The 57,671-nt window shown below is 65.3% G+C and carries 42 protein-coding genes (1 of these 42 running past the window's edge); 13 read left to right on the top strand and 29 right to left on the bottom strand.

The window, feature by feature from the left end; all coding sequences use genetic code 11:
- Nucleotides 1-460 carry the 5' portion of a response regulator transcription factor gene (locus tag WKW80_RS26530; protein ID WP_340366569.1) on the bottom strand. 185 nt of this gene lie to the left of the window's left edge, so only the first 460 of its 645 coding nucleotides appear in the window; it begins with the start codon at nt 458-460; its stop codon lies off the left edge, out of view.
- Nucleotides 461-744: 284 nt separating this feature from the next.
- On the opposite strand from WKW80_RS26530, the gene WKW80_RS26525 reads away from it, so the two are divergent.
- The gene (locus WKW80_RS26525; RefSeq protein WP_340366568.1) at nt 745-870 is read left to right on the top strand and encodes a hypothetical protein; all 126 of its coding nucleotides are present in this window, start codon (nt 745-747) and stop codon (nt 868-870) included.
- 54 nt (nt 871-924) lie between these two features.
- Here WKW80_RS26525 and WKW80_RS26520 read toward each other — a convergent pair whose 3' ends face one another.
- The 3 genes from WKW80_RS26520 to WKW80_RS26510 all read right to left on the bottom strand — a co-directional run bounded on the left by WKW80_RS26520 (nt 925) and on the right by WKW80_RS26510 (nt 3,358).
- On the bottom strand, nt 925-1,164 hold the full coding sequence (locus tag WKW80_RS26520; protein WP_340366567.1) for a hypothetical protein: 240 nt from the start codon (nt 1,162-1,164) through the stop codon (nt 925-927).
- A gap of 45 nt (nt 1,165-1,209) precedes the next feature.
- A complete protein-coding gene (locus WKW80_RS26515; protein ID WP_422822968.1) occupies nt 1,210-2,187 on the bottom strand; it encodes an HAD family hydrolase in 978 nt (325 codons plus the stop codon).
- 277 nt (nt 2,188-2,464) lie between these two features.
- Nucleotides 2,465-3,358: a DUF1254 domain-containing protein gene (locus WKW80_RS26510; protein WP_340366565.1), complete on the bottom strand. Its 894-nt coding sequence runs from the start codon at nt 3,356-3,358 to the stop codon at nt 2,465-2,467.
- A gap of 80 nt (nt 3,359-3,438) precedes the next feature.
- Here WKW80_RS26510 and WKW80_RS26505 point away from each other — a divergent pair, with 80 nt between their 5' ends.
- Nucleotides 3,439-6,264 (top strand): MGH1-like glycoside hydrolase domain-containing protein, encoded by a 2,826-nt coding sequence (locus WKW80_RS26505; RefSeq protein ID WP_340366564.1) that lies wholly within the window; start codon nt 3,439-3,441, stop codon nt 6,262-6,264.
- Nucleotides 6,265-6,394: 130 nt separating this feature from the next.
- Here WKW80_RS26505 and WKW80_RS26500 read toward each other — a convergent pair whose 3' ends face one another.
- Nucleotides 6,395-8,752: a fatty acid cis/trans isomerase gene (locus WKW80_RS26500; RefSeq protein WP_340366563.1), complete on the bottom strand. Its 2,358-nt coding sequence runs from the start codon at nt 8,750-8,752 to the stop codon at nt 6,395-6,397.
- A gap of 91 nt (nt 8,753-8,843) precedes the next feature.
- Between WKW80_RS26500 and WKW80_RS26495 the strand changes: the two genes are divergently transcribed.
- Nucleotides 8,844-10,199, top strand: coding sequence for an NUDIX domain-containing protein (locus WKW80_RS26495; RefSeq protein ID WP_340366562.1), 1,356 nt, complete (start codon nt 8,844-8,846; stop codon nt 10,197-10,199).
- Between the two features lie 46 nt (nt 10,200-10,245).
- On the opposite strand, the gene WKW80_RS26490 is transcribed toward WKW80_RS26495, so the two are convergent.
- From WKW80_RS26490 to WKW80_RS26470, 5 genes are read right to left on the bottom strand one after another with little or no spacing between them, the layout of a single operon-like run.
- Nucleotides 10,246-11,280: a Zn-dependent oxidoreductase gene (locus WKW80_RS26490; protein ID WP_340366561.1), complete on the bottom strand. Its 1,035-nt coding sequence runs from the start codon at nt 11,278-11,280 to the stop codon at nt 10,246-10,248.
- Nucleotides 11,281-11,324: 44 nt separating this feature from the next.
- Nucleotides 11,325-12,533 (bottom strand): D-mannonate dehydratase ManD, encoded by a 1,209-nt coding sequence (gene manD, locus WKW80_RS26485; RefSeq protein WP_340366560.1) that lies wholly within the window; start codon nt 12,531-12,533, stop codon nt 11,325-11,327.
- Nucleotides 12,534-12,564: 31 nt separating this feature from the next.
- Entirely contained in the window at nt 12,565-14,424 is a 1,860-nt protein-coding gene (locus tag WKW80_RS26480; protein WP_340366559.1) for a TRAP transporter large permease, read from the bottom strand.
- An 11-nt stretch (nt 14,425-14,435) separates the two neighbouring features.
- Nucleotides 14,436-15,452 carry a TRAP transporter substrate-binding protein gene (locus WKW80_RS26475; RefSeq protein ID WP_340366558.1) on the bottom strand — a complete coding sequence of 339 codons (1,017 nt, stop codon included), beginning with the start codon at nt 15,450-15,452 and terminating at the stop codon, nt 14,436-14,438.
- A gap of 54 nt (nt 15,453-15,506) precedes the next feature.
- Nucleotides 15,507-16,988, bottom strand: a complete 1,482-nt coding sequence (locus tag WKW80_RS26470) for a mannitol dehydrogenase family protein (RefSeq protein WP_340366557.1) — start codon at nt 16,986-16,988, stop codon at nt 15,507-15,509.
- 171 nt (nt 16,989-17,159) lie between these two features.
- Between WKW80_RS26470 and WKW80_RS26465 the strand changes: the two genes are divergently transcribed.
- Entirely contained in the window at nt 17,160-17,921 is a 762-nt protein-coding gene (locus tag WKW80_RS26465) for a GntR family transcriptional regulator (protein WP_340366556.1), read from the top strand.
- Here the strand turns inward: WKW80_RS26465 and WKW80_RS26460 are convergent.
- The gene (locus WKW80_RS26460; RefSeq protein WP_479694160.1) at nt 17,906-18,841 is read right to left on the bottom strand and encodes an AraC family transcriptional regulator; all 936 of its coding nucleotides are present in this window, start codon (nt 18,839-18,841) and stop codon (nt 17,906-17,908) included. The two genes, WKW80_RS26465 and WKW80_RS26460, sit on opposite strands and share 16 nt — an antisense overlap.
- A 313-nt stretch (nt 18,842-19,154) precedes the next feature.
- Here WKW80_RS26460 and WKW80_RS26455 point away from each other — a divergent pair, with 313 nt between their 5' ends.
- From WKW80_RS26455 to WKW80_RS26430, 6 genes are read left to right on the top strand one after another with little or no spacing between them, the layout of a single operon-like run.
- Nucleotides 19,155-20,339, top strand: a complete 1,185-nt coding sequence (locus WKW80_RS26455; RefSeq protein WP_340366554.1) for a lipid-transfer protein — start codon at nt 19,155-19,157, stop codon at nt 20,337-20,339.
- Nucleotides 20,340-20,352: 13 nt separating this feature from the next.
- A complete protein-coding gene (locus WKW80_RS26450) occupies nt 20,353-20,793 on the top strand; it encodes a MaoC family dehydratase N-terminal domain-containing protein (protein WP_340366553.1) in 441 nt (146 codons plus the stop codon).
- A gap of 14 nt (nt 20,794-20,807) precedes the next feature.
- Nucleotides 20,808-21,221: a MaoC family dehydratase gene (locus tag WKW80_RS26445; RefSeq protein ID WP_340366552.1), complete on the top strand. Its 414-nt coding sequence runs from the start codon at nt 20,808-20,810 to the stop codon at nt 21,219-21,221.
- A gap of 46 nt (nt 21,222-21,267) precedes the next feature.
- Nucleotides 21,268-22,098 carry an SDR family NAD(P)-dependent oxidoreductase gene (locus WKW80_RS26440; protein ID WP_340366551.1) on the top strand — a complete coding sequence of 277 codons (831 nt, stop codon included), beginning with the start codon at nt 21,268-21,270 and terminating at the stop codon, nt 22,096-22,098.
- A gap of 21 nt (nt 22,099-22,119) precedes the next feature.
- Nucleotides 22,120-23,265 (top strand): acyl-CoA dehydrogenase family protein, encoded by a 1,146-nt coding sequence (locus tag WKW80_RS26435; protein WP_340366550.1) that lies wholly within the window; start codon nt 22,120-22,122, stop codon nt 23,263-23,265.
- Nucleotides 23,262-24,320 (top strand): CaiB/BaiF CoA transferase family protein, encoded by a 1,059-nt coding sequence (locus WKW80_RS26430; RefSeq protein ID WP_340366549.1) that lies wholly within the window; start codon nt 23,262-23,264, stop codon nt 24,318-24,320. The genes WKW80_RS26435 and WKW80_RS26430 overlap by 4 nt, the downstream gene beginning before the upstream one ends.
- Before the next feature lie 140 nt (nt 24,321-24,460).
- On the opposite strand, the gene WKW80_RS26425 is transcribed toward WKW80_RS26430, so the two are convergent.
- Together WKW80_RS26425 and WKW80_RS26420 are read right to left on the bottom strand one after the other, a co-directional pair.
- A complete protein-coding gene (locus tag WKW80_RS26425) occupies nt 24,461-26,434 on the bottom strand; it encodes an alkyl/aryl-sulfatase (protein ID WP_340366548.1) in 1,974 nt (657 codons plus the stop codon).
- 57 nt (nt 26,435-26,491) lie between these two features.
- Nucleotides 26,492-28,105, bottom strand: coding sequence for a GMC family oxidoreductase (locus WKW80_RS26420; protein ID WP_340366547.1), 1,614 nt, complete (start codon nt 28,103-28,105; stop codon nt 26,492-26,494).
- A 181-nt stretch (nt 28,106-28,286) separates the two neighbouring features.
- Here WKW80_RS26420 and WKW80_RS26415 point away from each other — a divergent pair, with 181 nt between their 5' ends.
- On the top strand, nt 28,287-29,471 hold the full coding sequence (locus WKW80_RS26415) for an AraC family transcriptional regulator (protein WP_340366546.1): 1,185 nt from the start codon (nt 28,287-28,289) through the stop codon (nt 29,469-29,471).
- On the opposite strand, the gene WKW80_RS26410 is transcribed toward WKW80_RS26415, so the two are convergent.
- The 9 genes from WKW80_RS26410 to WKW80_RS26370 all read right to left on the bottom strand — a co-directional run bounded on the left by WKW80_RS26410 (nt 29,468) and on the right by WKW80_RS26370 (nt 40,888).
- Nucleotides 29,468-30,997: a wax ester/triacylglycerol synthase domain-containing protein gene (locus tag WKW80_RS26410; RefSeq protein ID WP_340366545.1), complete on the bottom strand. Its 1,530-nt coding sequence runs from the start codon at nt 30,995-30,997 to the stop codon at nt 29,468-29,470. The two genes, WKW80_RS26415 and WKW80_RS26410, sit on opposite strands and share 4 nt — an antisense overlap.
- A 55-nt stretch (nt 30,998-31,052) precedes the next feature.
- Nucleotides 31,053-32,189, bottom strand: coding sequence for an alpha/beta hydrolase (locus tag WKW80_RS26405; protein ID WP_340366544.1), 1,137 nt, complete (start codon nt 32,187-32,189; stop codon nt 31,053-31,055).
- The gene (phaZ, locus tag WKW80_RS26400) at nt 32,120-33,061 is read right to left on the bottom strand and encodes a poly(3-hydroxyalkanoate) depolymerase (protein WP_340366543.1); all 942 of its coding nucleotides are present in this window, start codon (nt 33,059-33,061) and stop codon (nt 32,120-32,122) included. Before phaZ ends, WKW80_RS26405 begins: the two co-directional genes overlap by 70 nt.
- Entirely contained in the window at nt 33,042-34,943 is a 1,902-nt protein-coding gene (locus WKW80_RS26395) for an alpha/beta fold hydrolase (RefSeq protein WP_340366542.1), read from the bottom strand. Before WKW80_RS26395 ends, phaZ begins: the two co-directional genes overlap by 20 nt.
- Nucleotides 34,944-35,056: 113 nt before the next feature.
- Nucleotides 35,057-36,658, bottom strand: a complete 1,602-nt coding sequence (locus tag WKW80_RS26390; protein WP_340366626.1) for a 3-(methylthio)propionyl-CoA ligase — start codon at nt 36,656-36,658, stop codon at nt 35,057-35,059.
- 101 nt (nt 36,659-36,759) lie between these two features.
- Nucleotides 36,760-37,866 (bottom strand): NAD(P)H-dependent flavin oxidoreductase, encoded by a 1,107-nt coding sequence (locus WKW80_RS26385; protein WP_340366541.1) that lies wholly within the window; start codon nt 37,864-37,866, stop codon nt 36,760-36,762.
- Nucleotides 37,863-38,843, bottom strand: a complete 981-nt coding sequence (locus WKW80_RS26380) for a Bug family tripartite tricarboxylate transporter substrate binding protein (protein WP_340366540.1) — start codon at nt 38,841-38,843, stop codon at nt 37,863-37,865. The genes WKW80_RS26385 and WKW80_RS26380 overlap by 4 nt, the downstream gene beginning before the upstream one ends.
- Before the next feature lie 46 nt (nt 38,844-38,889).
- Nucleotides 38,890-40,050, bottom strand: a complete 1,161-nt coding sequence (locus tag WKW80_RS26375) for an acyl-CoA dehydrogenase family protein (RefSeq protein ID WP_340366539.1) — start codon at nt 40,048-40,050, stop codon at nt 38,890-38,892.
- 28 nt (nt 40,051-40,078) lie between these two features.
- Nucleotides 40,079-40,888, bottom strand: coding sequence for an IclR family transcriptional regulator (locus WKW80_RS26370; RefSeq protein WP_340366625.1), 810 nt, complete (start codon nt 40,886-40,888; stop codon nt 40,079-40,081).
- Between the two features lie 221 nt (nt 40,889-41,109).
- Here WKW80_RS26370 and WKW80_RS26365 point away from each other — a divergent pair, with 221 nt between their 5' ends.
- On the top strand, nt 41,110-42,267 hold the full coding sequence (locus WKW80_RS26365; protein WP_422822967.1) for a CaiB/BaiF CoA transferase family protein: 1,158 nt from the start codon (nt 41,110-41,112) through the stop codon (nt 42,265-42,267).
- 320 nt (nt 42,268-42,587) lie between these two features.
- On the opposite strand, the gene WKW80_RS26360 is transcribed toward WKW80_RS26365, so the two are convergent.
- From WKW80_RS26360 to WKW80_RS26345, 4 genes are all read right to left on the bottom strand, one after another.
- Nucleotides 42,588-43,826 (bottom strand): acyl-CoA dehydrogenase family protein, encoded by a 1,239-nt coding sequence (locus WKW80_RS26360; protein ID WP_340366537.1) that lies wholly within the window; start codon nt 43,824-43,826, stop codon nt 42,588-42,590.
- A 785-nt stretch (nt 43,827-44,611) separates the two neighbouring features.
- Complete coding sequence (locus WKW80_RS26355) at nt 44,612-48,313, bottom strand: ATP-binding protein (RefSeq protein ID WP_340366536.1); 3,702 nt, start codon at nt 48,311-48,313, stop codon at nt 44,612-44,614.
- Between the two features lie 8 nt (nt 48,314-48,321).
- Nucleotides 48,322-49,035, bottom strand: coding sequence for a response regulator (locus tag WKW80_RS26350; RefSeq protein ID WP_340366535.1), 714 nt, complete (start codon nt 49,033-49,035; stop codon nt 48,322-48,324).
- A 343-nt stretch (nt 49,036-49,378) separates the two neighbouring features.
- Nucleotides 49,379-50,890, bottom strand: a complete 1,512-nt coding sequence (locus tag WKW80_RS26345) for an arylsulfatase (protein ID WP_340366534.1) — start codon at nt 50,888-50,890, stop codon at nt 49,379-49,381.
- 472 nt (nt 50,891-51,362) lie between these two features.
- Here WKW80_RS26345 and WKW80_RS26340 point away from each other — a divergent pair, with 472 nt between their 5' ends.
- Nucleotides 51,363-52,337, top strand: coding sequence for an AraC family transcriptional regulator (locus WKW80_RS26340; protein WP_340366533.1), 975 nt, complete (start codon nt 51,363-51,365; stop codon nt 52,335-52,337).
- Between the two features lie 84 nt (nt 52,338-52,421).
- Here the strand turns inward: WKW80_RS26340 and WKW80_RS26335 are convergent, their stop codons facing one another.
- From WKW80_RS26335 to WKW80_RS26325, 3 genes are all read right to left on the bottom strand, one after another.
- Complete coding sequence (locus WKW80_RS26335; protein ID WP_340366532.1) at nt 52,422-54,398, bottom strand: alkyl/aryl-sulfatase; 1,977 nt, start codon at nt 54,396-54,398, stop codon at nt 52,422-52,424.
- 193 nt (nt 54,399-54,591) lie between these two features.
- Nucleotides 54,592-55,572 (bottom strand): helix-turn-helix transcriptional regulator, encoded by a 981-nt coding sequence (locus WKW80_RS26330; RefSeq protein ID WP_340366531.1) that lies wholly within the window; start codon nt 55,570-55,572, stop codon nt 54,592-54,594.
- Between the two features lie 97 nt (nt 55,573-55,669).
- Entirely contained in the window at nt 55,670-57,271 is a 1,602-nt protein-coding gene (locus WKW80_RS26325; protein ID WP_340366624.1) for a GMC family oxidoreductase, read from the bottom strand.
- Nucleotides 57,272-57,671 lie beyond the last annotated feature (400 nt).

Below are 57,671 nucleotides of genomic sequence, written 5' to 3'. Positions count from 1 at the left end.
GACTTAGCCGCGAATAGCGCGCCTGCAACGCGTTCTGCCGCAGCCGCGCACGGCGGCGCAACGCATCGTCCTCGATGGCCTTGGCCACGACCCGCAATAGCGCGGCACTGTCGACCGGCTTGAAGAAGAAGTCCGCCGCGCCGGCCTTCATGGCGCGCAGGGTTTCGTGGACCGTGGCTTGCGCCGTCACGAAGATCACGGGCAACGGCTCCGGTTGCGTGGCGATCATCTCCTGCAGGTCGAGGCCGCTGGGGCCGGGCATGTGGATGTCCATCACGAGGCAGCCGGGCGCGCTCCCGAAGCCGTCCAGCAGCATCTCGCCGACGGAACCGTATTCGGCCACCCTGTAGCCTGCGGCGCAAAGAACACGGTGCAAGGCACGCCGGAATGTCGCGTCATCGTCGACGAGGCGAACGCACGGCGAATCTTCCCGATCTTCCAACGAGTCACATTCAATCATCTCGACCCTCTGCGCCCGATGCGCATCGATGGCTTTTCGGCTCCCTGAATGGCTGTTATGCGTATAGGCCGGCTATTGAAGCCGAAGGGGCCGCGCGCGGCAACTTGGCTTTTGGTTTAGTTCCTGTCGCTCGGGAGGTGCAAGTGCTCGATCCGGCCGCGAAGTCCGGGGAAAACATTGCCCGCAAAAAGCGCCGCGGATAGCAGCACATCTGCCGTTGCACCCGCAAGGCTGTTCACAAACACTTTCAAATTGCCACCGTCGTTCGGTGCCTCGGCCACGACATGTTGATTCCCGGCGTCGAATTGCTGCCGTTGATGTGCGTGGTGATGCTGCCGGCGTGGCTGGTGCTGGCGGGGCGCCCGTTGCTGTTGATCGAGGAACCGGCGACGCCATCCAGGGAAGCCTGAGGCACGGCATGCCCACGCTCGGCATGCAGCCACGGCAACCCGCGACATTGCCGGTCAGTCGCAGCGGTAGGTCACCTCGGTGTCGGGACCCGGCTTCAATTTCGGATCGAGGTAACGCATCGGTGCGCCGAAATTGCGGCAGTAGGCTTCCGCCTCCCGCGGCGAGGGCGACTGGAAGACACCATTGCCCAGCCGGGTGACGCGCGGCGCAGGGTGCGATGCACAGCCGGCGACGACCACAAGCAGGCCGAGGACGAGGGAGCGCGTGGCGAATCGCGGCATCGGAAGGCGCATGGCTGCGACAAGAGATTGAAGAGGTCGCGACTTTAGCCGCTCGCCCTACTTCGCCGGCAGAAACACCTGGCTCCAGTCGCGCTTCATGTCGACCACGCTCCAGTTCCTTGCATTGGCTTCGTCAAGCGCCTTGTCGAGCTTGCCTATCGACGATGCGCGGTCGTAGGCGTATTCGCGTTCGGCATCGGTGTGGTGCACGATTCCCATGAAGCGCCGGCCCGGTCCTGCTGCCGTCCATTCGAGCATCTGCTTGTCGCCATCGGAGTTGCCGAAAGCGAAGATGGGACGGCGGCCGATGAAGCGCTGGATGCCAACGGGCTTGCCCGCGTGGTCATCGACCAGGTTGATCTTGGCGAGACGCATCAGCACCGGCTTGCCATCCGGCCCGTCGCGCAGTTGCAACTCTCCGGTCGAGCCGATGACCTGTTCCGGCGGAATGCCATAGACCCGCTCGGCGAAGACGCGCATGAACTCATTGCCGCCGCCCGAGACGATGAACGTCTTGAAACCGTTTGCCCTCAGGTAGTCGAGCAGTTCGAGCATCGGCTGGTAGACAAGCTGATCGTAGGGGCGCTTGAACTTCGGGTGCTTCGCGGTGGCGAGCCACTGCGCCACGGTCCTCGAGAACTCGTCGGTGGTCATGCCCGCATGCGTGGCGGCAAGGATCTGCATCAGCCCCTTTTCGCCCGTGGCCGCGACACCCTTGATGTCGCCCTTGAGGACGGCACTGAACGGAGGCGTGGTTTTCCATTCCGGATGCTTCGGCGCAAGCGCCTTGACGCGGTCGAGGGCAAAGACCAACTGCACGTAGACGGGCTGCTCGCTCCACAAGGTGCCGTCGTTGTCGAACACGGCGATGCGCTCGGCCGGTGGCACGAACGTCGGCGAGCCGGCGGTGGTGACGTCGGCCACGAACTTGAGGATCTCCAGCTTGGCCGGGCTGTCGTTCCACGAGGTGAGCGACTGGGCATGCGCCGCGGCGGCGGCCAGCAGCAGCGTCGTGGCCAGCAAGAAGCGGCGCATTGCGCGCGCGGCGACAAGGGTCTGCATCGTCGTTCCCTTCGAAAATCCGGTCGGGTCGTTCTTCACCTGGCGGCGGCCTCCGCGGAAACCACCAACGCCATGAAATCCTACTTCGCCACCACCACCCAATGAACGGTTCATGCCCATCGACAGCGCGGGGCGCAGCACTGCAACTTGCCCGCGATCCAAGATGAAGAGGTTCATCGAATTTCAATTCGGGAGTCGTGACGCACGCCCATGTCCATCCCCCGGCGGGCTGCCAGCTGAAGATGCGCTGTCACTGGCCGCTGTTGTCCAGCATTCTGCCGACCGCCTGCCGGTGCCAATTCATGCGCCGCACCGCGCCCCCCACCACGGCAGCCTCCGCGAGCAAGGCCTTCATCGATTCGTCCGGCAGGAAGCGCTCCCCGAAGCGCATGCCGATCTGCGAGAGATGGAAGCGCTCGAGCGGCGTGACCGCTTCAGCGAGCTCCTGCTCGACCAGCTGGCCGAGCTGCTCGAAGTAGCGGTAGTCCGCAGGCGCGCTCGTGTCGATCGGGCCGTCCGACCGGTTGAGGAACTGCACCGCAGGCGCGACCGCTGCTTGCGACAACGCAAAGATGCGCAGCCGCGCGAAGCGCTGCACGGCTCGAAGCGGCTCGGGGTCGACCGGCTTCAGCAGCATCCAGACGCCATAGGTCGGCGAGCGCAGGACGAAGTAGCCCGGCCAGTCGTGGCCGTGTTCCTCACCTGGCGGCAAGACCAGATACTTTCCTCCTTTGCCCCCGTCGGGCCCCGCGCGCCCCACATCGCCGACCGGGCGCTGCCACATGTCGTCGAACATGCCCACGACGCCGGGCGGAACGTCGACCACGACCGGCCCGTTCTTCAGGTCCAGGAAGTTGCACACGTAGACGTTCTCGGAGGTTGCCGTCACCGTCTTCCAGATCACCACCTGGCAGGTCTGGCGTATGCCGCAATTCGCCAGCCCCTGCCGGAATCGGAACATCGCCACCGCCGCGGCGTTGTGCTGGTAGATCTCGACCGCCCGGCTGAAGGTGAGCATCTGCGCGAGATGCTCGACCGATTCGGGCGTCGGCTGGCCGTTGTCGAAGGTCAGGGCGCCGAAGCGCGTGTCGATGGTGCCGCTGTCGATGCACCGATTGGCAGGGCGCTCGCTTCGAATCATCATGGTGGCGTAGTTCTACCGCTCGCCCGCGCGAATATCCACTCGTCTCGTGGTGACGCCGCACCTGCACCTTGGTGCAAGGCATGGCGGAACTGCGACGTCTGCGCGACACTCGGCTTCTCCCCCAGCGTCCCCGGAGGTGTGCGTTGAACGACGATGCAGAACAGGCCAGGCTCGACGAGGCCCGTGCGAAGACCGCCGACTGGAAAAAATGGGGGCCCTACCTCAGCGAGCGACAGTGGGGCACCGTGCGCGAGGACTACAGCGACAGCGGCGACGCCTGGAACTACTTCACCCACGACCATGCCCGCTCGCGCGCCTACCGCTGGGGCGAGGACGGCCTTGGCGGCATCAGCGACGACCACCAGGTGCTGTGCTTCGCGTTCGCATTCTGGAACGGCCAGGACCCGATCCTCAAGGAGCGCGCCTTCGGCCTCGCGAACGAGGAAGGCAACCACGGCGAGGACGTGAAGGAGTGCTACTTCTACATCGACTCGACGCCGACGCACTCGTACATGAAATACCTGTACAAGTACCCGCAGGCGGCCTATCCGTACAACGACCTGATCCAGACGAACCGCCAGCGCGGCCGGCTGCAGCCCGAATACGAGTTGCTCGACACCGGCGTGTTCGACCAGAACCGCTACTTCGACGTCTTCGTCGAATATGCCAAGGCCGCGCCCGAGGACGTGCTGGTGCGCGTCACCGTGTGCAACCGCGGGCCCGACGCCGCGCCGTTGCACGTGCTGCCGACGCTCTGGTACCGCAACACATGGGTCGCTCCAGGCGGCGGCACCAAGCCCGTGCTGCAGAAGGTCGACCTGCCCGGCCGCGCCGCGCTCCACGCGCACCACACCGATCCGCTGTTCCAGGAACTGCTCGCCGACTATTACCTGTCCTGCGACACCGACACGCCCCTGCTGTTCACCGAGAACGAGACCAACAACGCGCGCCTGTTCGGCACGCAAAACGCCTCGCCCTACGTGAAGGACGCTTTCCACAACTTCGTCGTCCACCGCGAGGCACAGGCCGTGAATCCGGCGCAACAGGGCACCAAGGCGGCAGTGCACCACGCATTGACGCTGGCGGCTGGCGAGACCCGCGTCATCCGCCTGCGCCTGGGCACGCGCGCACCCGACGCTTCGACGTTTGCCGACTTCGACACCGTGTTCGCCACACGCCTGGCGCAAGCCGATGCGTTCTACGAGTCGATCACACCCCCGGCAGTCGCCGCCGACCCGGACCGCGCGAGCGTCATGCGCCAAGCCCTCGCCGGCATGCTGTGGTCCAAGCAGTACTTCTACTACGACGTCGGCCTGTGGCTCGACGAGCACGGCGCCGGCGCCGAACTGCCGCAGGCGCGGCGGCGCATGGGCGTGCGCAACATCGACTGGGGCCACATGTTCAACGACGACATCATCTCGATGCCGGACAAGTGGGAGTACCCGTGGTACGCGGCCTGGGACCTGGCCTTCCACATGATCCCGCTCGGCATGGTCGACGCCGACTTCGCCAAGCAGCAGCTCGGCCTGATGCTGCGCAACGACTACTTGCATCCCAACGGCCAGTTGCCTGCCTACGAATGGAACTTCGGCGACGTGAATCCGCCCGTGCATGCCTGGGCCACGATGCAGCTCTACCTCGTCGACAAGGAGCGCCGCGACGACGACGGCGACATCGAGTTCCTGAAATACGCCTTCTCGAAGCTGCTGGTCAACTTCACCTGGTGGGTGAACCGAAAGGACCGCACCGGCGCCAACGTGTTCGAAGGTGGCTTTCTCGGGCTCGACAACATCGGCGTATTCGACCGCTCCAAGCCCTTGCCCACCGGCGGCTACCTCGACCAGGCCGACGGCACCGCATGGATGGTGTTCTTCAGCCAGCAGATGCTGCGCATCGCCGGGGAGTTGGCGATGCATGAACCGCTGTACGAGGAGTTCGTCGAGAAGTTCTTTCACCACACGATGGCGATTGCCGGCGCGATGGACCGCTTGGGCGAGTGCAACGACGAGATGTGGGACGAGGAGGACGGCTTTTTCTACGACGTGCTGCGAATGCCCGACGGCAGCGCCCATCGGCTGAAGGTGCGCTCGATCGTCGGCCTGCTGCCGATGGCGGCGGTGGCGGTTTTCGAGGAAAACACGCTCGAGCGCCTGCCTGATTTCCGCAAGCGCGCTGCCCAGTTCCTGATGCGCCATCCTGAACTGGCGGCCAACATGCACCTGCCCGACCAGCCCGGCGCGGGCGGACGCCGCATGCTGGCCATCGTCGACGATAAGAAGTTGCGGCGCCTGCTGGCGCGCATGCTCGACGAAGGCGAGTTCTTCAGCCCGCACGGCATTCGCGGGCTGTCGCGCCATCACCTGGAGCATCCGTACGTATTCGACCATGCGGGCGTGCAATACAGCGTGGGCTACGTGCCGGGCGACTCCGACTCGGGCATGTTCGGCGGCAACTCCAACTGGCGCGGCCCGGTATGGATGCCGATCAACTTCCTGCTCCTCTCCGCCCTGCTGCGCCTCTACGCCTATTTCGGCGACGACTTCACCGTGGAGTGCCCGACCGGCTCAGGCCGGATGATGACGCTGATGGAAGTGGCGCGCGAACTCGGCGAGCGCATCACGCGGCTCTTCCTGCGCGACGCTTCCGGCGCCCGGCCGGCCAACGGCAGCGCGCACAAGTTCAGGGACGATCCGCACTGGCGCGACCTGGTGCTGTTCCACGAGTACTTCCATGGCGATACCGGCGCGGGCGTGGGCGCCAGTCACCAGACCGGCTGGACCGGCTGCGTGGCACGCATCATCCAGACGACTGCCGTGCTGACGAAGGACATGCTGACGTCGGTGGGCGCCGAGGCTGCGGTGATGGATGCCCTGCAAACGGGGCGCAAGCGGCCGCGGCGGCCGTAGGTCGAAACCTCGCCTTTCGACTCGATTCGGTGTGCACGGGGTGCGGGATTCATCTCGCACCACGCTACCGCGCGCCCCGCACACCAGCACCCCGCGACACATCGCGCACTGGAGCAACCGAGGTGAATGCTCAGCGGTTCTCCAGCCGGTTGTAGTCGAGCACGCCGGCTTCCAGCGACTGCGTCCTGCGGTAGCGCGCGAGCACGTCGTCGCTGACGGCCCAGAACTTGGGGTTGGTGCGGCGCACGGCCCAGCGTTGCGCGAAGGCTTCGTAGTCCTTCTCCGAGCGCAGCCGCCGTATCGCCTCGGTCAACGCGGGAAGCTGCGAAGCATCGAGCCGGTAGAACGCGTTCGGATAGCTGCCGACCACGCCGGGCACGACGGTCAGCGTGTCTTCCTCGGGCCGAAGTTCGCGCCTTTCGCCGAGCAGGTGAGAGACGCTGGCATGCGCGGTGTTGCGCAGCAGGGTGAAAGTGTTCGTCGCGCCATCGGGTGTGTCGATCAGGAGAAGCGCCACTTCGGGCAGCCACTGCAGCGACGTGCCGTTGATCGCGGCGAGATCGCCCAGCGGCGCACGCAAGGCCGGCGGCGCCTGCAGCGCAATGTCGAGATGCCTGTCGAGTACGGGCGCGAGGCGGGTCTTCAATTGATCCATCAGCTCGCGCCTCGCATCCGTGGTCTGGTAGCGCACCTCGCTCTCGGCGGACACCGTGGTCCCTGCGCCGCCATAGACCTGTTCGCGCGTGCTCACGCTGTCGCCGCGGTACCAGGCGTCGCGGGTGGCTTCGCGCTGCGCGCGCGGCAGCAGCGTGATGAAGTTGAACTCGCCCTCCATGCGCAGGAAGTCCATGTACATCCGCGAATTGAGCTGGTGCCCGATGTTGCCGTACACGTCGTAGTCGGCCACCAGCAAGTAGTGGATGCGCTCCAGCAGCGGATAGCCGATGACCCATGCGGTACGCGGCGTGTCGCCCACCATGCCCTTGACGACGCTGGCGCTGTCGTAGTGGCGGAAGATCGTCAGCGCCGCGTTGTCGTTGCGGCCGTCGCCGTCCCAGATCAGGTTCAGGTCGAGCTTCACCCGCTTGCCGAACACGCCGGCCAGCACCTGCGCCCGCGACTTCAGGTATTCGTTTTCCAGGTGCGCGTACTCCAGCCACGGCACGACCATGTCGGTGTTGCTGCTGCCCGTGGGAAGGCGCAGCAGATTGGCATCGCGCGCCAGCACCGCGGAGAGCGGCTCGTCGAAGCGCTTCTCCGGTGCGAGGAAAACCACCCAGAAACGGTCGTGAATCACGTCGAGCGCCATCTGGCCGCGGCACACCGGGCCCTTGATGAAGCCCATGATGGTGAACTCCGCCTCCTCGAGCATGAAGCGATAACGCGCGCTCACGGGCAAGGCTGCGAAGGTCGAAAACGGGTTCGCCGCATCCTGCGCGCTGTAGCCCGGCAGCCGGGTAACGCTGTAAGGCGCATCGAGGAACAAGTCGCGCCAATGGGCCATGCGATTTGCCGACAACACATAGGGCATGTGCGTCTTGGCAACGATGGTCTCTCGCTCGGGCACGATGCGGTAGTAGACGCGGTCCACGCCGGGGCTGTCGACCGGGCGCCGGCTGGCGATGATGCGCACCGGCTGCCCCGGCGGCGTGGCCGAGCGAACGAGCTTGAAATACTGGCGCTGCGGGTCGTCGTCGAAGTAGATGTGCGCAAGGAACAGGTGCTCATAGGCATAGCGGCTGAACAGTTGGGCCTTGAGCGAATCGCCATTGAAGAACAGCTCCCACTGCGCGACACGCTGCATGGCCGGCGCGCTCGGCGCCGGCGGCAGGACGGCCGGCGCGCCCTGCTCCAGCCATCGCGCCAGCGTGTCGTGCTCGGCGGCGCTCAGCCCGGGCAGGCCGAAGGGCATCCCGGCCATCGGGGTGTTGCGTTCGTAGGTGTCGATTTCCGCGCCGGCCGGACACGAAGCGGTGCGTTCGAGCGAGAAGTCGAGCCCGCCGCCGACGACCCCTTCCGTCGGCATCGGGTGAGCCTGCTTCAGCGCCAGCAAGCGGTGCATGAGGCCGGCTGTCCTGTTGGCTTCGGGCGTCTGAACCTGATGCTCGTTCAGCACGGCGAAGAAATCGAGTGCGCGCCACTCCGATGCCTTGTCGGCGTCGACGTACAGGCGCGAAGGCGGGGCGGCAAGCAGTCGCGTCGCGTCATAGACCGGCGTCTTGCTGGCGCCGCGCGCAAGCCCTTCCCAGCTCGTGGCCTTGAACTGGCAAGGCGCGTCGTTGCAGGCATGGCACACGACGCAGCGCCGGTCGAGGATGGGCTGGATGACCTGAGCAAACGAGGAAGCCGATTCCGGCCCGGCAACAGGTGCGTCGAACCGCTTCGGATCGGACGGACCGAACAACTTGTCGAAGTTGGCACCCGCCAGCGTCGCGCAGGCGGCGAGCAGCAGGATGACGATCAGCCACAGGGTCCGTTTGATCAGCACAGCGTGGGCTCCCGATATTTGCCTTCGGCCATTCTCGCCCAGCAATCCGAGGCTTTGACGTGGCGTGGAGGGCATCGACAATCGCATCTCAATGCAAGTCAATACCTCCGCCACCTCGCCGGCCTCGCAGCCCTCGCCCACACCCCGCCCGATCCGCGCCGCCTCCACGCTGCTTGTCTTGCGCGACGCCAATGACGGCCTCGAAGTGCTGCTCCTGCGCCGCGCCGAAAAGGCCAACGACCAGAACAGCGGCGCCAGCGTGTTTCCAGGCGGGATGCTCGATGCGCACGACCGCAGCCTGCACGGGCTGTGTGCGGGGCTGGACGACGCGGCGGCCAGCGCACGTCTCTCGGTCGCCGCCGCCGGACTCGACTACTACGCGGCGGCGGTTCGCGAATGCTTCGAGGAAGCAGGCATCCTTTTTGCAAGCGACGCCGACGGCCGCCTGGTCGAACTCGGCGGGCTGCCACCGGAAGAACTCGCCGCGATGCGCAACGCCGCGGCGCAGGGCACGGATGCACTGATCGCGATGTGCGAGGGAAAGCGCTGGCGCCTGGCCGCCGACCGATTGGCCTACTTCAGCCACTGGCTCACGCCGCCCGGCATGCCGCGCCGCTTCGACACCCGCTTCTTCGTGGCGTTGATGCCGCACGCGCAGGTCGCCAGCGAGGACGGAAGCGAAACGGTCGAGCACATGTGGCTCAGGCCCGCCGATGCCCTGGCCCCGGAACGCGGCCTCAAGCTGATGAACGTGACCCGTCGAATCCTCCAGCAACTGAGTGGGTTCGAGCGAGCCAGCGACTGTCTTGCCTATGCACGGGCGCTGCGAGAGATCCCCCTGAACATGCCGCGGCTGGCGCAAGGCCCGCAAGGGCAGCGCGCGGTGAACAACGAGGAGCCTGCGTACGAGGAGCTGGGTCACGTGGATCCGGACGGCAAGTGCACGGGGTACTACGCGCTGGAGGCGGGCCTGGTGATGCAGCTCTCCCCCAGGGTCTGGCGTGTGACGGACAGTCTGGATGGCTGGACGAAGGCGCCGGGCTCGAACAGCTACTTTGTCGGCGAGGCCGGCGGTGACTGCGCGCTCATCGACCCGATGCCTGCCGGCTCGCCGCACTTCGGCGCGCTTCGCGATGCGGCGCCCGGGCCGGTTCGCCGGATTCTGTCGACGCGCCAGGGGGTCAGCGCGGCGGCCCTGGATGCCTTGCGCGCGTCCTGGCCCGATGCCGCCGCCGTTGCGCAGCCGGCCGCCGGGGATGTACTGCACGTGGGTGGCGCAACGATTCAGGCGACGAACGCTGCAGACGGATCGAACGCGCTTAATTTCCTGCTGGTCGAGGAGCGCCTGCTTTTCACGGGGGCTGGCTCCATCGCAGGTTCCGACGCGCGCGAATCGGTCGACTGGCTCGCCCCCGGCCAAGGCTTCATGCGCAGGAGCGCTCGCTGAATTCCACGCATTCCCGCCGCGCCGACTTGCGCCGGATCGTGCCGGATCACTCGCCTTCGCCGAAGTCCAGCAATACCTTGCAGCTGTAGCGCGGATTCTTCTCCGCGATATCGAACGCACCCGCCACATCGCGGAAGTCCACCTTGTGGCTGATGATGCGGCCCGGGTCCACCAGCCCGCGCTCGATCCAGTCGATCACGGTCGGGAACATCGCGCAGTTCAGGCGCGAGGCATACAGCGTGAGTTCCTTCTTGGTCAGTTCCTGCTGCGGAATGGCCGATGGCGTCGCGGAAAAGCCGAGGATGCCGATGCGGCCCGCCGGCGCCGAGATGCGCACCGCTTCCTCGAGGATCGACGGGTGGCACACGGCGTCGTAGATCAGGGTCGGCCCGCCTTCGACGCCGCGCTTCGCCAGCGCTTCCTGCAGCGGTTCACGCGAGGTGTTGATGATCTCGTCCTCGGCCGCGCCGCATTGCAGCGCCAGCGCCAGGCGCTCGTCGAAGTGGTCCGTGATGAACGCGCGAATGCCGTAGACACGCTTGAGCACCTGCATCAGGTTCAGCCCCACCGGCCCCGCGCCATAGATCAACGCAACATCGCTGGGGAAGACGCCGGTGCGGCTCGTCACGTTGGCCGCCACGGCAAAGGGTTCGATCACTGAAGCACTCGCGTGTGCCAGTCCCTTCGGCACCACGTACGCGTTCTCCTCCGGCGCGCACGCGTATTCGCTGAAGCCGCCGTCGCGATGCACGCCGATCACCTGCAGCCGGCTGCACACGTTGCGCCGCCCGATCAGGCAGGCGTGGCATTTGCCGCAACTGATGACGGGGTCGACGACCACCGTCTCGCCGATGCGCGAAGCACTGACGCCCTCGCCCACCGACTCGATGCGGCCGACGAACTCGTGGCCGATCACGCGCGGATACGACACGAACGGGTTGTGTCCATGAAAGATGTGCAGGTCGGAGCCGCAGATGCCGGCAAAGCGCACGCGCACGCGCACTTCTCCAGGCTGCGGCACGGGCATCGGCCGCTCTTGCACGGCCATGCTGTTGGGTTGATCGACAACGACGCTCAACATGATGAAAGATTCCTTTTGTCTGGAGATGGGGTGCAGCGGATGCGTCACCAGTTCCACATCGCGCCGTCGGCGAGTCGCGCCACCGGCAGGTACGCACGCTCGTACGGATACTTCGCGGCCAGTTCCTCGTTGATGTCGACGCCCAGGCCGGGCACGTCGTCCATCACCAGGTAGCCGTCTTCGTAGCGGTAGTTGTGCGGGAAGACTTCGTCGGTCAGCGGCGAATGCGGCATCAACTCCTGGATGCCGAAGTTGGGCACCCACATTCCGAAGTTCACCGCCGCGGCCATGCACACCGGCGACAGATCCGTCGCGCCGTGAAAGCCGGTGCGCACCTGGTACATCGCCGCGAAGTCCGCGATTCGCCGAACGTGCGTGATGCCGCCGGCATGCACGATGGTCGAGCGGATGTAGTCGACCAGCTGTTCGCTGATCAGGTCCTTGCAGTCCCAGATCGAGTTGAACACCTCGCCGATCGCCAGCGGCGTGGTCGTGTGCTGGCGGATCAGGCGAAAGGCTTCCTGGTTTTCCGCAGGTGTCGCGTCCTCGATCCAGAACAGGCTGTACGGCTCCAGTTCCTTGCCGAGCCGGCCGGCTTCGATCGGCGTGAGACGGTGGTGCGCATCGTGCAAGAGATGCGGCTCGAAGCCGACCGCCTCGCGCACCTTGCGAAACAGCTCCGGCGTGTGGCGCAGGTAGAGCGAGGTATCCCACGGCTCCTCCGGCGGCAAGCCCTTTTCAGCCGGTTCGTAGTGGCCCTTGGTCTTGCCGACGCCATAGGTCTTGGCCAGCCCCGGCACGCCTGACTGCACGCGAATCGCCTTGTAGCCCTCCTCGATGTGCTTCTGCACGGCTTCGACCGCCTCGGCATGGTCACGGCCGTTGGCATGGCCGTACACCATCAGGCCGTTGCGGCTCTTGCCGCCGAGCAGTTGATAGACCGGCATGCCGGCGAGCTTGCCCTTGATGTCCCACAGCGCCATGTCGATGGCGGCGATGGCGGTCATCGTCACCGGGCCGCGCCGCCAATAGGCGCCGCGGTACAGGTACTGCCAGATGTCCTCGATGTTGCGCGGATCGCGGCCGATGAGGCACGGGAACAGGTGGTCCTCGAGGTACGACTTGACGGACAGCTCGCGGCCGTTGAGGGTGGCATCGCCGAGCCCGACCACGCCTTCGTCGGTGGTGATCTTCACCGTCACGAAGTTGCGGCCCGGGCAGGTCACGATGGTCTGGATGCGTTCGATTTTCAATGGAGGCTCCAACAAGTAAGGACGTGGCGTGTCACAGGAATCCGACCGAGAACCACGGCACGAAGACCAGCAGCAACAGCGCGATGAACAGCGCCGCCATGTGCGGCCAGACGCGTGGCATCGCCACGTCCGGCGACACGCGGCCGATGGCACATGCGGCATAGAAGCCAACCCCGAACGGCGGCGCGAACAACCCGAGGCCCATCGCGAAGATCACGACCATCGCGTAGTGCACTTCGTTCACGCCGACCAGCTTCGCGATCGGGAACAGCAGCGGCCCGAACAGCACGATCGCCGGAATGCCTTCGAGCAGGCTCCCCAGAACGACGAAGGCCAACGCCGACACCAGCAGGAAACCCATCTTGCCGCCCGGCACGGCGGTCATGATCTTGACCAGGTCCTGCGCAAAGCCCGATTGCGTGAGTGCCCATGCCATCGACGTGGCGCAGCCGACGATCAGCAGGATCGCACCCGACAGCGACGCGGTGTCGAGCAGCATCGGATAGAGCCGCTTCCAGTCGAACTGCCGGTAGATGAAAAGACCCGCCAGCACGGTATAGAAGATGCCGATGGTCGACACCTCGGTCGCCGTGGCCACGCCCTCCACCACCGCCGTGCGGATGATCACCGGCAGCAACAGCGCTGGCAGCGACACCATCAGCAGCTTGCCGATCTCCTTGCGCGAGGCCTTGACGACGCCGGTCATGTCTTCGCGGCGCGTCTGCCACCACACCACCAGTGCCATCAACACCAGCCCGACCACCGCCGGCATCAGGCCTCCGACGAACAGCGAGGTGATCGACACACCGGTCACCGAACCCACCGTGATCAGCACGATGCTCGGCGGTATCGTCTCCGACATCGCACCCGATGCCGACAGCAATCCGATCAGGTCGCCGTCCTTGCTGCCGCGCTTCTTCATCTCCGGAAACAGCGCCGGTGCCACCGCCGCCATGTCCGCCGCCTTGGCGCCCGAAATCCCCGAGACGATGTACATGGCACCCAGCAGCACGTACTGCAGACCGCCGCGCACGTGGCCGATCAGGCTCACGAGGAAGTTGATCATTGCGCGCGCCAGTCCGGTCATCTCGATCAGCGATCCGAGGAAGACGAACAGCGGCACCGCCAACAGGATCAGGTGCGACATGCCCTCCTGCATGCGGTTCGGCATGATCGACATGGGCGTGGTGGTCGAGAACGCGAGGTACGACATCGTCGCCAGGCCGAAGGCGAACGCGATCGGCACGCCGATCACGATGCAGCCCACCAGCATCACCAGAAAGAAGATCACGAGGTTGAGATTGCCCAGGTTCGACAGCGCAGGCGACAGCAGCCACAGCGCACCGCCACCCAAGGCCACTGCCGCGCCGCACACCGCAACCTGCTTCCAGGTCGACTGTTCGACGAGGCGCGTCACCGCCGTCACCATCATCAGCACGGCGCCCGCGAGCACCGCACCTGCGCGCCAGCCTTCGCTGATGCCGAGCACCGGCGTCGACACCTCCACTTCCTCGTGCCAATGCTCCCAGGCCGGCCCGCTCAACATGACGAGGAACGCGACCACGAGGCACATGCCCAGCGCATCGAGCCACGCGCGCCTGGCCGGCGGCAAGTCCTTGACGAAGGTGGTCAGGTGCATGTGCGCCGTGCGCCGCAACGCGATGCACGATCCGAGCATTGCCAGCCAGAGGAACAGGATGCTGGCGAGCTCGTCGGTCCAGGTCAGCGGTTCATGCAGCGCGTAGCGTGCAAAGGCGCCGCCGCCGAGGATGAGGATCTCCGCCACGACGATGGCGGCCGCCGGAATTTCGGTGATCCAGGCCAGCAGCCGGTCGAACCAGCGTGCATTGGCTTCCGGGGCGATGTCGAGAGGGTCGACGGTGGACTGCATGGCGCAGGCCCTCAAGCCAGCTTGCCGGAGTACTTCTCCAGCTTGGCCCACACCTCGTCGCCGTACTTGCCCTTCCACTCGGTGTAGAAGCCCGCGCTCTTGAGCATCTCGCGGAACGGCGCCGCGTCGGGCTTGTTGAAGGTGACGCCCAGCTTCGTCAACTGCGCCTGCGCATCGGCATTGAGCTTGGCAATGTCCTCGCGTTGCTTGAGCGCGGCGGCGTTGAGGTTCTTCGCCAACGATTCCTGCACTTCCTTCGGCAGGGCCTGCAGCTTCTTGGCGTTGCCGAAGATGAAATGGCCGTCCCACGTATGCGCGGTCAGCGAGCAGTACTTCTGCACTTCATAGAGCTTGGCGCTCTGGATCAGCGCGAGCGGGTTTTCCTGGCCGTCGACCACCTTGGTCTGCAGCGACGAATACAACTCGCCGAACGGAATTGCGGTCGGCGACGCGCCGAGCGCCTTGAACATCGAGATCCAGAGCGGAATGCCCGGCACCCGGATCTTGAAGCCCTTCAGGTCGGCCGGCGTCACGATGGCCTTGCTGGCCGACGTGATGTTGCGATAGCCGTTGTCGAGGCACTTGTCGTACGCGAACAAGTTGACCTTGGCCAGCGCGCCGCGCACATGGGCGCCCAGGTCGCCATCCATGGCGGCCCACACCGCGTCATAGTCCTTGAACGCAAAGGCCACGCCGTTGATCCCTGCGGTCGGCACGAGGGTCTGCAGGTTGGTGCCGGCAGTCGACATGATGTCGATGGCGCCGGCGCGCGTCTGCGAAATCATGTCGGGCTCACTGCCGAGCTGGCTGGTCGGATAGACCTGCAGGTCGACCTTGCCGCCCGTGTCCTTGCGGATGGCCTCGGCCGCCTCCTTGATGCGCAACGTGCCCGGATGGTCGGCCGGGAAGGCAGTGCCGTACTTGAGCTTGATCTCGCCCTCGGCAAGGGCGAAGCGGGGCAGCGTGGCTGCCACGCCGGCAGCGGCGAGCGTGGTGGCGAACTGGCGGCGAGTGGGCGCAAAAGTCATGTCGATGTCTCCGGTGGGTTTTGATCGGGCGAAGTGGTGTTGGGAATGGCGGACTCAGGTGGCGAGCAGCGCTGTCATGCCACCCTGGCGCAGCGCGCACAGGTGACGGGCCAGCCGGTCGGCAAAGGCGGACGGCCAGGGCTGCGTGCCGAACACCGGCCTGTGAGCGAGCGCGGCTTTCGCGGCGTCGGTGTCGTTGCCGGTTTCGCGCATGCAAGCGGCAAGCGCCGCGGCACCCGGGTCGCTGATGACCAGTGGGGCGCCGCTGTCGCCGCGGCCGGCGGCCAGGTAGTGCAGCCAGCCTGCGAGCGCACGCTCGAGTTGAGGGCGCTCGATGCCGGCGGCCAGGCTCTCCCGCAAGGCGGGCAGCCAGCGCACCGGAACCTTTTGTGTGCCGTCCATCGCGATCTGTTGCGTGCGGTGCTGCAGCGTCGGGTTTTCAAAGCGCTTGAGCAGGTCATGGCAATAGGCCCGCACGTCGTAGCCGGCGGGCGCCGCAACGGTGGCGCACAGGTCCTCGAGCATCAGGCGACGCGCGAACCCGCCGACCAGCGGATGCGCCATCGCGTCGGCCACGGTTTCCAGCCCGCACAACTGGCCCGCGTAGGCGATGGCAGAGTGCGTGCCGTTGAGCAGCCGAAGCTTCATCGCCTGATAGGGCCGCACGTCGCTGGTCAGCAGCGCGCCCGCGTCTTCCCAGGCGGGCCGGGGGCCCGCAAAGCGGTCTTCGATCACCCATTGCGTGAACGGCTCGCAGACGATGGCCGCCTCGTCCCGCAGGACGAGTCGTGCTTCGGCCCAGGCAAGAGAGGCCTGCGTCGCGGCTGGCACGATGCGATCGACCATGCTGTTGGGGCAGCCGATCTCCGTCTCGATGCGGCGCGCGAGGCGAGTGTCGAACTGGTCCGCGTACTGCACCAGCAACTTGCGCAAGGTGTCGCCGTTTCCGGCCATGTTGTCGCAGCACACCAGCGTCAGGGGAGCGCCGGCCGGGCGGCGGCGAATGCCCGCTGCGAGCACGCCGAGGGTGGTGCGGGGGGAATCCGGATGCGCGATGTCATGGCGCACGTCGGCGTCGTCGAGATCGAGGTCGGCCGTGGCCGGACTCTGGCTGTAGCCCTTCTCAGTGACGGTGCTGGTGACGATGGCAACGGCCGGGTCGGCGATGGCGGCGATGACCTGGCCGAGTTCCTTGCGCGCAAACAGCGCGCCCTTCAGCGCACCGACAACCCGTGTACGGGCCTCGTCGCCGTGACGCTCGGTCACTGAATAGAGGTTGTCCTGCGCCGAGAGCAGTTCGGAGACCCGTGCATCCCGCAGGCTCACGCCGAGGATGCCCCAGCGCAGGTCGCCCTGCGCGATCACCGCCTCCGTGTAGCACGCCTGGTGGGCGCGGTGGAACGCACCAAGGCCCAGGTGGACGATGCCGTTGCGCAGGCGGGCACGGTCGTATGCGGGGCGCACCACCGATGCAGGCGCGCCATGCAGGCTGCGCGCTGAAAGCGGCGCGACTTCTTGAACTGTGCTGGATGGCATTCACTGTCTCCGTATTCACCACAGTACCATGGCAGTATGGTACGTTGAGCGAAGTCTAGCGATATGAATGGGGACGATTCAGCGGGTAAACCCGAGGTTTCTGGATTCATCTTGGTGTACTACCATGGTGCAACTGCCGACACCGGTGGACTCCAAAGAATCGATACACCCATGGCCACTCCTGCCCCGGCCCGCACCCCAAGCAAGAGCGAGCCCCCGCCCCCCGACGGTCCGCTGGTCGCCGCCCTCGGCGGCTTCCGGCTCGATCCCAAGCGCTCCTACACCGCCCAGGTGCATGACTTGCTGCTGCAAGCCATCGTGCGCGGCACGCTGCCGCCTCGCACCGCGCTGTCGGAAGCCACGATTTCCAAGCTCATCGACGTCAGCCGCACGCCGGTGCGCGAGGCGCTCGCGCTGCTGGCCGACGAACAGATGGTGTTGATCTATCGGCAGGTCGGCACGATCGTCGCGCCGGTCCGCATGCAACTGCTGGAGGAAGGCCGCTTCGTGCGTAGCACGCTGGAATGCGCCAGCCACGTGCAACTGGTGCAGACCATCACGCCGGAGCAGCTTGCGGAATTCGGCCAGATCGTCAGGCGCCAGCGCGATGCGGTCGACAGCGGCCAGGTCGACCAGTTCTCCGAGCTGGACGAGCTGATGCACCGGCGCCTCTTCGAATTCGCGGGACGGGGCCACGTCTGGGAGATGCTCGAACCCATCAAGCGCCAGTTCGATCGCGTGCGCTGGCTGCTGCTCGGCCACGTGGCCGGCCATGCCGAGCGCGCATTGGGGGAGCACGAGCAGATGCTGGCGCAAATGGCGTCACGCGATGTGGCAGGCCTTGGCGCGAGCGTGTTGTCGCACATCAATCACATCACCGGGCACCTGTCTGCCTTGCGCGAGCAGGCGCCCGAGAGCTACTTCTCCGATTGACCTGACTGCGCGAATCGGTACGTTCCGGGCGTGCTCCCGGTCCAGGCCTTGAAGGCTCTCTGAAAGGCCGTGCTGTCGGTGAAGCCGAGTTCGGCCGCCAGGTCCGCGAGCGGCGCCTGGCCGGTGGTCAGCCGCACGACCGCCATGTCGCGGCGCAGTTGATCCTTGAGCGCCTGGAAGGAGGTTCCTTCCGCGGCCAGGTGGCGCTGCAGCGCACTCACGGACATGTGCAATCGTTCGGCCGCGCTTTCGAGGCGCGGCCATTCCGGGCTACTGCGCTGCAGCAGCGAGCGCACGCGCGCCGTGGCGGACTGCCCTGCCAGATGGGGACCGACGAGGTTGCCCGGCGTCGCACGCAGGAAACTCTGCAGCGCATGCACGTCGCGGCGCACCGGACCGGCCAGCGCGGCCGCATCGAACCAGACGGCCGAGCGCGGCCGCCCGAAAGACATCGGCGCCGGAAAGATCTCGGCATAGTCGGCAGCGTAAGGAGGCCGCTCGAAGCCGAAGTCGAACCGGCGCGGTGCCAGCTTGCCCCCATGCAGCCAGGCCACGAGCCGCCAGAAAACCCGCAGCAGCATCTCGTGGCAAAAGTCGTCGTGCGCCACATCGGTGTCTCGGAAGACGAGCGCAAAGCCCCCGAGGGATCCTTCGGACACGCAGGCAAGGGTCACGTCGTCCTGAAGCAGGCCGAATGCTTCCGCGATGCGGCGCAGCGCCACTTTGACCGACGATGCGCCGAGCGTCGAACGGGCCATCAGCACGAAGCTGCCCCGGCGCAAGGGACGCGACAGGTGGCCAAGGCATTCGTCCTGCAGGCTGCGCTTCACCGCACTGAACAGGACCACGTACTGCTCGGCCGTCACGCGCGCCGCGCCCTGTTCGAGAAGCGCCGGATCGATGCCTGCCTGTCCCAGCATCTCGTGGGTCCACGCCGTCGTCGCGACACCGCGCCTTCGGGCGCCGCTCAGCAAGCCGTGGACAGCGGAAATCGGGACTGTGAAGACGGGCCGCATCATCGAAGCGCGAACGGATGGAGACGTGGCGACAGCCGCGCTGTCGAAAGAGGTCGTTTGTCAGTGGATCGAGGCGAAGCGTCATCGCCTCCTGGGGCCCCGATTATTACGATTCTCTGGCCATGGACATCAACCGATGCCCGCAGCGGCGGACGACGGGCATCTCGTGCCCACATGCCGCCTCGCGCCGGGCATCAACGCACGAGGAAACACTGCGATGAGTCGAGACGTTTTTGTTACCGGGGTCGGCATGATCCCCTTCGCCAAACCCGGCGCCCACGAGCCGTATCCGCAGATGGCCGCCAAGGCCACCGCGATCGCGCTGGCGGACGCCGGCATCGGCTACGACCAGATCCAGCAGGCCTATGTCGGCTACGTGTACGGCGACTCGACAGCGGGCCAGCGCTCGCTCTATGAAGTGGGCCTGACGGGCATCCCTATCGTCAACGTCAACAACAACTGCTCGACCGGTTCCACGGCGCTGTTCCTGGCGCGCCAGGCGGTGGCCAGTGGCGCCGTGGACTGCGTGCTCGCGCTCGGCTTCGAGCACATGAACCCGGGCGCACTAGGCGCACAGTTCCCCGACCGGCCCTCTCCTTTCGATCGCTTCGACCAGGCGACCGAGGAACTCGTCGGCCACGGCGAGATTCCCCTCGCGCTGCGCTACTTCGGCGGCGCCGGTCTTGCGCACATGAACCAGTACGGCACGCAGTTGTCGACCTTCGCCAAGATCCGCGCCAAGGCCAGCCGCCATGCCGCGAACAACCCCGTCGCCCTGTTCCGCACGCCGGTCACCGAAGAACAAGTGCTGGCCGCGCCCGTGATGTGGCCCGGCGTGATGACGCGCCTCATGGCCTGCCCGCCCACCTGCGGCGCGGCTGCCGCCATCGTGTGCTCCGAGGCGTTCGCGGCACGCCATGGCCTCGACCGAAGCGTGCGCATCAAGGCACAGGCCATGACCACCGACAGCCCCGCCACCTTCGAGGGCCGGGACATGCGCGAGATCGTTGGCTTCAGCATGGCGCGCGCCGCGGCGCAGCAGGTCTACGCAGAGGCCGGCGTCGGCCCTGAGGACATCGATGTGGTCGAACTGCATGACTGCTTCGCGCACAACGAATTGCTCAGCTACGAGGCGCTGGGCCTCTGCCCCGTGGGCGGCGCCGAGAAGTTCGTATGCGACGGCGACAACACCTACGGCGGAAAGGTCGTGACCAACCCTTCGGGCGGCCTGCTCTCCAAGGGCCATCCGCTGGGCGCGACCGGCCTTGCCCAGTGCACCGAACTGGTCCAGCAACTGCGCGGCACAGCGGACAAGCGCCAGGTCAAGGACGCGCGCCTGGCACTGCAACACAACCTGGGCCTCGGTGGGGCCTGCGTCGTCACGCTCTACGAGCGCGTTTAAAGGAACACCTCCCATGATCGACAAGAAATGGATTAATCACGAGCTGCCTCCCTCGGTGCTGCCGCTGGAGCGCACGCGCCTGCAATTCTTCGCCAAGGCCATCGGCGAGACCGACCCGGTCTACACCGACGTCGCGGCGGCCCAGGCGGCCGGCTACGCAGACCTGCCGGCCCCCCCCACCTTCCTGTTCGCGGCAGAGCTCGACTCGGGCGCCGTCGACCGCATGCTGCAAGACCTGGGCGTGCCCGTCGCCAAACTGCTGCATGGCGAACAGGGCTTCACCTATCACCTGCCGGCCTGCGCGGGCGACACCATCACCGTGCGCACCCGGATCGAAGACATCTACGACAAGAAGAACGGCGCGCTTGAATTCGTCGTCAAGACCTCGAAGGCATTCAACCAGCGCGCCGAGCTGGTGGCCGAATTGCGCGCGGTCGTCGTGTGCCGCCACTGAAAGGACCATCGACCATGAACAAACTCACCTTCGACGGCGTGAAGGTTGGCGACACGCTGCCGCCGCTGCAATTGCCGCCGGTCGACCGCACCACGCTGGCGCTCTTCGCCGGCGCCTCGGGCGACCACAACCCCATCCATATCGACATCGACTTCGCGCGCCGCGCCGGCATGCCCGACGTCTTCGCGCACGGCATGCTGGGCATGGCCTGGCTCGGGCGGCTGATCACGCAGTGGGCGCCGCAGTCGCAACTGCGCCGCTTCGACGTGCGCTTCCAGGGCATCACGCACCTGGGCAATGCCATCCGCTGCACGGGTGTCGTGGCGGAGAAGCTCGAGGACACGCGCTGCGTGCGCATCGAGTTGCAAACCACCAACCAATACGGGCAGACCAAGATTGCCGGCGAAGCGCTGCTTGCGCTGCCGTGAGTCTTGACTTGAACAACCCCAGCAACATCCTCGGAAGAACCTGAACATGACATCGAAACTGGAGGGCAAGGTCGCCCTCGTCACCGGATCGGGCCGCGGCATCGGCCGCTCCATCGCCATGAAGCTGGCATCCGAAGGCGCACGCGTCGTCATCAACGACCTCGACGCCGCGCCCGCCGAAGAAACCGTGCAGGCCATCCGCGCCGCCGGAGGCCAGGCGACCGCATGCGTCGGAAGCGTGACCGCACCAGACTTTGCCGAGCGCTTCGTCGGCACGGCGGTGAGCGAATACAAGGGCCTGGACATCATCGTCAACAACGCCGGCTACACCTGGGACAACGTGATCCAGAAGACGAATGACGAGCAGTGGTACGCCATGATCGATGTGCACCTCACGGCGCCGTTCCGCATCCTGCGCGCTGCACAACCCGTGATCCGCGCCCTCTCGAAGGCGGACACGGAGGCGGGCCGCCGCAATGTGCGCAAGGTCGTGAACATCTCGTCCGTGGCCGGCCTCTTCGGCAACCCCGGACAGACCAATTACGCCGCAGCCAAGGCTGGCATCGTCGGCATGACGCAGACGCTCGCCAAGGAATGGGGTCGCATGAACGTCGCAGTGAACTGCGTGGCCTTCGGTCTCATCAAGACGCGCCTGACCGGCAGTGCGGCAAACGACACGACGGCCCAGATCGACGGCCGCGACATCAAGGTCGGCATCAACCCCGGCCTGCTGTCCGCCATGGAACAGACCATCCCGCTCGGACACGGCGGCACCCCCGAGGAGGCCGCGGGCGCGGTCTACCTGTTCTGCATTCCCGAATCCGACTACGTCAGCGGCCAGACGCTGATGTGCTCGGGCGGCCTGACCGGCATCTAAGAATCCGAGGAGACACAAACCATGCTGCCCCAACTCCACCGCCATCCCTGGATGGACGAAACCATCGAAGCTTTCCGCGACCAATTGCGTCGCTACATCGCCGCAGAGTTCACGCCGCACCTCGAAGAGTGGCGCCGCCAGGGCTACATTCCGCGCGAAGTCTGGCAGCCGTTCGGCGAGATGGGCTTCCTGCTGCCCGAACTCGACGAAGCCTACGGCGGCTCCGGCGCCACCGTGGCCTACCAGATGGTGGTGCAGGACGAACTGGCCAAGGCTGAAATGCCGCCGACCACTGCCGTGCACTCCATCGCCGCGCACTACATCGCCGCCTACGGCACCGAAGCACAGAAGCAGCGCTGGCTGCCCAAGCTGGCGAGCGGCGAAATGCTCGGCGCCATCGCGATGACCGAGCCCGGATGCGGTTCCGACCTGAAGGCGATCCGCACCAAGGCCGTTCGCGACGGCGACCACTACGTCATCGACGGAGCGAAGACCTTCATCACCAACGGCTCGACCGGCAACCTGATCGTGGTGGTCGCGCGCACGAGCGATGCGGGCAGCCGTGGCCTGTCGTTGATCGTGGTCGAGACCGAGAACCTGCCCGGCTATCGCATCGGGCGGCTGCTCGAGAAGATCGGCCTGCAAGCGTCCGACACCTCCGAGCTCTTCTTCGACGGCGTTCGCGTGCCGGTCGAGAACGTGATCGGCGAAAAGGAAGGCGAAGGCTTCAAGCAGCTCATGGGCCAGCTTCCCTACGAACGCGTGCTGATCGCGGTGCCCGCCGCGGCCGTGATCGACCAGGCCCTTGCGCTCACCGTCGAGTACACGCGCGAGCGCAAGGCCTTCGGGCAGACGCTGCTGGACTTCCAGAACACCCGGTTCAAGCTCGCCGAGGTCGCGACGACGGCACACATCGTGCGTACCTTCGTCAACGACTGCATCCAGCGCCTGATCGACGGCACGCTCGACGACCAGGCAGCCTACATGGCCAAGTGGTGGTGCACTGAGCAACAATGCCGCGTGACTGACGAATGCCTGCAACTTTTCGGCGGCTATGGCTTCATGGCCGAATACCCGATCGCGCGCATGTACGCGGCATCGCGCGTGCAGAAGATCTATGGCGGTTCGAACGAGGTCATGAAGGACCTCATCTCGAGGTCGCTGTGACAGAGGCGCAAGCGACCGGTGCACCCCTGCGCGGGGTGCGGATCGTCGAGTTCGAGGGCATCGGCCCCGGCCCTCTGGCGGCCCGCATGCTGGCCGACATGGGCGCCGAGGTGACGGCGATCGTGCGGCCCAGCGGTTCGGCGGTCGCCGAGCGCCTGGGCGGTGCAGGCGACAACCCCTTGAGGCGCGGCAAGCGCATCGAGGCCATCGACCTGAAGTCGCCGGCTGGCCTCGCGCAGGCGATGGACCTCATCGCCACGGCCGATGCGTTGATCGAAGGCAACCGGCCCGGCGTGATGGAACGCCTGGGGCTGGGGCCGGAACAGTGCGCGGCGCGCAATCCGCGCCTGGTTTATGGCCGCATGACCGGCTGGGGCCAGCAAGGGCCATTGGCGCAGGCTGCGGGCCATGACTTGAACTACGTCGCGTTGACCGGACTGCTGTCGCTGGCCGCTCGCCCGGGTGAGGCGCCGATCGTGCCGCCCACCGTCGTCGGCGACGCCGGCGGTGCGCTGGGCCTGGCCTTCGGCATCGCCTGTGCGCTGCTCGATGCGCGCTCCAGCGGCCGTGGACGCGTGGTCGATGCGGCCATCGTCGACATCGTCGCCATGCTCGGCACGCTGGTGCAATGGATTCGCGCCAGCGGACAGATCGACGGCAAGGCGCCGAGCCCGTTCCATGACTCACCCTTCTACGACACCTATGCCTGCGAGGACGGTGGCTTCATCACCATCGGCGCGCTCGAGCCGCAGTTCTACGCGCTGCTTCTGGCAAAGCTGGGGCTTTCCGACGTGGATCCGGCCGCACAGTACGACAAGGCTGCATGGCCGGACCTGAAGGCGCGTCTTGCCGCACTGTTCCGCAGTCGCCCGCGCTCGCACTGGTGCACGCTGCTCGAAGGCACCGATGTCTGCTTCGCTCCCGTGCTGAGTCTTGCCGAAGCTGTTTCGCATCCGCACATCGTGGCCCGAGGCATCTACGCGCACAACGGCGGCAAGGCAATCGACGTCGCCGCGGCGCCCCGCTTCTCGCCGCTCGATCCGGCGATCGGCTGAGTTTCAGCAAACTCCAAAGCAAAAAAACGCCGGCGGTAGCTTCAGCTACCGCCGGCGTTCTTACTTGGCGCCAACGTCCTGCTTGTTGCCCGGCGTCGGCGCGGTTCCACCCGGGTCTGTCACGACCCGGGGAGGCATCCTCAGGGCGTGACCGGCGTAACCAGATTGAACTGCGGATTCGGCGTTTCCAGGTTGGCGAACACGGCGCCCAGCGCCTTCGAATCCCCTTCGAGCTTGGCTTCGCCCGCTTGAATCAGCTCAGGCAAGGGCACCTTGCCGATGGTCATCTTCATCAGCGCCGGGGTGGACAGCGCCAGGCTAGCCTGCGCATTCTTGAGCACGCGGCCGCGCGTGTTGTTGAGCACCGAATTGCTCAGCTCCAGCGCATAGTTGTCGCCGCTGTCGGTGAGCTTGACGTTGATGCCGACGTTCAGTCCGTCCGCCTTCTCGTGGTTCAGGCGCACGGCCAACAGGTCGAAGACCGACGTCGGCGACATGGCGCGCAACAGGTCCGGGCCCTGGGTCGAAATCCGCACGTTCTGGATGCCCTTGCGCAGTTCCAGGGCGGCCGACAGGTAATTGTTGCGCCAGATGCCGTTTTCCACCTGGTAACCGAGCTGCTCCAGCGCATCGGCCTGTAGGGCGCGCGCATCGGCGTTCTCGGGGGCGGCCATGACTGCATGGTTCACCATCTCCGCCGTCCAGCGATAGTCGCCCGCGGCAAAGGCCTTGCGGCCCTTGGCCAGCACGGCCTCGACACCGCCGAATTCAGCCACGTAGCGGCGCGAGGTCTCGGCCGGCGCATAGCGGTTCAGGTTGGCAGGGTTGCCGTCGTAGTAGCCCAGGTAGAAGCTGTACACGCCGCGCAGGTTGTGGCTCAGCGAGCCGTAGTAGCCGCGCGTCGAGAGGTCATCCTGCAAGCCCTTCGGATAGAAGGTGGCGTTGGCCAGGTCGTCCATCTTCTTGCCCTGGTTGGCCAGGAACATGGCCTGATCGTGGATGAAGCGGTACATGTCACGCTGGTTGACGATCGTCTTGCGGATGTTCTCCTTGCCCCAGGTCGGCCAGGTGTGCGGACCGAAGGCCAGTTCGGCGTCCGGGAAGAGATCGATCAGCTCGTTGTTGTACTTGCTCCAGCTGAGCGCGTCGCGAACCTTGGCGCCGCGCGGCGTATAGACGTTGTGCATGGTCTTGTTCACATCCTCCGACCAGCACAGAACCTTGAGGTCGGGGAAGTAGAACATCATCTCGGAGGGCGCCTCGGACCCTTGCGCCATCTGGAACACGGTACGCACGCCGTCCACTGTCATTTCCTGACCGGTCTTGGTGACCAGGTCGGTCGGAGCGATCAGGCCGATCGTGCCGGTCGACATCCTGGTAGCGACGCCCGTGCCCACCAACCCCTGCGGCCCGGTGGGCAGCGCAACGCCGAACTGGTAGGACACACGCCGGTTCATCACGTTGCCGGCCAGCACGTTCTCGGCGACGGAGTTTTCCATGAAGCCTTCCGGCGCAATCACCTTCACCTTGCCAGCCTTGACGTCGGCTTCGTCCACGATGCCGCGCACGCCGCCGAAGTGGTCGGCATGGGAGTGCGTGTAGATGATGGCGCTGACCGGCTTGCGGCCCACGTGCTTGTTGACCAGGTCCATGGCCGCCTTCGCATTTTCCGCCGAGAAGATCGGGTCGATGACGATCCAGCCGGTCTTGCCGGCCACCAGCGTCACGTTCGCGAGGTCGTAGTTGCGGACCTGGTAGATGCCCTCGGCGATCTTGAACAGGCCGTGCTTGGCGGTGAGCTTCGCCGATTCCCACAGGCTGGGGTTGACCGTGTCGGGCGCCGGCCCCTTGATGGCGTCGAAGGGCGTGATGTCCCAAACGGAATTGCCCTTGGCATCGGAGATCTGCGGCATGTCCAGCGCGGCGATGAAGCCGCGATTGGCGTCTTCGGTTTCCTGCGCGCTCGCAAGCGTGCGGCCGGCAGCGAAGGCCTTGTTGGCGGCGAGGGTCGCAGCGCTGGCCGGCTTGATGTTCATGTCAGCGGCGTGGGCGCTGACGCTCGCCACGAAGAGCGCGCTCAGCGCGAAGGGAATGAAACGATTGTGTGAACGCATGTTGTCTCTATGAATCTCGAAGTTTGTGGTGGAGGATGAAAACTCTTGCCGGCGTGCTCAGTGGCCGCCGTTGCCGCGCCGGATCAGGTCGGCGCATTTCTCGCCGATCATGATCGTGGGTGCGTTGGTGTTGCCGCCGATCAGCGTGGGCATGACCGATGCGTCGGCTACGCGCAGCCCGTCGACGCCGCGCACGCGCAGTTGGTTGTCGACAACGGCCATCGGGTCGTCGGCCAGGCCCATCTTGCAGGTGCCGACCGGGTGGTACTGGGTATCGGCGCGGTTGCGGATGTCGCGTTCGACGTCCTTGCGATTGGACTGGTCCAGCGCATGCAGCGCCTTGCCGCGCACGTCGTCGAAGGCCGGCGCGTCGAGGATGGCGCGCTGCAGGTCGGCCCCGCGCGCGATCAGTTCCATGTCGCGCGGATCTTCCAGGAAGCGCGGGTCGATTCGTGGCGCGTCGAAGGGACTGGTGCTCGCCAGGCTCACTTCGCCAGTACCGTGCGGCCGCAGTACGGTGACGTGGCAGCTGAAGCCATGGCCCAGATGCGCCTTGCGCGCGTGGTCGTCCACGATGGCCTGCACGAATACGAGCTGGAGGTCCGGCACCTCCACGTCGGGCCGGCTGCGCAGGAAGGCGCCCGATTCGGCAAAGGGCGTGGTCAACGGACCGGTGCGATGGTTCTTCCACTCGCTGATGCCCTTGAGTACCTTCATGCCGCCAGCCACCGAAACACCGAAGGTCTCGGTGTTGCTGCGCGTGCGGTAGGTGAACACGTAGTCGATGTGGTCCTGCAGATTGGCGCCCACGCCGGGCAGATCGACCTGGGTGGCAACGCCCTTGGCTTGCAATTGCGCGCCCGGCCCGATGCCCGACAGGAGCAGGATCTGCGGCGAACCGAAGGCGCCCGCGCTGACGATGACCTCGCGCCGGGCGCCGAAGGTCTGCGAACGTCCGTCCACGTGCGCCTGCACGCCAACGGCGCGTCCGCCTTCGATCAGCACACGCTCGGTGGTGGCGCGGGTGATGACCTTCAGATTGCTGCGGCTCAGGTTCGGCGTGAGAAAGGCCTTCGCTGCGCTGCACCGCTCGCCGTTGCGCTGCGTCACCTGGTACATGAAGGCGCCTTCCTGCTCGGCACCGTTGTAGTCATGGTTGACGCGCAAGCCGCGCTGCTGGGCGGCGAGCAGGAACTTCTGGTTGAAGTCGCTCGGCTGCTGGACTTCCGCAACGTTCAGCGGGCCGCCTTCGCCATGGAACGGATTGGCGCGATAGGTCTCGTTGTTTTCCGACCGCTTGAAATAGGGCAGCACCTCGTCGTAGCTCCAGCCGGCATTGCCCAGCTTTGCCCAATGGTCGTAGTCCCAGCGATGGCCGCGCACATAGAGCATGGCGTTGATGGAACTGGAGCCGCCGAGGGTGCGTCCGCGCGGCTGGTAGCCCTTGCGCCCGTTCAGACCCGGCTGGGGCACGGTCTTGTACGCCCAGTTGTTGATCTTGGTCGGCATCATCGCCACGACGCCGGCCGGCGCGTGAATGAGCACGCTGTTGTCGGGGCCGCCGGCTTCCAGCAGCAGCACGCGCACGTTCGGGTCTTCGCTCAGTCGGCCCGCGAGCACGCAGCCGGCGGAGCCGGCGCCCGCGATGATGTAGTCGTAAGTCTCTGTCATTGGCTCGCCTCGGTCTGTTGCGGATGGCTCCAGGCGCGCGAGCCCAGGCCGGTGATCAGGCCCAGCGGGAGGGCCTGGCGGTGGGCAGTGTTCAATCTGTTCTCCTTGGTCATGCGGAACCTGATCGAGTCGTTTCACAGCCAAATGCTGGTGCTCGTCAGGGTGGGTGGCGTATTGCCGCATGACGGGCGCTATCCGCCTATCCAGATTCCGTCAATCGCAAAGTCTCATCGTTGGGACTCGGGTAATCCCTAGGCGGCCGTCCGCCGACGTGCACGAAGCCCGGCCGGATAATCGCGACTGGGCGGCCCTTTGCCCTACTTCACGAATCATGTCCGTCGCAACAGCCTCCATGCCTTCGTCCGAGGTCGCGCTGCGTAGGTTCACGCGGATGTTGAGCTTCAATCCCAGCGCCATGCGCATGACGCTGCAGGACGGTTCGTTCGAGCACGTCCAATTGGGCAGTGGCGTGTTCGCCGGCGCCGTGGCGCATGCCTCCACGCCCGGGCTGCGCACGGACTGGGGCAGCTACAACATTCCGGTGCAAGCGCGCGGGGATCTGTGCCGCGACATGTTCACCCTGGGCATTTTGGTTGCCGGCGATGACTCATGGCGCGTGTTCGGCTCGCCGGCCCGCACCGGCGACATGCTGCTGATGCGCGAGGGCGGCGAACTCCTGATCAACCTGCCCCCGCATTCGCAGTGGCTTGCCTTGCAAGTCCCGCGGGCCCGCCTGGAGGCCGCGGGCGTGTCGCTGGATGGCTTGCGTGGCGCCTCGGTATGGCGCATGGCCAAGACGGACGACAACGGCGTCCATCGGCAATTGATGGATCTGGGCCCGATGTTGGCGCCCGCCGAGATGGATCCGGGCCTGATGCCGGCGCCCGCCGATCCAGCGCGGGCGGATGCCGGGTTCGAGCTTGGCCAGGCCCACGAACAACTGCTGACGCTGCTGCTGGGCGAATGGGAACGGCGGCGAGTCGCTCTGGCGGGCAAATTCAGCGACCGCCTGCCACCGGATGAACGCTGGCGCGTCGTGCAGCGTGCCGAGGGCTATCTCCGGGCCAATCCCGATCCCATGGTGCGCATCGATGACTTGTGCCTGGCTGCCTGCACCAGCCTTTCGACGCTGGAGCGGGTTTTTCGCGACGTGTTCGGCGTGACGCCCCGGCGCTATCTCGCGTTGCGGCGCCTCGCCGGCGTGCGCAATGACCTGCTGAACGGCGACCCAGGCATATCGATCACCGCCGTGGCTGCGCACTGGGGCTTCTTCCATCTCGGGCGCTTTGCGCAGGAATACGGGCAGCTCTATCACGAGCGGCCCTCGCAGACGCTGCGCCGGGCCGGCGCGGCGGGCAAACGCTAGCCTGCGGCAGCCCGGCGGGCGGCAGCGCCGGCGCCGGTCGCACGCTTGCGCGGTGCTTTCGGCTTGGGTGCTACCGGCTTGGCCACGATGGCGGTGCTCGCCGGCTTGGGGGCCGCCCGGCGCGTTGACTTGCGCACCGGTGCCACCGGCGTCGCGGGCTCAGCGTCCGGCGTGGCAAGCGCCGCCTGCAACTGCGCGAATGCTTCGACGGTGTATGCCGCCAGCTTCTCCACTTCCGGCACCGCCTCGGGGACGGCCAGGAATCCGATCTGGAACTTCTCGGCCAGCGTGACCGCGGTGACGTTGAGAGTCTGGCCCGGTGCCACCAGCGAGATCGGCAGCACCAGTTCAACCTCGGCTCCCATCAGGTAGCAGCGCTGCGGCATCCCGAACGGATTCGACACCACCATGTTGGCGAGTTTCACCGGACGTCCCAGGCCGACTCGCTCGATCAGGGAGGGATAGGCATGTGCCAGCGCGGTGTAGAGCATCACGACATCCGGCGACTGCCGCGCGGTTTCCTTCTTGAGCTTCGCCGTGCTCTCGCACACCGCCTCTAGCCGCTGCGCAGGCGTGGTGCCGGGCCGCCCCAGGGGAAACTGCATCACTGCAATCTGGTTGCCGCCGTCGGCCGCGGGCAGTGCCACCGGCATGTCCACCACCAGAGGCCGCCCCGGCGCAGTGCCGCGCTCGCGAAGGTAGCGCTCCAGCGCGATGTCCAGCGTGGCCAGGAACACGTCGTTGATCGTGGCGCCATGCGCCTTGCCGAAAGCCTTCAGTTCCTTCAGCGGAAGAACGCAGTACGAGAACGACCGGCGATCGCTCAGTTGGCCATCGAGCACGTTGGGCACTCCGATGAAGGGAAAGGGCAAACCCCGGGCAAGACGGAGCGAAGCGACGCCGCGACCGGCGAGCAGCCTTGTCAGGCCCCGCGCGCTGTCCACGAAATTGCCGGCGCTCTCCCAGATGCCGAGCAGTCGCTCGGCCATGGTGGCGCGCTCCGGGGCGGCCGCGGACCGGGGAAGGCCATCCCACATGGCGCGTACCGCCGTGTCGGACGGGTCGGTGGAAAGCCAGTGATTCAGCATGCGGATGAGGCCACGGCCGTCGATGATGCCGTGGTGAACCTTGCCGTACAGCGCAACGCGACCGTCTTCCAGCCCGTCGATCACGTGCAGTTCCCAAAGTGGCCGCGACCGGTCCAGCAGCTTCACCTGAAGCTCGCCCACCAGCGCGAAAAGTTCCTCCATGGTCGCCTTCCCGTGCATCGTGATGCGATGCACGTGCGCCGACGGATCGACCCCCTCCACGGATTCGACCGCTGGAAGCTTGCTCAAGCCGAGCTCCAGCTTGTAGTCGAACGGCGCCTTCACGGGGCGGCTGAGCATCCGTTCAACCAGCCGGTCGGCGAAGCCCCGGCTGTCCTTGCCCTCGGGCTTCAGGACGATCAGGGGTCCGACGGCAAAAGGGCGTTGCTTGTTCTCGAAGGCGAACATCGCCAGGTCGAGTGCTGAAAGTTTGGGCATATGTCTCCTCGGGGTCGTGCGCCGTTGACGGCTGTAAATGTATGAATGCGGTATCTCAGATGCGGGGCGTGGATGTCGCGGCATCCAGCGAAACGTCGACGAAGCGGGCGATGTGTTCCAGGGCCTTCCGGCTTTCCTTGAGCGCGGAGAGCAGCGGGAACACGTGCGGCATGTCCTCCCACACCTCGCAGGCGATGCTTCCACCGTCCTCGCGAACCCGTTGCGCATAGCAGCAGGCATCGTCGAGCAGCACTTCGCGCGTGCCGCACATCACGAGCGTCGGCGCGGTCTGCGCGAAGCTGCCGCGCAGAGGCGACGCCACCGGAGAGCCCTGATGCTCGGGCGAGAAGGCCATGTCGCGAAGGACGGGAAGCGACGCGGCCGACAACATGGGGTCGACATTGGCCAGCGTGTGCGCAGACTCTCCGCCGAGCGCGAGGTCGGTCGCCGGCGACAAGGCCACAGCACAGCCCGGCTGTGGCAGCCCCTCCCCCGCCAGCCGCTGCAACAGGCTGAGCGTGAGATTGCCGCCAGCGGAGTCGCCAGCCACGATGATCCGGCTGGCAGGCACGCCGAGCGCGAGGATGCCTCGGTAGGCATTCAGGCAGTCGTCCTGCTGCGCGGGGAAGCGGTGCTCCGGCGCAAGCCGGTAGTCGGGCAGCAGTACGCGTGCGCGCAATGCCAGGCTCAGGTGCGCGGCGAAGGCGCGGTAGCCATTCGGAAAATGAAATGCGAAGCCGCCACCATGCAGGTACAGCACGACGCGATCGTCACTTGCGTTGGCAGCCTGGATCCACTCGGCCGCGACACCGTTCATGCGAACGGCTTCGCGCCGACTCCAACGGGGAATGTGGAACAGATGCCGGTCCAGACGCAGCAGTTTGCTGCGCAGCGCAGGAACGGCAGCGGCGTCAGGGACCTCGAGGCGTACGGCACGCCGCAGGAACCAGCACACCAATTCGACGCGCGCCTTGCTGCTGGTACGCGGAATCCATCGTAGGTACGAGGACAGCGCCAGGCTGCCGGGGTACGGCGGGCGGTAGTCTCCAGAAAGATCGCGTGCCCTGCCCACGGCGACCTCGCCATCGTTCGATGCCGATGGCATGTCGAGCGTGGCGCCGTTCATGTCCGCCCCGATGCCGCGACCTTCGACGTACTCACGCGTGCCCTTGCGCGACTGTCGTCCGCGCACAGGAACTCACGCAAGACCCGCGCGGTCTCCGCAGCCTGCGACAGGATGAACAAGTGCCCGTCGTCGAACAGGTGCAGGCGCGACTTCGGGATCAATGTGGCCATCAGCCGTGCATTGATCGGCGGAATCACCGGGTCGTCCTTGCCGGCCATGATCAGCACCGGCTGGCGCAGCAACGGCAGCCACGGCAAGCTCGTCCAGCCCGCGATGGCCAGCTGCTGGAGCAGGTAGGCGTAGCGGCTCGCCGGTTTCACGTACTGCTCGAAGGACTGAATGAAGGCCGGATCGGAGCGCGCCTGGCCACCATAGATGAGCCCGCCGATGCGCCGGCGATGCTCCGGATCGTTGTGGCGGCGCGGCGTGAAGAAATGGCGCAGCACCGACGGCCGGCCCGGCACCATCAGAATGCCTTGCGCTGTAGCCGCCAGCACCAGGCGCCGGCACCGCTTCGGATGCTGCAGCGCGAATTGCTGCGCCAGGGTGCCGCCCCAGGACACGCCCAGCACGTCGACGCGATCGACGCCAAGCACATCGAGCAGGCGTGAAGCCAGCCGCGCCATCGAGCAGAGCCTGTAGGGAAGAAGCGGCGCAGGCGACTCGCCGACGCCCGGCAGGTCGAACGTGATCGTCTCGATGTCGCCGAGGTTGTCGGCCAACGGCATCAGCATTTCGAGGCTGGCGCCAATGCCGTTGAAGAGCAGCAGCGGCACGCCGCCTCGCCGGCCCGGCCACACGGCAACCCGCAGGCGCTGCTTCCCGATGTCGACGAAGCGGATGGACACCGGGCGCCGGGCGCCCTCCCCGTTGCCATCCGTGGATTGCGCCGCCGGGCCGCTGCCCGCCACGCGCGCCTCAGACTTTTTCGAGGACATAGGTGCCTGGGGCCTTGCCAAGCGCGGGATGCTTCTTGCTGCCGGCCTTCTTCGGAGCATCGACCAGATCGGCCGAACGCTCGGTCGTCCACGCGACGCAGTGATCCCACCAACTGCCGGAATGCTTGGTCGCACCGGCCAGCCATTCTTCTGCCGACACTGGCTTGGCGGGGTTGGTGAAGAAGCTGGATTTCGGGTTGCCGGGCGGGTTGACGATGGTCTGGATATGGCCCGACGAGCCCAGCACGAACTGGCTGCGGTCGCCCAACAGCTGCGCGGTGCGGTAGACGTCCTGCCACAGGCACAGGTGATCGGTCATCGCGCCGAGCACATAGCTGTCGACACCCAGCTTGGCCAGGTCGGCGATCGGCTTGCCGCGCACTTTCATCGCGCCGGGCGTGGCCAGCGGGTTCTTCTCCATCAGCTCGCCGAAGTCGCGGTTGAAGGCGGCGGTCATGCCGGTGCCGTCGTTGTTCCAGGTGAGGACGTCGAACGTCGGCGGTTCGTTGCCCATGAGGTAGTTGTTGACCCAGTAGTTCCAGATCAGGTCATTGGGTCGAAGCATGCCGAACAGCAGGCTGAAGTCGTTCGCGGTCAGGCGCCGGCTCGGCAGGCGCTTGAGCGGCTCCGTGAGCTTCGGATCGGCGAATGCGCCGATGCCGGGGATCTCGCTGCTGCGACTCATGTCGTGCGGCGAAACGACCAGCATCAGGCTGTTGGCCTTGCGCTGTCCGGTCGCGGCGTAGTGGCCGAGAAGCGAGGTGACGACCGGGCCTGCGCCGCAGACGCCCCAGAGGTTGACGTCCGGCACGTTGCAAATCTCGGCCGCGGCATCGATGGCCTGGTCGATGGCATCCTGATACTCGGCGATGCCCCAGTGGTCGTGTTCCGGCTTCGGGTTGCGCCAGACCATCACGAACATCGTCAGGCCCTGCTTGACGAAATGCTCGAGCACGCTGCGCCCCGGCGCAAGGTCGAAGGCGTAGTACTTGTTGACGATCGACGGAACGACCAGCGTCGGCCGCGCACGCACCTGAGGCGTCTGCGGCGTGTACTGCAGCAACTCGAACATCTCGGTGCGAAGCACCACGTGGCCGGGGGTGGCGGCAAGGTTGACACCCACCTTGAAGCCGCTGTCGTTGGATTGCGCCGGCAGCACGCGGCCAGCGGCGATATCGCCATACAGATGGGCCGCGCCCTGCACCAGGCTGCCGCCGCCGGTGTCGATGAACTTGCGCAGCGCCGGCGGATTGCCGAGCAGCGTGTTGGTCGGCGCCATCGCCTCCGTGATCTGCATCATCAGGAAGCTGGCCCGCTCGGATTCCTTGGGGTCCAGTCCCGACTGCCTGGCATAGCTTTGCAGCGCCTGCCCATAGGCGAGGTACCCCTTCAGCCACGCGCCATAGAGCCAGCTCTGCTGCCAGGCCGGATCGGCAAAACGCTTGTCACCGGCTTGCGGTTCCAGCTTCGATTCGCCGCGCGCAATCTTCAGAAATTCGCTCGCGAGTCCGGCCGTGGCACGCAGCAGCGCGCCGGGCTTGCGCCGCGCCTGCTTTGCCACGGTTTTCGCAGTGGAAACCAGTTCACGTGGAAGAAACTCGCCATGAGCCCCCAGGGCGAACTGCCCGGAGAGCCGCTCCGACGCCAAGTCGGCCGGCGCGGCGGAAGCAGCGGCGCCAGAGTCCGAGCCCGGTGGCAGCGCCGCCGAAGGGGCTGCTTGCGAATCGGCCCCATGGCCTTCGGGTCGAGCCGTCTTTGCGGCACGCGAACCGGCGCCAGGCCGAGCACGCCGCAGCGCGGCCGCATCGCTTTGGGTGCGCGCAGCACGGGACGGCGCCTTCTCTGCTTTCGCGGGGGATTCGGCACTGGGACGCTTCGCCATTTGTCTTCCTCTGATGTATTAAGGCGGCCGCCATCGGCACGCTCCGACGCATTTCTCGGCCGGATCGTTCGACTGGCGGCCATCGGCCAAGGCGCAGTGGCGCGCCAAGGCGCTCAGCGCATGAAGTGTTCTGCGAACGTCTTGCGCAATTCGAGCTTGTAGAGCTTGCCAGTTGCGGTGAGCGGAATCGCATCGACGAAGGCCACATCCTCCGGAAGCCACCACTTGGCCACCTTGCCTTCGAGGAAGGCCAGGACATCCTTCTTGTCGACTTCCGCGCCCGGCTTGCGCTGGACAATCAGCAGCGGGCGCTCGTCCCACCTGGGATGCCGCACGCCAATGGCAGCCGCATGGGCAACACCAGGGCAGCCCACGGCCAGGTTCTCCAGTTCCACCGAGCTGATCCACTCGCCGCCGGACTTGATGACGTCCTTGCTGCGGTCGGTGATCTGCATGTAGCCATCGGGATCGATCGTGGAGACGTCGCCAGTCGGGAACCAGCCATCCTGCAGCGGAGATTCCGTGGCGCCGAGATAGTTGGCCACAATCCAGGGACCACGCACATGCAGGTCGCCGAAGGCCTTGCCGTCATGCGGTAGCGGCTTGCCCATGGGATCCACGATCCGGATGTCCACACCGAACACGGGCCGCCCCTGCTTGAGCCTGAGCGCCAGCTTTTCCGCCTTGCCGAGGCCAGCATGCTTGCGCTTGAAGCTGCACAGCGTACCCAGCGGGCTGGTTTCGGTCATGCCCCATGCGTGCACGACTTCGACGCCCAGGTCGTCGAAGGCCTCGATCATCGAAGCCGGGCAGGCCGCGCCACCGATGAGGGTGCGCTTGAAGTGCGGGAACTTGAGATTGTTCTGCTGGATGTGCGTGAGCAGCATCGACCAGATCGTCGGAACGCCGGCAGCCAGCGTCACGTCTTCTTCGGCCAGCAGCTTGGCGACGCTGGCACCGTCCAGCCTCGCGCCCGGCAGCACCAGCTTGGCACCGACCATGGGCGCGGCGTACGGGATGCTCCACGAGTTGGCATGGAACATCGGCACCACGGCCAGCACCACGTCCATACCCGACAGGTTGCCGGCGTCGGGCAGACCGAAGCCGTAGGCATGCAGCATGGTCGACCGATGCGAGTAGAGAACGCCCTTCGGATTGCCGGTGGTGCCCGAGGTGTAGCAGAGCGAAGAGGCCGTGTTTTCGTCGAAAGTCGGCCACTCGAAGTCGGCCGACTGTTCGGCCAGGAGTGCTTCGTACGATTCGGCGAACGGCGTCTCGGCGGGCACGGCATTGGCCTCGGTCAGCGCGATCCAGCGCTCGACGGTCGGGCACTGGCCCTTGATCTTGGCAACCAACGGCGCGAAGGTCGCGTCGAAGAACATGACCCGATCCTGCGCGTGGTTGACGATGTAGACCACCTGCTCCTCGAACAGCCGGGGGTTGACCGTGTGGCACACGGCACCGGACCCGGAGATCGCGTAGTAGAGCTCGAAGTGGCGATAGGTATTCCAGGCCAGCGTGGCAACGCGGTCGCCACTCTTGATGCCGAAGCTCGTGAGCATGTTCGCCGCCTGCTTGGCGCGACGGTGCGCGTCCGAGTAGGTATAGCGGTGTACGTGGCCTTCAACCGTCTGCGTGACGATTTCGGCGTCCCCGTGAAAGCGATCTGCAAACTCGATCAGCGAGCTGATGAGCAGCGGCCGATCCATCATCATTCCAAGCACGTGTGTCTCCTTTGTTGACTGTTTGCCAGCGGCGAGCGCGGCTCCAGGGAGAATTGTGCTGTGCAGGACCGGGAACGGCTATCCGAAATTCGTCATCCTGAGTTCGGGCCCGCGAATCCGCGCAGCCGCTGCCACGCCAGTTCCATGTCCTGCACCAGCGTCGACATCTGCGCGGCCACGGTGGTCTCGCGTTCGATCGCAAACACGCTCTGCCCGGCCGCCTCGTAGATCAGCCGCGCATCGTCGTGCTCGTGCATCGACGCAAACACGTCGCCGGTGAGCACCTGCTGCAAGGGCATGCCCAGCGGCACCGGTGCGCCCGGCTCCGACCACGCATCGATCCAGTCGCTGCGCACCACGCGGCAGGGCTTGCCGCTGTGCGCGCGGGTGATCACGGTGTCTTCGCTGCGGCTGGCAATCAATCGGTCGAGCAGCGCAGGCGGCGTATGGTTCTCCCGCGCCGCCATCCACAGCGTGCCCAGCCACGCACCCTGCGCGCCCATGGCGATGCTGCCCAGCACCTGTGCGCCGGTCGCGATGCCGCCGGCCGCGAGCACCGGCACGTCGCCGGCAATGGCCACGATCTGCGGCACCAGCGACAGCGTGCCGACCGGCCCGGTATGGCCGCCCGCGTCATAGCCCTGCGCCACCAGAACCTCGACGCCCATGTCCAGCGCCTTCTGCGCATGCCGCACCGAGCCGACCAGCGAGAAGGTGACCTTGCCGAGCGCCTTTGCGCGGTCGATCAGGTCGGCGCGCAGGCCGATGGCAGTGGCAATGCCGCGCGCATTCGAGCCCAGCACCGCATCGATCTGCGCCTCGAACAGCGCTTCGGAACGCACCTGCGTCGTGAAGAAGCTCGGCTTGTTCGGCGGCTCGACCTCGAAGCGCTGCCGCAGGCCTTCGACGAAGTCGACGTGCGCTGCGGGCAGCGCGGCCCGCAGGCCCTCGACCGTGGCTTCCTGCGGCACCGCCGACGGCAGCATCAGGTCGATGCCATACGGCATGTCACCCATGCCCGCCTCGACCGCTGCGAGGATGTGCGGAATCTCGTGCGGCATCTCGCGCGCCAGACCCACTACCGGAAAGCCACCGGCCTTCGCGATCGCCACGCACACGTCGACCGAATGCGAGAAGCCGAAGATCGGATGCCGGATGCCGAGCCGCTCGCACAGCGGCGTACGCAGGTACGAGTTCATTGCGCCTCGATCCCGGCTTGCTTGATCACCTTGGCCCATTTGGTGGTCTCGCTCTTGATGAAGGCATCGAACTCCGCGGGCGATTGCGGCGCGAGCTCCATGCCCAGCGTCGCAAACTTCGCCTTGACTTCGGGTTGCACCAGGATCTCGGCCACGTCGGCCGACAACTTGCGCGCCACTGCATCGGGCACCTTGGCCGGCGCGACCAGGCCGAACCAGGTCCCGACGTCATAACCCGGCAGGTTGGCAGCCTCCGCGACGGTGGGCAGGTCCGGCATCGTGGTGGAGCGCTTCCCGGTCGTCACGGCCAGCGCGCGCAGCTTGCCGGCCTTGATGTGCGCGGCCGCCAACGCCGTGGTCAGCGGCATCATGGTGACGCGGCCCGAGAGCAGGTCGTTCAGCGCATCGGGCTGGCCCTTGTACGGAACGTGCGTGAGCTTGACGTTGGCCATCTGCGCGAGCAGTTCGCCCGACAGGTGGTTCGAGGTGCCGATGCCGGCCGTGGCATAGGTCAGCGGCGTCGGGCTCTTCCTGGCGAGGGCGATGAGTTCTGCCATGGACTTTGCCGGAACGTCGGGATGCACGACGAACACGTTCGGAATGACGCCGAAGCCTTCGATGGAACGGAAGTCGCGCACCGGATCCCAAGTCACGCCCTTGATGAGGCTGGGTGCGACTGCGTAGCCGGGGCTCACGCACAGCAGGGTGTACCCGTCGGGCGCGGCCTTGGCGACGAAGTCGGTGCCGATCGAGCCACCCGCCCCGGTCTTGTTCTCGACCACCACCGGCTGGCCGTACTTGGTGGACAGGCGCTCGCCGACGATGCGCGCGATCGAGTCGACCACGCCGCCGGCGCTGAACGGCACGATGATGCGGATCGGCTTGTTGGGGAAGTCGTCCTGCGCCGCGGCGGGCAGCGTGGCGAGCAGGGGCAGCGTTGCGATGCACGCGGCGAGCATGCGTCGGGTGAGGGTCATGGATGTCTCCGGAGCTTTGATGAGTGATCTGTGGACGCGAGGCGCGTCAGGCCTCGCGCGCGGCCATCGCCATGGTCCGCTTGGCGATGTTGACGAGATGGATCTGCGATGTGCCTTCGTAGAGGCGGAACAGCCGCACGTCGCGGTAGAAGCGTTCGGCCACGTTGTCGGCGATGTACCCGCCGCCGCCGAACACCTGCACCGCGCGGTCCGCCACGCGGCCGCACATCTCCGATGCGAACAGCTTGCACATCGACGCTTCCATCGTCACGTCGATGCCTTCGTCTCGCTTGCGGGCAGTCTCCAGCAGCAGCGCGCGTGCGGCATGCACCTCGACATTGCTCTCGGCGATCATCTGCTGAACCAACTGGAAATCTGCGATCGGTTGGCCGAATTGCTTGCGCGTGCGGGCGCGAGCCACCATCTCGTCGACCAGACGGATCGCCGGCCCGATGCACAGCCCCGCGAGGTTGATGCGCTGCTTGTTCAGCGTCTTCATTGCGGTCTTGAAGCCTTGGCCTTCGACGCCGCCGACGATGGCGCTCGCCGGCACGCGGCAGTTGTCGAGCACCACCTCGCCGACCGGCGAACCATGCTGGCCCATCTTGCGGTACGCGGCCGGCGTGCCGAGCCCGGGCAGGCCGCGCTCGACGAGGAAGGCAGAAATGCCGGCCGCGCCTTTCGCATTCATGTCGGTGCGCGCGAACACGGTGAAGAGGTCCGCGATAGGCGCGTTGGTGATGAAACACTTGAGGCCGGTGATGATGAAGTGGTCGCCGTCGCGCACGGCCACGGTCTTCTGCGCGGTGGCATCGGAGCCTGCATCCGGCTCGGTGAGTGCGAAGCAGCCCGTGACCTCACCGCTGGCCATCCGCGGCAGGTACTTCGCCTTCTGCTCGGGCGTGCCGTCCACCACCAGCGATTCGGACGCGATGCCGGCGTTGCCACCGAAGCGTGCCCGGAACACCGTCGCCACCTGCGACACCTCGATGTTCACCAGCGACAGTTCCTCGCTTGTCAGGCCGGCACCGCCGTAAGCCTCCGGAATGCTATGGCCGAACAGGCCGACCTCGCGCATGCGCTGCACCAGCGCTTCGGGAATCTCATCGGTGCGGTCGACCTGCTGCTCGATCGGCATGCATTCGGTGCGAACGAAGCGCCGGACTTCGGCCAGCATCGACTGGAACTGTTGGGCGTTGCGGATCATGAGGTCGGGTGCTTCGAAAAGGCGTGGCTCAGCGTACGCCGTGGATGTTGGAAAGCTGGCGTGCTGCTTCCAATAGCAGCGGCGCGATGTCGCGCTCGAGCTTGTCCTTGGGCAGTCGGTAGGCGGACATCGTGCAGTTCAAGGCCACGGCCGCCTCGTGCGGGGGCAAGCGCACGGGCACGGCCACACCATGCACTTCCTTTTGCCAATCGCCGCGGGAATGACAGAAGCCATGTTCGGCAAATCGCTTGCGGTCTTCTTCCCAGGATGCGCGGTGCGCATCGAACAGCGCGCGGTCATGCACCTTGAGGTAGTTGAGGATCGCGGTGCGCTCGGCCGGCGCACAAGCGAGGATGAGCGCGCGTCCGATCGAGGTGGCGAGCAGCGGGCGCGTGCTGCCGATGTCCGGGTGATGCTGGTTGGCGCCGTCGACGCGCACGGTGTCCACGAACACCACGTTGGCCCGGTCGCGCATGCCGAGGTTGACGGTGCAGCCGGTCTTGCGCGCCAACTCTTCCATCACCGGCCGCGCCGCGTGCCGCACTCGCATGCTCGCCAGCAATGGATGGCCAAGCGACAACACGCCGGTCCCCAGCCTGAACTTCTGCACGCCGGCATCGCGGCTCAGGTAGCCGAGCAAAGTCAGCGTGTAGGTCAGGCGTGACACAGTGGGCTTGGGCAGGCCGGTGCGATCGGAGATCTCGCGATTGCCGAGCACCGGGTCGGCGGGCGTGAACGCGCGCAGCACTTCGAGACCGCGCGCCAGGTTCATCGAGAACTGGCGGTCGGTCGAAAGGTCGTGCGGATCGACCAGTCCGGGAAGTGCAATGGCGTTCATGCGAGGCGTTGCGTTGGGTGGGGTCATGATGGGCCTCCAGATTCGTGCGGTCAACGAAATGAGCCGGGTGTTTCGCAGAGCGAAACACCGATTGTGGAAGCGAATGACGCATGGCAAAACCTCGCTTCCAGGCACGTCTTGTTGCCTCCCATACCAAGGGGAATCGCTTGAATCAGAAATCATCTTCTCAAGGCGCACTCGCCGGCGTCCGCATCCTCGACATGGCCACAGTGCTCGCGGCGCCGATGGGCGCGACGCTGTGCGCGGACCATGGCGCCGAAGTCGTGAAGCTCGAGTTGCCCGATGGCAGCGACGCGCTGCGCGGCCTGCAGCCGGTGAAGGACGGCAACGCCCTGTGGTGGAAGATCGCCAACCGAGGCAAGCGCGGCATCACGCTCGACGTGCGCCAGCCCGAAGGCCGTGCGCTGCTGCTGAAGATGCTGCCGCACTTCGACGTGCTCGTGGAGAACTTCCGCACCGGCACGATGGACCGGTGGGGCCTGGACATCGAGACGCTGAACCGCGCGAATCCGCGGCTCATCGTGCTGCGGCTGACCGGCTTCGGGCAGACCGGGCCGTACAAGTCACGCCCGGGGTTCGCACGCATCTTCGAGGCGATGAGCGGCTTCACCAACCTCACCGGCGAAGAGGGCGGCTCGCCGCTGCACAGCAACTTTCCGGTGGGAGATGCCGTGGCCGGGCTGTTCTGCGCATTCTCGATCGCGTCGGAAATCGCGCGGTTGCGCGGCAACCCCGAAGCAGCCGGCGTCGAGGTCGACCTGGCTGCGACCGAAGCGCTGTTCCGCTTGCTCGACCCGTTGCCGGTGGAACACGAGCAACTCGGCCAGGTGCGCAATCCCGCTGGCAACTGCGCAAGCTATACGGCGCCGTCGAACATGTACCGCAGCGCGGACGGAATCTACTTCTCGCTGGTCGCGTCGTCGAACGCGATCTTCGCGCGGCTGTGCGCGGTCGTGGGCCGCCCCGAGTGGTCGAGCGATGCACGCTTTGCGACCAATCCCGCGCGAGTCGCCAACCTGCGCGAGCTCGACGATGCGCTCGGCACCTGGTTCCACGGGCACGAATACGCACTCATTGCCGACCGGCTCGAAGCCGCCGGCATCCCGTTCAGCAAGGTCTACACGATCGCCGACATCGAGGAAGACGCGCACTACCAGGCACGCAACGCGATCATCCGTTTGCCGGATCCCGACTACGGCAGCCTGCCGGCGCCCTGCATCGTGCCGCGCATCGTCGGTCGCGAGATGCCCACGCCGCGTACCGGGCCGGCCGTGGGCGAGCACAACGCGCAGGTGTATGCGGAGTTCGGCATCGACGCCCAGGAACTGGCGCGCCTGCGCGCCGAGGGCGTGGTGTGATTCCTATCGGTTTCCCGCCACGCTATCGCGAGAACCGCGACGCATGAAACCGGGACGAGCACCGCGAAGTCTGTTCGTGGGCAGCACCCGCGGAACCGGCTTTGCCGGGCCGCTGGTATCGCCCCCTTGAGGGGCTTGAGGGGGAGGCGCCACAGGCGCTCCGGGGGTGTTGCATTTCAGTTTTCCACTACGCTACCGCATGACCCGCGACGCACGGAACCGGCACCGTCAAATCCCAGGGATACCGCGGAACCGGCTTTGCCGGGCCGCTGGTATCGCCCCCTCGAGGGGGAGGCGCCGCAGGCGCTTCGGGGGTGGGTTCAATAGTCGACGAGCGAGCCGGCGCGCAAGCAGGCGTTGCGCTCGGCCGTCGCGGCGCGGCGGACCACGTCGCGGCCGATTACCGTCTTGTGGATCTCGCTCGCGCCCTCGCCGATCTGGTTGAGTTTGGCATCGCGGAAGAAGCGCTCCAGCGGAAAGTCCTGCAAGTAGCCGCGGCCGCCCGTCAGTTGCAGCGCATCGGTCACGACCTTCATGCAAAGGTCGGTGGCCTGCAGTTTGGCCATCGACGCGAAGATCGCAACGTCGCTGTCGCCGCGGTCGTACTTGTCGGCGGTCAATGCGAGCAGGGCGCGCGAAGACTCGATCTGCGTGACCATGTCGGCGAGCATCCATTGCACGCCCTGGTGTTCGCCCAATGCCTTGCCGAAGCTGCTGCGGTCCACTGCGTAGGAAGACGCGATCTCGACGGCGCCGATCGCGCGCCCCAGTGCCATCGCCGCATGCCCGATGCGCGCACGCAGCAACGCATCCTGCGCGAGGCTGAAGCCTTCGCCCTCGTCGCCGAGCCGTTGCGCGAGCGGTACCTGCACGCCCTCGAAGCTCAACGAGGAGATCGGCACACCGTACCAGCCGAGCTTGCCAACCTCCGGGCTGATGCTGAACCCGGCGGCATCGCGCGGCACCAGCACCGCGATGAAGGTCGATGGGCTTTCCTCTGCGCGCCCGACCACCACGAACCAGTCGGCCGTGGTGGCGCGCGTGATGAACTTCTTGCGGCCGTTCAGCACATAGCCGTCGGCCGTGCGGCGCAGCGTGGTGTGCAGGCCGCGCACGTCGGACCCCGCGCCGGGCTCGGTCAGCGCAAATGCGGATTGCAACTCTCCGGTGCAAAGGCCGGGCAGCAAACGTTGCTTGAACGATTCGGAGGCGCCGGCGACGATCGCGCGGCTCGACAGGTCGGTGCCGGTGATCATCGATGCCGAGGTGCTGCAGACGCGGCCCAGTTCCTCGATGATGCGGATGCGCAGCGCCTGGCGCGCGTCGGTGCCGCCGAAGGCCTTGGGGAAGGCGGTGGCGATCACGCCTTCGCGCGCGAGCGTGCGAAACGCATCCCAGGCGAACACGTCCTCGCGCGCCACGTCGGCGGCGCGCGGGCCGATCGTGTGCTTGCAGAGTGCGCGCACGCGCTGCACGGTGGCGCGCTCCTGTGCGTCGAGCGTGCGAAGGAAGTGGTCGCCGAAGAGGCGCGGTCCGGTGGTTGCGGCGATGTCGTTCATGGAGTCTCCGATCGTTGGTCGCGTCATCATCGCGTGCCGGCTCGCGGCGGTCGAGCCGCTGTTTCGATCAGCGAAACAGCGGCTTGCAGCGACGCCCTCCACCATGGAGAAATGAGGACATGGTTTCACAACGTTGGCGCAACCCGCGCACGTACCGCGTCGACAGCCTGGACCCCGGTCGACCTGGCAGTCAGGAATCGTTCGTGCGCTTCCTCTTTCGGTGATTCAGACTTTTCCGCCAGCAATTCGGACGCGTCCGATAGTCAGCTGCCGCTCAGTTTGGCCAAATGGACGACTCTCGCGCCAGGACCTTGGGGGCAACCCCGGTCCCTGATCGCCCAGCCTTCGATTTTCAAGCGATCACGTGTTTGACCCGTATCGCAGACCTCGTTTTTTGGGCGTACATGGCTGGATCGGCACAACCGCCAATCCGGTGGCGTCACTTGGTTCTCTATCGACTTCATCATGTTCCTACAGTTATTCGGGCTTGCGGGTGTTCAGACGCCCTTGCTGCTCATATTCATCGAATCGATCTTCGCCGTATGGACACGCGGCACGTTTGCCAGGAGCCTGCGCCGGGAACGGCGCCGGCGCCTGCGCCGTGAAACTGCCTCGCTTCACTACGTGCGGTCCATGGAAGACTTCCCCGAGTTGGCCAGCGATGGCCCCGTCCTCCCTTGGATCCCCCAACCGTTGGTTCACCAGCATGCTCGAGCGTGAACTCGCTGAGCACAGCCGCTAGCCAAGCCACATCATCGGATACAGCCCGCCCATGAAAGCGATCATCATGTCGGGCGGGGCTGCGTTGCATAAGCCTGCAGCCGCACGTTGGCCACATCGTTGAGCCTGTGCATGCTTTCCACCAGCGCTGCAACGCTCACGGCCAGTTCCGCCGCATCCTCACGTTCACTGGTCGCTTCGACAGTTTCACAGTGCTGCACCACGGCCTTCGCCTTCACGAGTCGCGCGGCGCCCTTGATCTTGTGCACACAAGAAGCGATCTCCCGCCATGCTCGCGTTCTGACCCTCTCCAGCAACTCGTCCATATCTTTCAAATTTGTGCGCACGAGTGCATCGAGAAAATCGGTCTCGATCTTGGCGTCGCCTCCAGAAAAAGCTTGCAACGACTGGAAATCAAAGGGTTCGCCGCAACTCTCGGCCTGCTCCGCCGAGGCGGCAAACCGGGGGACATCCTCCGGGTCCAGATGCCTGTGCAATGCTTCGTCCAACGCATCCAGTCCAATGGGCTTGCTCAGGCATTCATCCATTCCGACATTCAACGCACGCCGCCGCTCTGGCTCTTGCACGTGCGCCGTATAGCCAAGTACCGGACAGCGCGGCAACCCTTGCGCTCGCTCGACCGCACGCAGCGCCAGCGCCAATGCGAATCCGTCCATGATGGGCATCGAACAATCGGTGATGACAAGATCGAAGCCTCCCTGGCGCCACATAGCCAAGGCAATCTCGCCGTTTTCCGCCATTGCACAACGAAACCCCAGGAACAGCAGTTGACGCTGCAGCAACAAGCGGTTGGCCGGATGGTCATCCACTACAAGAATGTTGTAGCGTGCCCGTTGGAGCTTGCGAGTCGCGGATGCAGAGACACCTTCTACAGGCAGCGTGCGTGCGCTTATGGCGGGCGGTGGCAACACGGTCAAGCTCAGCGAGACATGAATGCACGTGCCCTGCCCCGGTTGGCTGCTCACGGAGATGTCACCACCCATCTTCATGCACAGCCGTTGCACGATCGGAAGTCCCAAGCCCGTTCCTCCAACGACTCGCGGACCTGCAGCCTCCGCTTGAAAGAACGGCTTGAAGAGATGCGGCACGTCTTCGGCCGCGATCCCGATGCCGGTATCTTCGACCTCCAGCGCTATCGACTCAACGTCGTCCGCCGCGCCCAGGTGCATCAAACGCAGGACCACGCCTCCCCTATCGGTGTACTTGATGGCGTTGCTCAGCAGGTTGTTGACGATTTGCTTGAAGCGCTCAGCGTCCACCGCGTGCCATTGCGCAACCTGGGGATCAACGTCCACCTGGACCGTCAAGCCCTTTTGCCGGGCAAGGCTCTGAAAAACATCGGCAACCTCCCGGACGATCGAGCGCAACTGCGACGGCCTTGGAATCACTTCAAGGCCGCCCGCTTCGATCTTGGAGATGTCCAGGATGTCATCGATCAGCGCCAACAACGACTGGGCAGAGGTCCGCGCCAAAGATGTTGCCTCAAGGTCTGGTGGTACCAGCCGACCCTCGCGCACCAACAATTCGAGCACGCCCATTACCGCGTTCATGGGCGTACGAATTTCGTGACTCATGGTGGCCAGGAAGTTCAACTTGGCACGATTGGCTGACTCTGCATTGGCACGCGCGGTCTCCACCAGTTCGAGCAGCCGGTAGCGCTCCGTCACGTCGAACGCACCTTCGATAAGGGCAATGCGCTCCCCACCCTCTTGCAGGGAAATTGGAGCGGCCCAATGAAAAACCTTCCGCGGCCCCCCCTCCATCACAATATCGATGTCTTCGTTGATGGGTACCCCTTCGGCCAGCAATTTAAGGTACTTTTCATGGATCTCCTGCGTGCGCTGAGCACCCTTGAAGAATCGTTGCGTCTCGGGAAGAGTCTTGCCCTCCGATTGATGGCGCGCGACGCCAAGATGCTTTTCGAAGGCAGTGTTGCAAAAGATCAACCGCGCTTGTGCGTCGCGGACACAGATCACGTGAGGTATCCCTTCGAGCATCGCCCGCTGAAAGAGAAGTTGATCGCGCAGTTCCTCTTCCGCAGCCAGGCGCCGCCGCACCTCCTTTTGCAGCGACCAAGTCCACATGGCAAACAGCAGCAGGCAAGCCATCAAAGCGGCGGCCGCCACGTATATCCAACGCAGGTAAGGTCTCCAAACGATCGCGGGGTGGCGCAGGAACATCCACTGCGACCTCAGCCCTCGCATTTCGCTCGTGGAGATACTTTCCAGGGCCTTGTTGATGATGGTCAGCAGCTCGGGATAGTCTGAGCGCACCCCCATCGCGATCTCGACCGGCGCGTCGCCGATGGCACCGGCGACCCGTAATCGATTCGCGTAGCCTTGCTGGATCACATAGCTGGCGGTGTTGATATTTCCAACCGTCACATCCGCGTTGCCTATCGCCACTTGTTCATAGCTTTGGTGGATCGAATCCACCGCTATCAGCTTGACGCTTGGGACACGCTCCTTGAGGCGCTCCACCACACCATTGGGTGGCAGATAGGCAATTCGCTTGCCCGCCAGACTCTCGAAGCGCAAAAAGTCAGGGTCGCCGACGCGCGAGACCACCACCCAATGCCCACGGAAATACGGGTTCGATGTATTTGCATTGACAATGGATTGCTGCCCCCGGGTGACGACAGGCAAGATGTCCGCCGAGCCCAGTTCCCCACTCACCGCCTCGTCGGCTCGCATTTCTTCGAGCGGCACGAAAGTGAGCCCGGTCTTGCTGCCGATCAACTCCAGGATCTGCACAGTCAATCCTGCAAAACGGCCGTCCCCGTCGACGAACATGAATGGCATGCGGTCATTCACCGCCGCATAGCGAACCACCGGGTGCTCCCCCACCCATTGGCGTTCGGCCTCCGACAAGTTGACCAGTCCGATCGGCTCGCTCGGCTCATAGGTGGCGGACCAACGTGTCTTGATATCGTTGTGAACCCAGCCAGGCAGGGCTGCCAGCGTCTTGTTGATGAGGCGCTGCAGCGTGGTGGCAGATTGCGCCACAGCAAAGTGGAACGAGGATTTTGGCTCTTCTCCGAAGTTGGCAAGTCGCAATGCGGTCAATTGATACTGATCTATCACATACGCAGCGCTTGCTCCGTCCTCCACCAGCACATCCACTTTTTCGCCCGCAACCGCCGTCAATCCCAGGAAGACACTGCCGCAGGGAACGAGCCTGCCGCGTGGATATGCCTTGCGCAACGCATCCAGGGAGACGTGCCCCGGCACGTAACCCACGCTGATTTCGGCACTGCGGTCGAACTCGCGCCCCAACACGGAGACTTCGACATACCGGCTGGGAAAGTACAAGGTCGACAACGCCGACCGATTGCCGGCTTGCGCCCGAACTGTCGGCAAGATGTCGATTTGTCCTTGATCGAGCGCAGCCGTAGCCTCCTCGATGGTGCTGAATGTCTTGACCTTGATTTCCAGATTCAGCGCGGTGGCCAGCAGCTGGAGGTAGTCGGCCGAGATGCCCTCGTACTCGTTTTCGAGGCTCACCAGATCAAATGGGACCAGGTTGTTTGGTACCACCCCGACCGTCAGGCCGCGATTCCTGGCAAGCCAACTCGCCTCCTGTGCATCGGTTGCGACCGATAGTGACGGCGCATGCGTATAGCCCACCAGCCGAACGACGCGCGCGTTCTCGGCTTCGTTGGCGCGGCTCGCAGTCATCTGACCTGCAGCGAGCAGCAGCACCAAACCAACCCAGCGACAAAGTCGCCCCAGGCCGCACATATTCATGCGCGCCTTCAGCTGATGAGGTGATGAACGCGCGCGAAATCCACCAGTTCCACCACGCTCGAAATGCCCAGCTTCTCGAAAATCCGGATCTTGTAGCTGCTTACCGTCTTGTTGCTGATCAGCAAGGTATCTGCAATCTCCTTGTTGCTCATCCCACGCGCCAGGTTCTGCAACACGGTGAGTTCGCGATCAGACAGACTCTTGAGCAATGCGTCGGGGCTCAAGCCTGCAATACCGCTCAGCACCTCCAATGCCGAGTTCGGGAACATGCTGTAACCCGCGAGCACTGCCAGCGCAGCGGGAACCAGCGACTGAAGATCCTCGGCCTTGCTCATGAAGCCATTGGCCCCCGCCTGCATTGCGCGGGCGGCAAAAATCGATTCTTGTTGCCCCGTTAGTACCAACAGCTTCGTGCGGGGTTGCGACCCTTTCAGGCGCTCAATCAGCTCCAGCCCGCTCAACCTGGGCAGATCCAGGTCCAGCACTGCCAGATCGGGATGCTCCTCGCGAATGATTGTCAGGGCAGCAGGGCCGTTATCAACTTCAGCCATAACCTTGAACTGGCCGCTGCCTTCGAGCACGGACTTCACGGCCAGCCGAATCGCGGGGTGATCATCTACAACGACTACTGAATACATGTTTTTATCCTCTCCTGTGTCCGGCGTCGCACCAACGCTCCGCACGAAGAGAGCCGCGTTGTAGGTCGTCACGGTTTCGACCATTTGTACGCAATTATGTCGGCCGTGCGTCAAACTGAAGAGTAGCGGCGTGCATACTCATCCCGCACAAAGGCACAAGCACACACTTATGCCGAGCGCTTGTTCCGAGTACCACGTGCCCTGCACGAGATTCAGGGTCGTTCGCAAGCAGACGCTTCCAGCATCGGAAACTCCGCCGTTGCTGTCCGCAGGCAGGCGGCAACGGCGGGCGAATTCGGCTCACGTTGCCAGGTCCAGCGCCTTGACGTGGCCCAATCGCCGGGGCATCGATCGAACGCGTCGGGCCAGGTCGAAAGTGAACGCAACACGACCCGGCCGCGCTGCGGCGACTGCGATCGATCCCGCTTCAGTGCCCTGCGCTACCGGCCGCCTCGGTCATCTTCGCGATGACCTGGTCCAGGCTGAAGCTTGCCGCTTTCTGCCGCGGCGGAAATTCCTTGAATGTCTCAAGGAATTCCCCGACGAAGACTTGTGCCGGCACGAGCAAGTAGACATGCCTGAACATCCAGTCGTAGTAGGTATTCGACGTGATCTGGGCGCGCTCGTACGGGTCCATTCGTAGATTGAAGATGTACGGGACGCGCAGCGTCACGAAGGGTTCTTGCCAGATCTTGAACGTGCCGGTGACGCGCTGCTCCATGAACAGCATCTTCCAGTTGTCGTAGCGCAGCGCCGCGACGTCGCCATCGTCGGTGAAGTAGAGGAAGCCCTGGCGCGGACTCTTGGCTTCCTTGCCAGTCAGGTACGGCACCAGGTTGTGGCCGTCGAGATGGACCTTGTAGGTCTTGTCACCGATCTTGTAGCCCTTCTTGAGCTTTTCCTTGATGTCCGGGTCGCCAGCCGCCGCGAGAATGGTCGGGAACCAGTCCAGGTGGCTGATGATTTCGTTCGACTCCGATCCGGCCGCGATCTTGCCGGGAAAGCGGACCATGCAGGGTACGCGGAAGGCCCCCTCCCAGCTCGAGTTCTTCTCGTTGCGGTAGGGCGTCGTGCCCGCATCCGGCCAAGTGTTCATGTGCGGACCGTTGTCGGTGCTGTACTTGACGAAGGTGTTGTCCGCAATGCCGAGTTGGTCCAGGAAGTCGAGCATCTCGCCGATGCACTTGTCGTGGTCGATCATCACGTCGTGGTATTCGGATTGCCAACGGCCCGATTGGCCACGGCTTTCCGGCTTGACGTGCGTCCACGCATGCATGTGCGAAGTGTTGAACCACACGAAGAAGGGCTCGCCGGCATCGTGGGCAGCCTGGATGAACTTCTTGGCCGCAGCCAGGAACTCATCGTCGCAGGTCTCCATGCGCTTCTTGGTCAGTGGGCCGGTGTTCTCGATCTTCTGGCCGCCCTTGCCGTCAGACCAGCAGTGGAGCACGCCGCGGGGACCGAACTTCTTCTTGAACTCGGGGAAGTCCTTCGCGTTCGGGTAGTCGACTTCCTCGGGTTCTTCCTCGGCGTTCAGGTGATAGAGATTGCCGAAGAACTCGTCGAAGCCGTGCATCGTGGGCAGGTGCTCGTCGCGGTCGCCCAGGTGGTTCTTGCCGAACTGGCCGGTGCGGTAGCCCAGCGGCTTGAGCGCCTCGGCGATGGTGATGTCCTCGGCCTTGAGGCCCAGGTCCGCGCCCGGCAGTCCGACCTTGGTGAGGCCCGTTCGAAGGCCGCACTGGCCGGTGATGAAAGATGCCCGCCCGGCCGTGCAGCTCTGCTCGGCGTAAGCATCGGTGAAGATCATGCCCTCCTTCGCAATGCGGTCGATGTTGGGCGTGCGATAGCCCATCATGCCCTTCGTGTAGCAGCTCAGGTTCGATTGACCGATGTCATCTCCCCACATGACCAGGATATTCGGTTGCTTGCTCTTTGCCATGCTGTCACTCCTTGCATTTTCGATTTCCGCCCTTGGAAGGCGGGTTCATTGAATTGCACACCATGAGGTGCGCGGCCGACCGAAAGATGAGACAGGCCAAGCGACTACGCGGGGCTCGTCCGGGGATAAAGGGAACGCCATTGCTGCCATTGCTGAGCCGATCCCGCCTTGAGCGCGCGATTATCCTCACGCCAGCACTTGCCGCAACCAACGGCAGCGGCACTTTCATCACGGGTCCACGCAAGTGGATTTCCATGAGGAAATGAGGGTTACGAATGATCGCGATCCGCCCAATCGTCGGGACCAAACGGCGCTGGCGCTATCCACTTTTCGTCAACAACACATCGGGTAAACACGAAGCCCCGACATCTGCGAAAAACGCAAACGGGCCGGCACGAATCCTGGGGGCTTCCTCACGGCATCGCATCCGGCTATCCTCCAACGCGGTGCCCGGTGCCCTCTTCCCAGCGTCATGAAAGCCACTCTCGGTTCTTCCTCCCCTTTGCTGCGATCGATCGTTTTCGATTCGTTCAATCCGTCATTGATGGGCGATGCGCTCCAGGGCGGTCAACTCGCGCACGTGCAACTCGGACCGGGACGCTTTCGCGGCACCTTGTGGCAAAGCACGCTGGAGGAGGCGCGCATCGACTGGGGCCGATACAACCTCCCCCTGGTGGCCGTCGGCGAGTTGCCGCGCGACGTCGTGACGATCGGCCTGCTGCTCCACGCTGGCCCCGAGTCGGGCTCCTCCGAGGGGCGGCGATTGAGCGGCGACGACCTCCTGGTGATCCCGGAAGGTCATGGCCTGCATATTCGTTTGTCGCCGGGCACCGAATGGATTTCGCTGCAGGTGCGACGTACGGCGCTCGAAGCGATGGGCATTGAATTGCCATCGACCGTATCGACCATCCATCGAATCGAGCCGATCGACCGCGCAGCGGTGCACAGCGCGGCCGCAGACCTCGCCTGTATCTTCGGCCCGGGCGGGGCGGGAGACAGCGGCAGCGCCAGCGCTCGAGCGCTGGCGGCGTGCCACTCCGAACTCGTCGACGTGTTCGCGCGCGTGATCGGCACCGGGCAACCCAGCAAGGTGCGCGGCGAGGCAGAGCGCCGCCGCATCCTGAACCGCGTCGACGAATACTTGGAGAGCGACAACCTCGCCCCGCTGCGTATGGACGCGGTATGTCTCGCGGCCGGTACCACGCTGCACACGCTGGAGCGCACCTTTCGCGACGCGCTGGGCGTGAGCCCCAAGCGCTACTTCAGCCTGCGGCGATTGGCCGAAGCACGCACGGCGTTGCTGGAAGCGGCCGCGCGGCGCGATTCGGGGGCTTCCGTCACGGACATTGCAACAGGCTGCGGCTTCGTTCATCTGGGCCGATTCTCGGTCGACTACAAGGCCGCCTATGGCGAGTCGCCATCCGACACCCTCAAGGGCCGTGCCTGATCACGTACCCACGTAGCCGGGCGACCACTCCCCGCCGGTGACGAGGTGTGGTCGAGACTTACGATATGCCCTCTTGGCTGGTCGTCAGGGCGTAACGACTCCGAAGTTCGGATTGAACGTGTCGAGGTTGGCGAAGATGGTGCCCAATGCGGCACCATCGCCGTCAAGCTTGGCCTCGCCGGCCTTGATCAGGTCGGGCAGCGGCACGCGCGCCACCAGCATCTTGAACAGCGCATTACGCGAGATCGACAGCGTCGCCGCCGGCTTGGTCAGCACGCGGCCCTTGGTGTGGTTGAGCACGGTGTTGCTGAGCTCCAGCGCGTATCGCTCACCAGTGTCGGTCAGCACGAAGTTGATGCCCACGTCGCGGCCCTCGACCTTGGCATGGTTCAACCGCACGGCGATCAGGTCGAAGATCTGCTCGAGCGTCATCGCACGCGCCACGTCCGGACCTTGCACAGACAACTGCACGGGCTTGACACCTTCGCGCAGTTCCTTGGCTGCCGAAAGGTATTCGTTACGCCAGACGCCGTTTTCGCTCTGGTAGCCGATCTGCTCCAGTGCATCGGCCTGCAACGCGCGTGCCTGCATGTTGTTGCCATCGGCAAGCACGGCATGGTTGCCGAGCTCCGCAGCCCAGCGATAGTCGCCGGCGTCCGCCGCCGCGCGCGCCTGGGTCAGCACCGCGTTGGCACCGCCGAGTGCGGCAACGTAGCGCCGTGCGGATTCGGCCACCGGGTAGCGGTACAGCGTGGCAGGGTTGCCGTCATACCAGCCCAGATAGTACGAGTAGGCGCCGCGCAGGTTGTGGCTGAGCGAGCCGTAATAGCCCCGCGTAGCGTATTCGTCCGTCAAGGCCTTGGGGTAGTACGCAGCGTTGCCGATGTCGTCCATCTTCTGGCCGCTATTGGCAAGGCGCAGTGCCTCGTCATTGATGAAGCGGAACATGTCGCGCTGCTTGGTGATCAGGTTGACCACGCGATCCTTGCCCCAGGTCGGCCAGGTGTGGCTGCCGAAGGCGACCTCGGCGTCCGGGAACAGGTCGAGCAGCTCGTTGACGTACTTGCTCCATCCCAGCGCATCACGCGCCTTGGCGCCGCGCAACGTGTAGATGTTGTGCATCGTCTTGTTGACATCCTCGGCCAGGCACAGGGCCTTCATGTCGGGGAAGTAGAACAGCATCTCCGAGGGCGCCTCGGTGCTGGGTGCCAGTTGAAAGACGATGCGGACGCCGTCAACGACCAGTTCCTGACCGGTCTTGGTGATCGTCTCGGTCGGTGCGATCAGGCTGACCGTACCCAGCGAGAGCTTGCTGCCCAGGCCGACGCCCACCGCGCCACGTTCGCCATAAGGCAGCGGAGAGCCGAACTGGTATTGCGCACGCCGGGTCATCGCGTTGCCAGCCAGCACGTTTTCGGCGATCGCATTCTCCATGAAGCCGTCGGGCGCAATGATGCGGATGCCCTGCGCCTTGATTGATGCCTCGTCGACCAGCGCACGCGCGCCGCCGAAGTGGTCGGCGTGCGTGTGCGTGTAGATCATCGCGCGGACTGGCCGCTTGCCCAGGTGCTTCTCGACCAGCGCCATCCCGGCCTTGGCCGTCTCGACCGACATGGTGGGATCGATCACGATCCAACCCGTCTTGCCGGCGACGATGGTCATGTTGTCGATGTCGTAGTTGCGCACTTGCCAGATGCCTTCGGTCACCTTGAACAGGCCATGCTGTGCAGTGAGCTTGGAGGCTTGCCAAAGACTCGGGTTGACGGTGCCGGGTGCGTCGCCCTTCAGGAAGGCTTGCTTGTCGCCGTCCCAGACAACATTGCCTGCGGCGTCCTTGATTTCGGGGTTGTCCAGGCGGCCGATGAGACCACGGGTCGCGTCCTCGGTTTCCTGCTTGCCCACCACGTCGCGCGTGGCGGCGAAAGCCTTGTTCGCAGCCAGCGTTTGTGGCGATGCGGGCTTGGGCGAAAGGTCCGGCGTTTGCGCAGCTGCGTTCACTGCAACGGTCAACGCCGCCAACCAGGCGGTCTTCTTGGGGAGTCGGGTAGCACGAATATTCATGACAACGTAGTCTCTTTCTGGGGGAGGTCGATACATGGCAGCTCATCGACCATTCGGCTGAATGCTCCTGAGCTGACCAGTCGCTCAGTTTGTCGATTGCCGCCGTAGCTGGCTATCCACTTTTGTGCAGCGAAACACACTATCTGTAGAAACATGGGATGATGTCGCTCTGACGCTCGTCAGGCCTTGGCAACTATCTGCCGCTTCGAGTCTGCGAAGGCCGCTCGTTGTAGAGCTGGCCGTACTCCTGGGCAAAGCGCCCGAGGTGGAAAAAGCCCCAACGCATCGCCACCTCCGTGATCGACTCGCCAGGGTCACCGTTCAGCAGATCGTTGCGCGTGCCCGCAAGGCGGCGCAGTGTCAGATAGCGCCGCGGCGTGACGCCGAATACTTCTCGGAACACACGCTCCAACGTGGTGATGCTGGTGCCCGCAGCAATGCACAGGCTGTCGATGCGCAGTGCGATGCCGAGGTGCGCATCGATGTACTCTTCGGCCCGCCGCATCACGCGCCAACGATCGCTTGGCCCCAGTTTCTCGGCTGCCCGCCCGGGACGCGTACGCCGCTGCTCCCACTCGCACAGCAGGGTCGTGAACAACTGCTCCTGCGCCATTTCAATCTGGAAGCCTGCAACGGCCGGGGCGTCTTCGAGCGGCGCGAGAATCGGCGCCACATCGGTCAGGCACCCACACCCGCCGGAGCCCTGCGTTTCACTCATGCGCCATGCTGCGGCGCCACGCAAGCCACTCAGCGGTATGCCTGCCGCGTCCAGGCGCTCCCGTGGGACTTGCATGGCAAACCATTCCGCTTCTGCAGGCAGATTCATCAGCACTTCCGCGCCCTCCGGAAGAAGCACCATGTCGCCGCTGACAGCCGGTGCACCCTGTATGCGCCAGGCGCCTGCGCCGCCGATCAGTACGCCAACGGTCAACATGTCGTGGGCCAGGCGCCCACGCGCCTGCACCGGCAGGTTGTAGCGCCCCCAGTCCGTGCGAAGACGATTCGTCGCGGAATGGGTCACGATGCCCTGGAACACGCCGCTGCCGAGCTGCAGATGTTCGAGTGCGCCGTCCTGGAGCGCCACTCGCATGGCGCCCGGATCGAAGCTCTGAATGCGCAGGCTGCTGCGCGACGCGACCTCGACCGCTGGCACTGCGACGGAAACGGGGGGCATTGGAGATGTGTGTCGAATCAGGCGACGGAGCATCGCGCGGGAACAGGCCGTTCGCACGCTGGCGCGCGAACGGCCCCTCCCGGTGCGACAGCGAAACTCAGGCGGCGCGGCGCATCATGTCGGCAACCTTCTCACCAATCATGATCGACGGCGCATTGGTGTTGCCGCCGATGAGCGTCGGCATGATCGACGCATCGGCAACGCGCAAACCCTGCACGCCGCGAACGCGCAGCTGGTCGTCGACCACCGCCATGGGATCGTTGGCGGGGCCCATCTTGCAGGTGCCCACGGGGTGATACTGCGTATCGGCCCGGCGTCGGATGTCAGCCTCGAGAGAGGCATCGCTGTTGCGATCGACCGGATAGAGCATCTTGCCGCGATACGCGTCAAAGGGCCGGGATTCGAGGATCGTCTGCTGCATCCGCACACCCTTGATCATCAGGCGCAGGTCATCCTCATTGCTGAAGAACCGCGTGTCGATGGAGGGTGCGGCGCGCGCATCGGCACTGGCGAGCGTGACCGCGCCGCGGCTCTTGGGGCGCAGCACGGTGGTGTGGCAACTGAAGCCGTGGCCCAGGTGCGGCTTGCGGTTGTGGTCGTCGACGATGCCGACGACGAAGATCAACTGCAGGTCTGGCACGCTGACTTCCGGCGACGAGCGAATGAAGGCGCCCGACTCGGCGAAGACGCTGGTGATCAGGCCGGTGCGGCGCCGCTTCCACTCGACCATCGCCGCCGCCATCTTGACGCTGCCGCGCAGCGACACGCCGAACGTGTCGGTGTTGCTGCGCGTGCGATAGGTCTGCACATGATCGATGTGATCCTGCAGGTTCTGACCTACGCCCGGAAGGTCGGTGTGCACGACAATGCCGTGGCTGCGCAGATGCTGGGCGGGCCCGATGCCGGAAAGCATCAACAGTTGTGGCGAACCGAAGGCGCCGGCACTCACCACCACCTCGCGGCGCGCACGGACTTCATGCAATTCGTTGCCCTGGTAGTAGGCCACGCCCACGGCACGCTGGCCTTCGAGCAGTACGCGAGCCGAATGTGCGTGGGTCAACACCTTGAGGTTGGGACGGTTCAGGTTCGGCGTGATGTAAGCCTTGGCGGAGCTGCAGCGCTCGCCATTGCGGTGCGTGACCTGGTACATGAGCGAGCCGAACTGATCGGGACCGTTGCAGTCGTCGATGTTGGGCACGCCGTTCATCGCGGCCGCCTCCAGGAAGGCGTCGTTGAGGCTGCTGGGAGAACGCTGGCGGGCCACATTCAGAGGGCCGCCGGCACCGTGGAGTTCGGTGGCACCGAATACCTCGTTGTTCTCGGAGCGCTTGAAATAGGGAAGCACCTCATCGAATGACCAGCCGGCATTGCCCAGCGAGGCCCAATGGTCGTAGTCCCATCGGTTGCCACGCACGTAGATCATCGCGTTGATCGAGCTGCTGCCCCCCAGCGTCTTGCCGCGCGGCTGGTAGCTGCGGCGTCCGCCAAGGCCCGGGTTCGGCTCGGTCTTGAAGGCCCAGTTGAAGAATGGCGTGGGCAGGATGGCAGCCACGCCGGCAGGTGCATGAATCAGCACACTCTTGTCCGGGCCGCCCGCCTCGAGCAGGCAGACGGAAACCCGCGGGTCCTCGCTCAAGCGGCTGGCAATTGCGCAGCCGGCGCTGCCGGCGCCTGCCACGACATAGTCGAACTCTTCCATCACGATGTTGCGTCTCCTGAATGCAAAGCACCGGCACAAGCCGGCGCGAATGATGAAGCTTAGGGAGCGGGCTCGCGACTGGCTATCCGAGTTTCGACTTCGAGGGATCGGGATTTGCGCGGGGTCGGCCTGCAGCGTCGACCTGCCGGCGCTCTTGCCGAGGGAACGAAGAACGTGGCGCGCGCTTATTTGTCCAGCGCATGACGATTTGCCTGGCGCACGAAAGAGCGGGGCCCGAAGGCCCCCGCAAACGTCGATGGCGAACTAACGACGTGGAGACGGCACTGGCCCCCCGATGGCCACTCAAACTGCTCCACTTGTGGCCAGGTCAAACTGCTCCACCTGGCCACCGGTGTTTGAGGCGCTGATTTCGGCGTCGTCGTAGATCGGAGCCTGGCCG

It is taken from the genome of Variovorax humicola (genome assembly GCF_037889915.1).
Classification (GTDB): domain Bacteria; phylum Pseudomonadota; class Gammaproteobacteria; order Burkholderiales; family Burkholderiaceae_C; genus Variovorax; species Variovorax humicola.
This window is presented reverse-complemented; position numbering and strand designations above follow the sequence as displayed.

Excerpts from the sequence above, each read along its gene's own strand:
- WKW80_RS26510 (WP_340366565.1), bottom strand. The coding sequence starts at position 3,358 with ATGATGATTCGAAGCGAGCGCCCTGCCAATCGGTGCATCGACAGCGGC.
- WKW80_RS26415 (WP_340366546.1), top strand. The coding sequence starts at position 28,287 with ATGACGGGCGCTATCCGCCTATCCAGATTCCGTCAATCGCAAAGTCTC.
- WKW80_RS26505 (WP_340366564.1), top strand. The coding sequence starts at position 3,439 with ATGGCGGAACTGCGACGTCTGCGCGACACTCGGCTTCTCCCCCAGCGT.
- WKW80_RS26490 (WP_340366561.1), bottom strand. The coding sequence starts at position 11,280 with ATGTTGAGCGTCGTTGTCGATCAACCCAACAGCATGGCCGTGCAAGAG.
- WKW80_RS26385 (WP_340366541.1), bottom strand. The coding sequence starts at position 37,866 with ATGAACTCGTACCTGCGTACGCCGCTGTGCGAGCGGCTCGGCATCCGG.
- WKW80_RS26445 (WP_340366552.1), top strand. The coding sequence starts at position 20,808 with ATGAACAAACTCACCTTCGACGGCGTGAAGGTTGGCGACACGCTGCCG.
- WKW80_RS26460 (WP_479694160.1), bottom strand. The coding sequence starts at position 18,841 with ATGCTGGGACAGGCAGGCATCGATCCGGCGCTTCTCGAACAGGGCGCG.
- phaZ (WP_340366543.1), bottom strand. The coding sequence starts at position 33,061 with ATGTCCTCGAAAAAGTCTGAGGCGCGCGTGGCGGGCAGCGGCCCGGCG.
- WKW80_RS26375 (WP_340366539.1), bottom strand. The coding sequence starts at position 40,050 with ATGATCCGCAACGCCCAACAGTTCCAGTCGATGCTGGCCGAAGTCCGG.
- WKW80_RS26390 (WP_340366626.1), bottom strand. The coding sequence starts at position 36,658 with ATGATGATGGATCGGCCGCTGCTCATCAGCTCGCTGATCGAGTTTGCA.
- WKW80_RS26525 (WP_340366568.1), top strand. The coding sequence starts at position 745 with ATGTTGATTCCCGGCGTCGAATTGCTGCCGTTGATGTGCGTGGTGATG.
- WKW80_RS26450 (WP_340366553.1), top strand. The coding sequence starts at position 20,353 with ATGATCGACAAGAAATGGATTAATCACGAGCTGCCTCCCTCGGTGCTG.
- WKW80_RS26455 (WP_340366554.1), top strand. The coding sequence starts at position 19,155 with ATGAGTCGAGACGTTTTTGTTACCGGGGTCGGCATGATCCCCTTCGCC.
- WKW80_RS26495 (WP_340366562.1), top strand. The coding sequence starts at position 8,844 with ATGCAAGTCAATACCTCCGCCACCTCGCCGGCCTCGCAGCCCTCGCCC.
- WKW80_RS26395 (WP_340366542.1), bottom strand. The coding sequence starts at position 34,943 with ATGGCGAAGCGTCCCAGTGCCGAATCCCCCGCGAAAGCAGAGAAGGCG.
- WKW80_RS26425 (WP_340366548.1), bottom strand. The coding sequence starts at position 26,434 with ATGCGTTCACACAATCGTTTCATTCCCTTCGCGCTGAGCGCGCTCTTC.
- WKW80_RS26380 (WP_340366540.1), bottom strand. The coding sequence starts at position 38,843 with ATGACCCTCACCCGACGCATGCTCGCCGCGTGCATCGCAACGCTGCCC.
- WKW80_RS26370 (WP_340366625.1), bottom strand. The coding sequence starts at position 40,888 with ATGAACGCCATTGCACTTCCCGGACTGGTCGATCCGCACGACCTTTCG.
- WKW80_RS26520 (WP_340366567.1), bottom strand. The coding sequence starts at position 1,164 with ATGCGCCTTCCGATGCCGCGATTCGCCACGCGCTCCCTCGTCCTCGGC.
- WKW80_RS26480 (WP_340366559.1), bottom strand. The coding sequence starts at position 14,424 with ATGCAGTCCACCGTCGACCCTCTCGACATCGCCCCGGAAGCCAATGCA.
- WKW80_RS26475 (WP_340366558.1), bottom strand. The coding sequence starts at position 15,452 with ATGACTTTTGCGCCCACTCGCCGCCAGTTCGCCACCACGCTCGCCGCT.
- WKW80_RS26515 (WP_422822968.1), bottom strand. The coding sequence starts at position 2,187 with ATGCGCCGCTTCTTGCTGGCCACGACGCTGCTGCTGGCCGCCGCCGCG.
- WKW80_RS26330 (WP_340366531.1), bottom strand. The coding sequence starts at position 55,572 with ATGCCCCCCGTTTCCGTCGCAGTGCCAGCGGTCGAGGTCGCGTCGCGC.
- WKW80_RS26325 (WP_340366624.1), bottom strand. The coding sequence starts at position 57,271 with ATGGAAGAGTTCGACTATGTCGTGGCAGGCGCCGGCAGCGCCGGCTGC.
- WKW80_RS26350 (WP_340366535.1), bottom strand. The coding sequence starts at position 49,035 with ATGGTCGAAACCGTGACGACCTACAACGCGGCTCTCTTCGTGCGGAGC.
- WKW80_RS26465 (WP_340366556.1), top strand. The coding sequence starts at position 17,160 with ATGGCCACTCCTGCCCCGGCCCGCACCCCAAGCAAGAGCGAGCCCCCG.
- WKW80_RS26335 (WP_340366532.1), bottom strand. The coding sequence starts at position 54,398 with ATGAATATTCGTGCTACCCGACTCCCCAAGAAGACCGCCTGGTTGGCG.
- WKW80_RS26360 (WP_340366537.1), bottom strand. The coding sequence starts at position 43,826 with ATGAACGACATCGCCGCAACCACCGGACCGCGCCTCTTCGGCGACCAC.
- WKW80_RS26345 (WP_340366534.1), bottom strand. The coding sequence starts at position 50,890 with ATGGCAAAGAGCAAGCAACCGAATATCCTGGTCATGTGGGGAGATGAC.
- WKW80_RS26355 (WP_340366536.1), bottom strand. The coding sequence starts at position 48,313 with ATGAATATGTGCGGCCTGGGGCGACTTTGTCGCTGGGTTGGTTTGGTG.
- WKW80_RS26435 (WP_340366550.1), top strand. The coding sequence starts at position 22,120 with ATGCTGCCCCAACTCCACCGCCATCCCTGGATGGACGAAACCATCGAA.
- WKW80_RS26440 (WP_340366551.1), top strand. The coding sequence starts at position 21,268 with ATGACATCGAAACTGGAGGGCAAGGTCGCCCTCGTCACCGGATCGGGC.
- WKW80_RS26470 (WP_340366557.1), bottom strand. The coding sequence starts at position 16,988 with ATGCCATCCAGCACAGTTCAAGAAGTCGCGCCGCTTTCAGCGCGCAGC.
- WKW80_RS26340 (WP_340366533.1), top strand. The coding sequence starts at position 51,363 with ATGAAAGCCACTCTCGGTTCTTCCTCCCCTTTGCTGCGATCGATCGTT.
- WKW80_RS26420 (WP_340366547.1), bottom strand. The coding sequence starts at position 28,105 with ATGACAGAGACTTACGACTACATCATCGCGGGCGCCGGCTCCGCCGGC.
- WKW80_RS26410 (WP_340366545.1), bottom strand. The coding sequence starts at position 30,997 with ATGCCCAAACTTTCAGCACTCGACCTGGCGATGTTCGCCTTCGAGAAC.
- WKW80_RS26365 (WP_422822967.1), top strand. The coding sequence starts at position 41,110 with ATGGCCACAGTGCTCGCGGCGCCGATGGGCGCGACGCTGTGCGCGGAC.